At 37.8% G+C, this 57671-nt stretch carries 54 protein-coding genes (2 of these 54 cut by a window edge); 17 read left to right on the forward strand and 37 right to left on the reverse strand.

Going from position 1 to position 57671, the window contains the following annotated elements; translation table 11 throughout:
* From gvpU to QDN89_RS00335, 4 genes are all read right to left on the reverse strand, one after another.
* On the reverse strand, nucleotides 1-40 hold the beginning of the coding sequence (gene gvpU, locus QDN89_RS00320; protein ID WP_280768084.1) for a gas vesicle accessory protein GvpU. Its footprint begins 353 nt before the window's first position; only the first 40 of its 393 coding nucleotides appear in the window; it begins with the start codon at nucleotides 38-40; its stop codon lies beyond the left edge, outside the window.
* Between the two features lie 87 nt (nucleotides 41-127).
* Complete coding sequence (locus QDN89_RS00325; protein ID WP_280768086.1) at nucleotides 128-958, reverse strand: YtxH domain-containing protein; 831 nt, start codon at nucleotides 956-958, stop codon at nucleotides 128-130.
* Nucleotides 959-988: 30 nt separating this feature from the next.
* Nucleotides 989-1501 (reverse strand): YtxH domain-containing protein, encoded by a 513-nt coding sequence (locus QDN89_RS00330; protein WP_280768087.1) that lies wholly within the window; start codon nucleotides 1499-1501, stop codon nucleotides 989-991.
* 290 nt (nucleotides 1502-1791) lie between these two features.
* On the reverse strand, nucleotides 1792-2034 hold the full coding sequence (locus QDN89_RS00335; RefSeq protein WP_280768088.1) for a hypothetical protein: 243 nt from the start codon (nucleotides 2032-2034) through the stop codon (nucleotides 1792-1794).
* A gap of 194 nt (nucleotides 2035-2228) precedes the next feature.
* Between QDN89_RS00335 and QDN89_RS00340 the strand changes: the two genes are divergently transcribed.
* The 4 genes from QDN89_RS00340 (at nucleotide 2229) to QDN89_RS00355 (ending at nucleotide 7148) form a co-directional block, all read left to right on the forward strand.
* Nucleotides 2229-3209, forward strand: a complete 981-nt coding sequence (locus QDN89_RS00340; RefSeq protein ID WP_280768089.1) for a Gfo/Idh/MocA family protein — start codon at nucleotides 2229-2231, stop codon at nucleotides 3207-3209.
* A gap of 313 nt (nucleotides 3210-3522) precedes the next feature.
* Nucleotides 3523-4176 carry a LysE family transporter gene (locus QDN89_RS00345; RefSeq protein ID WP_280768090.1) on the forward strand — a complete coding sequence of 218 codons (654 nt, stop codon included), beginning with the start codon at nucleotides 3523-3525 and terminating at the stop codon, nucleotides 4174-4176.
* A 950-nt stretch (nucleotides 4177-5126) separates the two neighbouring features.
* Entirely contained in the window at nucleotides 5127-6215 is a 1089-nt protein-coding gene (locus tag QDN89_RS00350; RefSeq protein WP_280768091.1) for an SDR family oxidoreductase, read from the forward strand.
* A 303-nt stretch (nucleotides 6216-6518) separates the two neighbouring features.
* Nucleotides 6519-7148, forward strand: a complete 630-nt coding sequence (locus tag QDN89_RS00355) for a LysE family transporter (protein ID WP_280768092.1) — start codon at nucleotides 6519-6521, stop codon at nucleotides 7146-7148.
* On the opposite strand, the gene QDN89_RS00360 is transcribed toward QDN89_RS00355, so the two are convergent.
* Nucleotides 7129-8505, reverse strand: coding sequence for an amino acid permease (locus QDN89_RS00360; RefSeq protein WP_280768093.1), 1377 nt, complete (start codon nucleotides 8503-8505; stop codon nucleotides 7129-7131). The genes QDN89_RS00355 and QDN89_RS00360 overlap by 20 nt on opposite strands.
* Before the next feature lie 164 nt (nucleotides 8506-8669).
* On the opposite strand from QDN89_RS00360, the gene QDN89_RS00365 reads away from it, so the two are divergent.
* Nucleotides 8670-8948: a hypothetical protein gene (locus tag QDN89_RS00365; RefSeq protein ID WP_280768094.1), complete on the forward strand. Its 279-nt coding sequence runs from the start codon at nucleotides 8670-8672 to the stop codon at nucleotides 8946-8948.
* A 117-nt stretch (nucleotides 8949-9065) separates the two neighbouring features.
* Here QDN89_RS00365 and QDN89_RS00370 read toward each other — a convergent pair whose 3' ends face one another.
* The 4 genes from QDN89_RS00370 to QDN89_RS00385 form a co-directional block, all read right to left on the reverse strand.
* A complete protein-coding gene (locus QDN89_RS00370; protein ID WP_280768095.1) occupies nucleotides 9066-9203 on the reverse strand; it encodes a hypothetical protein in 138 nt (45 codons plus the stop codon).
* Nucleotides 9204-9315: 112 nt separating this feature from the next.
* Nucleotides 9316-10539 carry a DUF418 domain-containing protein gene (locus tag QDN89_RS00375; protein ID WP_280768096.1) on the reverse strand — a complete coding sequence of 408 codons (1224 nt, stop codon included), beginning with the start codon at nucleotides 10537-10539 and terminating at the stop codon, nucleotides 9316-9318.
* A gap of 183 nt (nucleotides 10540-10722) precedes the next feature.
* Complete coding sequence (locus tag QDN89_RS00380) at nucleotides 10723-11451, reverse strand: HAD family hydrolase (protein ID WP_280768097.1); 729 nt, start codon at nucleotides 11449-11451, stop codon at nucleotides 10723-10725.
* Complete coding sequence (locus QDN89_RS00385) at nucleotides 11429-11965, reverse strand: GNAT family N-acetyltransferase (RefSeq protein WP_280768098.1); 537 nt, start codon at nucleotides 11963-11965, stop codon at nucleotides 11429-11431. Before QDN89_RS00385 ends, QDN89_RS00380 begins: the two co-directional genes overlap by 23 nt.
* Before the next feature lie 199 nt (nucleotides 11966-12164).
* On the opposite strand from QDN89_RS00385, the gene QDN89_RS00390 reads away from it, so the two are divergent.
* The 3 genes from QDN89_RS00390 to QDN89_RS00400 all read left to right on the forward strand — a co-directional run bounded on the left by QDN89_RS00390 (nucleotide 12165) and on the right by QDN89_RS00400 (nucleotide 15550).
* Nucleotides 12165-12974, forward strand: a complete 810-nt coding sequence (locus QDN89_RS00390; RefSeq protein ID WP_280768099.1) for a LysM peptidoglycan-binding domain-containing protein — start codon at nucleotides 12165-12167, stop codon at nucleotides 12972-12974.
* A 231-nt stretch (nucleotides 12975-13205) separates the two neighbouring features.
* Entirely contained in the window at nucleotides 13206-14456 is a 1251-nt protein-coding gene (locus tag QDN89_RS00395) for a YeeE/YedE family protein (RefSeq protein ID WP_280768100.1), read from the forward strand.
* Between the two features lie 134 nt (nucleotides 14457-14590).
* Nucleotides 14591-15550 (forward strand): NAD(P)/FAD-dependent oxidoreductase, encoded by a 960-nt coding sequence (locus QDN89_RS00400; RefSeq protein ID WP_280768101.1) that lies wholly within the window; start codon nucleotides 14591-14593, stop codon nucleotides 15548-15550.
* Nucleotides 15551-15697: 147 nt separating this feature from the next.
* Here QDN89_RS00400 and QDN89_RS00405 read toward each other — a convergent pair whose 3' ends face one another.
* The 12 genes from QDN89_RS00405 to QDN89_RS00460 form a co-directional block, all read right to left on the reverse strand.
* A complete protein-coding gene (locus tag QDN89_RS00405) occupies nucleotides 15698-16279 on the reverse strand; it encodes a glycerol-3-phosphate responsive antiterminator (protein ID WP_280768102.1) in 582 nt (193 codons plus the stop codon).
* Between the two features lie 60 nt (nucleotides 16280-16339).
* Nucleotides 16340-16738: a dihydroxyacetone kinase phosphoryl donor subunit DhaM gene (gene dhaM / locus QDN89_RS00410; RefSeq protein WP_280768103.1), complete on the reverse strand. Its 399-nt coding sequence runs from the start codon at nucleotides 16736-16738 to the stop codon at nucleotides 16340-16342.
* Nucleotides 16731-17363: a dihydroxyacetone kinase subunit DhaL gene (dhaL, locus tag QDN89_RS00415; RefSeq protein WP_280768104.1), complete on the reverse strand. Its 633-nt coding sequence runs from the start codon at nucleotides 17361-17363 to the stop codon at nucleotides 16731-16733. The genes dhaM and dhaL overlap by 8 nt, the downstream gene beginning before the upstream one ends.
* A gap of 173 nt (nucleotides 17364-17536) precedes the next feature.
* Entirely contained in the window at nucleotides 17537-18532 is a 996-nt protein-coding gene (gene dhaK, locus QDN89_RS00420; protein ID WP_280768105.1) for a dihydroxyacetone kinase subunit DhaK, read from the reverse strand.
* A gap of 106 nt (nucleotides 18533-18638) precedes the next feature.
* On the reverse strand, nucleotides 18639-20654 hold the full coding sequence (locus QDN89_RS00425) for a sigma 54-interacting transcriptional regulator (protein ID WP_280768106.1): 2016 nt from the start codon (nucleotides 20652-20654) through the stop codon (nucleotides 18639-18641).
* A gap of 29 nt (nucleotides 20655-20683) precedes the next feature.
* Nucleotides 20684-22171, reverse strand: coding sequence for an FAD-dependent oxidoreductase (locus QDN89_RS00430; protein WP_280768107.1), 1488 nt, complete (start codon nucleotides 22169-22171; stop codon nucleotides 20684-20686).
* Nucleotides 22172-22329: 158 nt separating this feature from the next.
* Complete coding sequence (gene odhB / locus QDN89_RS00435; RefSeq protein ID WP_280768108.1) at nucleotides 22330-23607, reverse strand: 2-oxoglutarate dehydrogenase complex dihydrolipoyllysine-residue succinyltransferase; 1278 nt, start codon at nucleotides 23605-23607, stop codon at nucleotides 22330-22332.
* A gap of 18 nt (nucleotides 23608-23625) precedes the next feature.
* The gene (locus tag QDN89_RS00440; RefSeq protein WP_280768109.1) at nucleotides 23626-26469 is read right to left on the reverse strand and encodes a 2-oxoglutarate dehydrogenase E1 component; all 2844 of its coding nucleotides are present in this window, start codon (nucleotides 26467-26469) and stop codon (nucleotides 23626-23628) included.
* A 262-nt stretch (nucleotides 26470-26731) separates the two neighbouring features.
* Entirely contained in the window at nucleotides 26732-27892 is a 1161-nt protein-coding gene (locus tag QDN89_RS00445; protein ID WP_280768110.1) for an aminotransferase A, read from the reverse strand.
* 42 nt (nucleotides 27893-27934) lie between these two features.
* A complete protein-coding gene (locus QDN89_RS00450) occupies nucleotides 27935-28450 on the reverse strand; it encodes a hypothetical protein (protein WP_280768111.1) in 516 nt (171 codons plus the stop codon).
* Between the two features lie 32 nt (nucleotides 28451-28482).
* Nucleotides 28483-29661: an alpha/beta hydrolase gene (locus QDN89_RS00455; RefSeq protein ID WP_280768112.1), complete on the reverse strand. Its 1179-nt coding sequence runs from the start codon at nucleotides 29659-29661 to the stop codon at nucleotides 28483-28485.
* Between the two features lie 33 nt (nucleotides 29662-29694).
* Nucleotides 29695-32001: a putative bifunctional diguanylate cyclase/phosphodiesterase gene (locus QDN89_RS00460; protein WP_280768113.1), complete on the reverse strand. Its 2307-nt coding sequence runs from the start codon at nucleotides 31999-32001 to the stop codon at nucleotides 29695-29697.
* Between the two features lie 234 nt (nucleotides 32002-32235).
* Here QDN89_RS00460 and QDN89_RS00465 point away from each other — a divergent pair, with 234 nt between their 5' ends.
* On the forward strand, nucleotides 32236-32466 hold the full coding sequence (locus QDN89_RS00465) for a hypothetical protein (RefSeq protein ID WP_342394359.1): 231 nt from the start codon (nucleotides 32236-32238) through the stop codon (nucleotides 32464-32466).
* Between the two features lie 62 nt (nucleotides 32467-32528).
* On the opposite strand, the gene QDN89_RS00470 is transcribed toward QDN89_RS00465, so the two are convergent.
* Entirely contained in the window at nucleotides 32529-33203 is a 675-nt protein-coding gene (locus QDN89_RS00470) for a DUF4397 domain-containing protein (protein WP_280768114.1), read from the reverse strand.
* 150 nt (nucleotides 33204-33353) lie between these two features.
* On the opposite strand from QDN89_RS00470, the gene QDN89_RS00475 reads away from it, so the two are divergent.
* The gene (locus tag QDN89_RS00475) at nucleotides 33354-35033 is read left to right on the forward strand and encodes an ABC-ATPase domain-containing protein (protein ID WP_280768115.1); all 1680 of its coding nucleotides are present in this window, start codon (nucleotides 33354-33356) and stop codon (nucleotides 35031-35033) included.
* A gap of 62 nt (nucleotides 35034-35095) precedes the next feature.
* Here the strand turns inward: QDN89_RS00475 and msrB are convergent, their stop codons facing one another.
* Nucleotides 35096-35521, reverse strand: a complete 426-nt coding sequence (gene msrB, locus QDN89_RS00480; protein WP_280768116.1) for a peptide-methionine (R)-S-oxide reductase MsrB — start codon at nucleotides 35519-35521, stop codon at nucleotides 35096-35098.
* 2 nt (nucleotides 35522-35523) lie between these two features.
* Nucleotides 35524-36054, reverse strand: coding sequence for a peptide-methionine (S)-S-oxide reductase MsrA (gene msrA, locus QDN89_RS00485; protein WP_280768117.1), 531 nt, complete (start codon nucleotides 36052-36054; stop codon nucleotides 35524-35526).
* Between the two features lie 409 nt (nucleotides 36055-36463).
* Here msrA and QDN89_RS00490 point away from each other — a divergent pair, with 409 nt between their 5' ends.
* Nucleotides 36464-37144: a queuosine precursor transporter gene (locus QDN89_RS00490; protein ID WP_280768118.1), complete on the forward strand. Its 681-nt coding sequence runs from the start codon at nucleotides 36464-36466 to the stop codon at nucleotides 37142-37144.
* Nucleotides 37145-37254: 110 nt separating this feature from the next.
* On the opposite strand, the gene QDN89_RS00495 is transcribed toward QDN89_RS00490, so the two are convergent.
* Entirely contained in the window at nucleotides 37255-38133 is an 879-nt protein-coding gene (locus tag QDN89_RS00495) for a fructosamine kinase family protein (protein ID WP_280768119.1), read from the reverse strand.
* A gap of 216 nt (nucleotides 38134-38349) precedes the next feature.
* On the opposite strand from QDN89_RS00495, the gene QDN89_RS00500 reads away from it, so the two are divergent.
* Both QDN89_RS00500 and QDN89_RS00505 read left to right on the forward strand, forming a co-directional pair.
* Nucleotides 38350-38772 carry a DUF1722 domain-containing protein gene (locus QDN89_RS00500; protein ID WP_280768120.1) on the forward strand — a complete coding sequence of 141 codons (423 nt, stop codon included), beginning with the start codon at nucleotides 38350-38352 and terminating at the stop codon, nucleotides 38770-38772.
* Nucleotides 38773-38852: 80 nt separating this feature from the next.
* On the forward strand, nucleotides 38853-39017 hold the full coding sequence (locus tag QDN89_RS00505) for a hypothetical protein (protein WP_280768121.1): 165 nt from the start codon (nucleotides 38853-38855) through the stop codon (nucleotides 39015-39017).
* A 70-nt stretch (nucleotides 39018-39087) separates the two neighbouring features.
* On the opposite strand, the gene QDN89_RS00510 is transcribed toward QDN89_RS00505, so the two are convergent.
* The 3 genes from QDN89_RS00510 to QDN89_RS00520 form a co-directional block, all read right to left on the reverse strand.
* Complete coding sequence (locus tag QDN89_RS00510; protein WP_280768122.1) at nucleotides 39088-40011, reverse strand: dipeptidase; 924 nt, start codon at nucleotides 40009-40011, stop codon at nucleotides 39088-39090.
* 24 nt (nucleotides 40012-40035) lie between these two features.
* The gene (gene fumC, locus QDN89_RS00515; RefSeq protein WP_280768123.1) at nucleotides 40036-41424 is read right to left on the reverse strand and encodes a class II fumarate hydratase; all 1389 of its coding nucleotides are present in this window, start codon (nucleotides 41422-41424) and stop codon (nucleotides 40036-40038) included.
* A 147-nt stretch (nucleotides 41425-41571) separates the two neighbouring features.
* Nucleotides 41572-41727, reverse strand: coding sequence for a hypothetical protein (locus QDN89_RS00520; protein ID WP_280768124.1), 156 nt, complete (start codon nucleotides 41725-41727; stop codon nucleotides 41572-41574).
* 169 nt (nucleotides 41728-41896) lie between these two features.
* Here QDN89_RS00520 and acsA point away from each other — a divergent pair, with 169 nt between their 5' ends.
* On the forward strand, nucleotides 41897-43612 hold the full coding sequence (gene acsA, locus QDN89_RS00525) for an acetate--CoA ligase (RefSeq protein ID WP_280768125.1): 1716 nt from the start codon (nucleotides 41897-41899) through the stop codon (nucleotides 43610-43612).
* A gap of 78 nt (nucleotides 43613-43690) precedes the next feature.
* On the opposite strand, the gene QDN89_RS00530 is transcribed toward acsA, so the two are convergent.
* A complete protein-coding gene (locus QDN89_RS00530) occupies nucleotides 43691-44296 on the reverse strand; it encodes a cell wall hydrolase (protein WP_280768126.1) in 606 nt (201 codons plus the stop codon).
* Nucleotides 44297-44503: 207 nt separating this feature from the next.
* Between QDN89_RS00530 and QDN89_RS00535 the strand changes: the two genes are divergently transcribed.
* The 3 genes from QDN89_RS00535 (at nucleotide 44504) to QDN89_RS00545 (ending at nucleotide 47739) form a co-directional block, all read left to right on the forward strand.
* Nucleotides 44504-45904 carry a sigma-54 interaction domain-containing protein gene (locus QDN89_RS00535; RefSeq protein ID WP_280768127.1) on the forward strand — a complete coding sequence of 467 codons (1401 nt, stop codon included), beginning with the start codon at nucleotides 44504-44506 and terminating at the stop codon, nucleotides 45902-45904.
* Nucleotides 45905-46045: 141 nt separating this feature from the next.
* Nucleotides 46046-47440 carry a lysine 2,3-aminomutase gene (kamA, locus tag QDN89_RS00540; protein ID WP_280768128.1) on the forward strand — a complete coding sequence of 465 codons (1395 nt, stop codon included), beginning with the start codon at nucleotides 46046-46048 and terminating at the stop codon, nucleotides 47438-47440.
* Between the two features lie 20 nt (nucleotides 47441-47460).
* Nucleotides 47461-47739 carry a YokU family protein gene (locus QDN89_RS00545; protein ID WP_280768129.1) on the forward strand — a complete coding sequence of 93 codons (279 nt, stop codon included), beginning with the start codon at nucleotides 47461-47463 and terminating at the stop codon, nucleotides 47737-47739.
* A gap of 86 nt (nucleotides 47740-47825) precedes the next feature.
* Here QDN89_RS00545 and ablB read toward each other — a convergent pair whose 3' ends face one another.
* The 8 genes from ablB to QDN89_RS00585 all read right to left on the reverse strand — a co-directional run.
* On the reverse strand, nucleotides 47826-48635 hold the full coding sequence (gene ablB, locus QDN89_RS00550; protein ID WP_280768130.1) for a putative beta-lysine N-acetyltransferase: 810 nt from the start codon (nucleotides 48633-48635) through the stop codon (nucleotides 47826-47828).
* Nucleotides 48636-48947: 312 nt separating this feature from the next.
* Nucleotides 48948-50369, reverse strand: a complete 1422-nt coding sequence (locus QDN89_RS00555) for an aldehyde dehydrogenase family protein (protein ID WP_280768131.1) — start codon at nucleotides 50367-50369, stop codon at nucleotides 48948-48950.
* Nucleotides 50370-50379: 10 nt separating this feature from the next.
* Nucleotides 50380-51732, reverse strand: coding sequence for a 4-aminobutyrate--2-oxoglutarate transaminase (gene gabT, locus QDN89_RS00560; RefSeq protein WP_280768132.1), 1353 nt, complete (start codon nucleotides 51730-51732; stop codon nucleotides 50380-50382).
* Nucleotides 51729-53012 (reverse strand): peptidase, encoded by a 1284-nt coding sequence (locus QDN89_RS00565; protein ID WP_280768791.1) that lies wholly within the window; start codon nucleotides 53010-53012, stop codon nucleotides 51729-51731. The genes gabT and QDN89_RS00565 overlap by 4 nt, the downstream gene beginning before the upstream one ends.
* Nucleotides 53012-53680: a 3-oxoacid CoA-transferase subunit B gene (locus tag QDN89_RS00570; RefSeq protein WP_280768133.1), complete on the reverse strand. Its 669-nt coding sequence runs from the start codon at nucleotides 53678-53680 to the stop codon at nucleotides 53012-53014. The genes QDN89_RS00565 and QDN89_RS00570 overlap by 1 nt, the downstream gene beginning before the upstream one ends.
* Entirely contained in the window at nucleotides 53659-54354 is a 696-nt protein-coding gene (locus QDN89_RS00575; protein ID WP_280768792.1) for a CoA transferase subunit A, read from the reverse strand. Before QDN89_RS00575 ends, QDN89_RS00570 begins: the two co-directional genes overlap by 22 nt.
* Before the next feature lie 8 nt (nucleotides 54355-54362).
* Entirely contained in the window at nucleotides 54363-55739 is a 1377-nt protein-coding gene (locus QDN89_RS00580; RefSeq protein WP_280768134.1) for an aspartate aminotransferase family protein, read from the reverse strand.
* A 355-nt stretch (nucleotides 55740-56094) separates the two neighbouring features.
* On the reverse strand, nucleotides 56095-57671 hold the 3' portion of the coding sequence (locus QDN89_RS00585; protein ID WP_280768135.1) for a glycoside hydrolase family 65 protein. It continues 727 nt past the right edge of the window; only the last 1577 of its 2304 coding nucleotides appear in the window; the start codon falls outside the window, past its right edge; its stop codon occupies nucleotides 56095-56097.

Raw genomic sequence — 57671 nt, forward strand, 5'->3', positions numbered from 1 at the left:
ATACAGAGTCAACCTCTGGTCTCACAATTTGATCACTCATGCAATCACCTCTTCTTAGGACCATACAGTTAATTACTTTAAACTGCGCAGTTAATTGATCTATAAAAAACTACCTAGTTTCTAACATTTACTTTTTATTTGAGCTTTTCGAAGCACTGCCTGATTTACTTTTACTACTAGCACTTTTATTGTTTGAACCGCTAGTACTCTTTTTAGACGTTTCTGATTCTTTCTTTTTAGACTCAGATGGTTTCTCACTAGCAGAGGAGGACTCACCCTCTTCTTCTTCTTTTGACGAATCAGATTTCTTAGTTGAAGAAGATTTCTTTTGAACTGTCGTTTCTTTTTCTTCTTCTTCTTCATCTTCTACTTTTTCATCATTTTCTTGCTCTTCGGCTTTTTGTTCCTGATTTTCTTCTTCCTCAGAATTTTCTTTTTCCTCTTCTTTTTCTTCTTTTTCTGTTTCCTCTTCGCTTTCCTCTTCTTCCTTCGAACCACTATCGGCAAGTTTACTAATCATCTCTTCTATTTTTGTCAATCTATTACCTAAATTTTCATTCTCTTCTTTAAGTGATTGATAGTCATTGGAAGATTCTTCTTCACTTTCTTCACTTTCTTCAACCTCTTCAGAATCATTGTTAGCATTATTCGAATTGAACAGTTGTCCAGTTTTTGTTTTTAACGTTTCAGCAGATGAAATCGCTTTGTCTTTTGCTGACTTTCCGATTTCTTTCCCTTTACTTTTCCACTGTTCTCCGTCAATACGTTTCACACTATCTTTTATTTTCTCTCGATTTCCAGGAGTAACTGCATAACCAACAGCGGCTCCAACAATTGATCCTGTAATTGTCCGTGTTAGTGGACCTACTCCACGATTACCGTTATTAGACTCTTGCTCACCTTGTTCTTCCTGACCCTCTTGATCTTGAACATTTTTTTCTAGTTCTTCTTGTGCCATTATGAATCCCTCCGTACTTAAATATTTTTGTTATTTTGACTCAGTAAGTTTAGTTAACATTTGTTCAATCTTATCCAATCGATCATTTAAATTTTCATTTTCTTCTTTGAGTTCATCGAATTCCCCTGATTTGGTAGAATTAGACTCTTCTTCCTCATTTTCTGTTTCTTTTTCTTCTTCTTCATTCATCGATTCGTTTTCTTCCTCTTCATTTTCAGTTCCTTGATCAAGACCGAGTTTTTCATCTATCTTATCGGTCACTTTATCTGGGACAGGTACTGGAACTTTCTCCTCGATTTTATTCATGTATGTTGAAATTGATTTTTTCACACTGCTTACCGCTTGCTCGGTAATCTTATCCTGAAATGATTTTTTTAATTCTTGCCCTGCCATTTTAGCAACTTGCGATGTCGAAAGTGTTTTAAGAACTTTTTTTCCTTTATCTGAACTTGATAATAATCCAACTCCAGCTCCAACAGCACTACCAATAAGTAAATAGTTTAATGTATCTCCATTTTGCTCGTTTTTTTCTTCGGTTGTCATAAAATGAGTCAACTCCTTTTTTTGGTATCTTAATTTAGATAATCAAGATTTAAATAATCAAGCTTAGTCTGGCTATACCACTTAAAACAAGCTTCAAACAAATCTACAATTTTGATATGTTATATTTAAATAACAAAAAGTCAATCAAACGTCCTGACTCTACTCCTTTGTTCCTGGTATAATTATCTATTTTATAATTTTGTCTAAACTAAAAGGCCTTGTAAAGAGACAACCTCTTTTTCAAGACCTTTAAATTTTAGGTATTACTACCTTTTTTATACTATTTCATTTTATTGGACGAATTTATTATAATCTGACCTTTTTTTGTTTGCATTCATTGGCAGTATCGAAAGAATATTCAAGCGTTTAAAACTTCTAACCCCTTTTCTTAAATGACAATACCCTTTCACCCATTCGTCATCATAATAATGAACCGTAATTCTCCGTTTTGTGACAAGTCCTTTTGCTGACATGTAAATCATCTCTAATGGCTGATTTTCCTGAAAACTACGTTTTAACACGCCTTGCATCATAAAAACCTCCTATATAAGTTTCATTACGATTTGTTTGTTAATGCTATTATACGAACGTACGTTTGATAATGCAAGAAAAAGAATATCAATTTCACTCTAATACAGAATAAAATATCCTTTCTTTTAGAGGAATTTCTTTCATTGGAAGCGAACCATGTAGAGAAGGAAAGATTAGTTTAAAGGAGATGTTCTAAATGACTAACGTCGTTCGCTGGGGTATTTTGAGCAGCGCAAATATCGCAAAAAAATCAATGGTTCCCGCCATCCATGATGCAGATAATGCAGAATTAGTAGCAGTTGCTAGTAAAAGTGGAAAAGCAAAACAAACAGCTGAAGAATGGGGAGCAAAAAAGTCATACGACACATATGAAGACCTTCTAAATGACCCTGAAATAGATGCGGTTTATATCCCGCTTCCAAATTCTCTTCATAAAACGTGGGTTATTGAAGCTGCAAAGCACAAAAAGCATGTTCTTGTCGAAAAACCTGCTGGTATTACTTCTGAAGAAGTTTTAGAAATGGGCGGTGCAGCAAGACAAAATTCTGTTATTTGGATGGAAGGATTTATGTACCAATTTCACCCTCAACATCAATATGTAAAAAAACTCATTTCGGAAGGATCTATTGGAGACATTAAAAAAATACGTTCGTCTTTCTCCTTCCCGCTTGATTTAACAAGTGATAACATTCGATTAAGACAAAACCTTGGTGGTGGCAGTCTTTATGACGTTGGTTGTTATTGTGTTCATGTAAGTCGGTTTATCCTTGAAGAAGAACCTCTTAAAGTATTTTCATCAGCTAGAAAGTTAAATGATTCTTCGGTTGATATTTCTGCATCTGCTATTCTCACGTTTGCGAATGCGGACGCTATCATTGATTGTAGTTTTGAAGAGGCGAACGTCAATCGTTATGAAGTCGTTGGAACAAAAGGAACGATAGAAGTACCTTATGCATTTAGGCCAGATAAAAACCCTAATGGTGGAAAAGGCGAAGTGACATTGAAAAATAGTATTGGTGATATCCTTGACCACCAAGAGTTTGATGCAAATCAGTTTACAATTCAAATACAACATTTTTCTCAATGTGTCTTAAACGGTGTTGAGCCCACCTACACAGCTGAAAGCACATATAATAATATGAAAGTCATTGAAGCAATGTATCAATCACAAGGGTAACGAATATAGAAAGATCTTGACCTTGAACTGTAACGTTTTCGGTTTTGGGAGACAAAATTGAAAAATATCATATCAATTAACAAGGCGACAATATAATCCAATTTGAAGGGTGCTTGGGTTTCCAAGCACCTTTTCGTTCGAACCTCATAATGGAAACCGTCCCCGGATATCCGGGGATTTTTTATGTTTTATGCTGTTATGGAAGATATCTTTTCCTTACTGTTACCTATCCAATATAAAACTTTCGATTCTAATTCCCCCTATGTCTTCATTTAATAAGAGAGACAAGCTTAAAAATAAGGGGGCTTTCGTTTTGTTCATCCTGCTCATCAGACAGATTGTGCTCGGTTTATCTATTGCTGCTCCAATCGGCCCTATTAATATAGAAATTATCCGTAGAGGCATCTACCACGGCTTTTGGCCATCTCTCCTTGTAGGAGCAGGCGGAATGAGTGCCGATCTCATCATCATGTTTCTTATGTATCAAGGCTTATCTCAAATTTTAACGTTAGAAAGCGTTCAGCTTATGCTTTTAATATTTGGAGCTGCAGTATTAACTTACACAGGAATTCAAGGATTAAAGCCGCAACCCTTTCCTGCTGTTGACTCCCTTCAGGAGTCCCGTTCCGGTTTCCATTCACAGGTATTACTAAATTCTTATTTGACTGGCGCTTCCATTGCTGCCTTTAATCCTCTTAATTTGCTGTTTTGGCTCGGAATATACGGATCTGTTTTAAGTGAGACGTTTCAGCAAAATAATACTCTGCATGCTTTTCTCATAAGCAGCGCAGTCTTTATCGGAATCGCCCTTTGGAATTTAAATCTAGCATTCTCCGTTTTTTTCAGTAAAAAAATACTGAATCCACGTCTTTTGAATGGTATCTGTATCACTGCAAGTCTGGTGTTATTGGGGTGCGGCGGTTATTTTGCTGTAATGGCCATATTGAAAGTGAACGAGTATCTATAACAAAACACAGAGTTGTATCAAAATTATTCCTCTGTATACTATAACAACGCGTCTTACGTTCATATAATCACCTCATTATTAAAAATGCCAGGTTGTACATTCCTAATCTAGTCATGCAAAAGTTGCCCTCTTCGAAATGGAAGGTACATTCACTTTCCAGACAGACGCCTAACCATAAGACGACTATTTATCGGCATTGATTACAAATCGTCGATGTATTCTCACCCCGATAAGTCATGTTCATAGGTTTTCCGCATGAGGAACAAATTTTGGTGTTATCTTTCGCACCTGAATAAGAGCCGTAATTATCATAATGAACATCCATGCCCTTACGAAGAATATAAATAAAAGCAAAAATGATAACTGAAATAATAATAAGCTGGATCAGCACATAACCACCGCTTTCTTTTAAGAATATTCATAGTTTTCCATACATTTAAGGCGCTTTCACATTCAGCTAGTGAGGAACATCTACCTTGTATGTACGTCGTGTGACTTCGTATGGTTTCATTTTTGACGGATTATTCAGAGATTAATAGTCGATTCCAACTTCCACGATACGTACAAATTCGAACTTTCTTTGGTATATTAGGTTACCTTTAATAAAAATAGATTTTTCGTTCCTCGCTGTATTCATACTAAAAAACTCTGAGACATCTAGCCTCAGAGCCATTGAGATATTAAAATATAGGCTCCTACCAGGAGCCATAGCCAGACACCCGGTCATATACCAGGTAGTTTGAACTTCTTATCATTCGAACGGGCGTCAGCCTCTTTTGGAATTCCTCATTGACCAGTTGGTCCACATTGTTTTTGATTTGTGCTCATAGATCATCCTCCTGTACACGACTATTATACCTTATTGGGTATATGCCATCAACTATTGAAAACTTCTAAAAAATGGCTTATTCTAAAATTAGTAAATATTTACTTATCAAAGGGGGATTTAGATGGGAAATGTCTATTTTTTTACTGGTTATCCTGGATTTTTAGCTCAAGAATTAGTCAAAGAATTGATTCATTCGAATGATCATATCCATCATATTTATATGCTTATATTACCAACCGAGAAGCAGAGAGCACAACGTCATGTCAGAGAACTTATCAAAATTAAAAATATTGATATTTCTCTTATCGAAGGTGATATTACGAAGGATGACCTCGGCATAGAAGCACGTACTCTCGAACTTTTGAAACAAACGGTCACTCACGTTTTTCATCTTGCGGCTATTTATGATTTATCAGTCTCCAAACCTGTTGCAGAAAAAGTAAATGTTCAAGGGACAAAAAACGTAACAGATTGGTGTAAAAGTCTAGAAAATTTGCAACGGTATACCTACTTCAGTACAGCTTATGTGTCGGGAAAACGGGAAGGGAAAATTTACGAAGTCGAGCTCGAAATGAACCAAGATTTTAAAAATCATTATGAAAAAACAAAGTACGATGCAGAGGTATATGTTCGCAGAAACCTTTCTCATATTCCAACAACCATTATAAGACCTGGTATCGTTCGAGGTCATTCCGTAACAGGAGAAACTATCAAATTTGATGGACCTTATTTTTTCTTGCGAATGTTTGATCAGGTGCATCGCAGTCCATGGATACCTTACTTAGGACCTGGTAAAGCAGAGGGGAACTTTGTTCCTGTCGATTATGTCATTCGTGCGACTATTTATTTATCTCATCTTCCTGACGGGATGGGAAAAACATATCACTTAACAGATCCCGCTCCATTTCGAATGTTCGAGGTATATGAAATGCTTTTGAAAGAATATTTAGGACGCATGCCAAAAGGACAAATACCTATTAGTCTCGCAGAAAAAAGCATGGCTTTCCCACAAATCAGGCGATTTCTTTCTGTTCAACGTGAAGCAATGAGTTATTTCACTTTCATGTCTTCATATGATTGTCGTCAAGCGAACAAGGATTTAGCTAATAGCGGTATTTCATGCCCTTCATTTGATCGAACATTGAATACGATGGTTGATTACTATCGAAATCATAAATTGGATCAAGATAAACGAGTGGAAGTAAGCTAATCGTCCATTAAGAGGTGAATTCATTGAAAAAAATAATTGTTTATAGTGCCTTGATTGGATTCATTATCGGAGTGATCATTGTTTATTATTTGCTAAGTTTAGAAGCGACATCCATACAATACTAACATCGTTCTCTTAGGAGCAGCCAAATGGCTGTTCTTTTTTTACTGCTAACATATGCCCCAATTAATGAATCATTTAAAAGAGTTTTATCTTTTTAGTCGTATTAATGTAACTCCATGAATAGAATGTACAAGTATCTTGCTTGTCCTGTAAAGTTGGATGTTTAATGGAGGTTTGTTAATGACTATTTTTATGACGTATGTGCTATTAGGACTTTCCCTCGCTGCGCCAATTGGTCCGGTGAATGCAGCACAATTGGACAGAGGGATAAAAAATGGATTCTTTCACGCATGGCTAGTTGGGCTTGGTGCAACGGTAGCAGATGGCATGTACATGTTATTAGTATTTTTAGGTGTTGTACATTTAGTTGAAATTCCATTTGTTCAAGCATTTCTATGGTTATTTGGATTCTTTGTCCTTGTCTATACAGGAATTGATAGTTTAAACGGTTCTGGAAAAATCAAACTTTCAGAGCAAAGGTCTTCAAATGATTCACATTCGAAATCTTTTTTATCTGGTTTTTTTATGTCATTATTTAATCCATTAACTGTATTGTTTTGGTTAGGTATTTTCGGCTCCGTTTTAGCTAAAACGATTCATTCATTCGGTACAGAGCAAATAATAATCTATATTTGTGCCATTTTTCTTGGTATTACAATTTGGGATCTTACGATGGCTGCATTTGCAAGCACGTTACGAAAATATTTAAGTCATCGTCTACTTATGGTAATTTCAATCCTATCCGGCTTATCATTGATTGGATTCGGTATTTACTTTGGGATTCAAGCAGCTACTGTTTTATTTTTGTAAATATTGTTCTCGGCTCAGGACTTCCAGGTTTACCTTGCTTTTTATTCCAAATGTAAATCATTATTACTGTTACCATGGCAATAATGAAAACAAACAATAAACTCACATAAAATCCTGGTCTACTTATTTCATGAAACGCTGTCCCAACAATTGTCGTCGACACTATCAGGAATCCTAGAGCTCGTTTTAATTTATCTAATATAGAAAGTTCAAGTAAACGATTATAAGCTCCTAAAATAAAAAACCAATTATATAGTAGCATCAACCCTGCTGCTGTCGTCACATACTCATATACCTTATCTGGCATGAGAAACGACAAAATAATCGTTAAGGTAATTGCAAATGTCGTTACACCAATGGCAGGAAGAGCAGTACCCTTCCTAACCGTTTTAGCTAAAATCCGCGGGGCATCTGAACCTTCTGCTAAACTTATTAAAATTCTGATCATAGCAAACATCGAAGCGACCATTGTTGAAAAACCGGCAATAATAAATACACCGTTAAAAATATGCGACATGTACGGAATATCAAAGTTGTTTAAAGCCATAACAAGAGGACTTTTCTCTGTATTGAATCGATCCCAAGGGAGTAATAGTAACGCAAGGGAAAGGGAAATAATATAAATCACTCCTAGAACAGTAAACATCACTTTCCCAGCTTTCATCGCATCTTCCATTTTATTCAGACGTATCGCAAGAAGGCCAATCACCTCAATACCCGCAAATCCATAAAAACCGTAAATAAATGCCGGCATTACCCCCGTCCAACCGTTTGGCATAAATGCATCGAACGAAAGAGGAATGGTTACTGGTCCGGTTCCTTTTCCAAACAAACCGAATAATGCCATTACTGCGATGATGATAAACATAAGGATCGCTGCAATTTTCAACACCGCCAAAAGGTTTTCAATTCTATCAAATCCTTTCGCTCCTGAAAGGATAACGATGATTCCTAATACAGCATAAACAGAAGCAAATATCCATAAAGGAATGTTTGAAAACCAGAATTGAGAAAAGATTGATAAAGCGGTTAACTGACTCCCCATAATTAACAACTCCGATAGCCAATAAACCCAACCGCAAGAAAACCCTGCCCAACGACCATACGCATTTCTAGCATAGATTCGGAAGGATCCTTTTTGTGGATCGGCAATGGACATTTTTGCTAGTCCTTCGTATACAAAATACGTTCCTATTGCTGCAATTCCATAGGCTCCAATCACTGCAGGACCTGCTATCGATATGGCAATACTAGATCCTAGAAAGAAACCTGTTCCAATCGTTGCAGCAACTCCTAATAAAGAAAGCTGCCACCATTGCAGCTTTTTTTCTTTCGTTTCTCCAGATTTTGCAGTCATTTTTTCCCCTCACTCTGTTCGGTAATGCTTATAGTGTTTCAAATAATCGATTCGTTTATGTAGCGGGCTTGGAGGAGATATTGTTATTGATTTTTATAGTTTCTCGTATTTATACAAACACTACTCAAAAGGTAATATCATTCTTTAAATTGGAGGGCTAACAATTGCAACTATATCTTTCACCGGAGTTCTATAAACAAGATGCTCAAGTATTAAATATTGTTACGGATAAATCAAAACCTGTAGGATATCTTGCTTTTTTAATGACTGACAAGAAAATGTATGTGTATGGGGTGATTGAAGAAGAGGGAGTAGCTGAAGATTTCAAGGATTTAGTTACACCATTCATTCAGGGACTCACCAAATTGTCTTCAGAAATAGAAGTATTCACCTATTTATCTGTTGGGGGAAAGAAAATTGAATTCGAATCGCAGGAAGAGTGATGTTTCTTTGTTATTCATGGTTCTAACTTACATTAGTAAACCTGGTTCGCATATCATTATGAAAACCAGGTATTTATTCATTTGGAAACTTACATTATCATCATTGGATAATACTCATTATTTTCGTTTATTATGCGGCTTCTCTAATTCACGATTATGAGAAACCTGATGTTTTTCTTGATGATCTGGCAAGCTTTCATCTGGCGTATTGTTATTCGTTAATGCTGCATTTTTCTCTTTGTTTCGTTTTTTCATCTATTCTTCCTCCTTTATGGATTTATAAAGTTAGTCTAAGGAAACCTATTGTTTTTATACGAGCAAAAACCACGGAGCATAAATAACGACGGTCCGTGGTCTAACTATAACCTTATATCTTAAAAGGTTGCTTCTTTCCATATGTCAAACTTTTCCAAACCCATTCTACAGGACCAAAGCGAAATTTCGTTAACCAAAGATTGCTAAACCAAATTTGTGTTGCAAATATAAGCGCTGCTAAAACGAGCCAAATAATAGGACCGATATGTCCGAAAAATCCGAGCCCGTAGTTATAAAAAATCAATGTAGACACGATAGATTGGAGCAAGTAATTCGTTAATGCCATTCGTCCAACAGCACGCAAAGGGCTAAACAACTTCAGCCAATTTTCCATTCTCGTTAGTAGAATAAGTGAAGTCATATAAAAGAAGCAAAGTGCCGGACCACCAATGACAGATCCTACAAAATACGTCATCATAAAAACAGTAACATCTGCCCCTTGTTCAAAATAACTGTAAACAAATAAAATATTGAACGGAAGCCCTATCACCAAACTCCATATCCATATTTTCCGAATAAGCGCAAGGTGTGTCTCAATGTTTTTATATATCTTTGTTTTCGCTACATAAACCCCGAATAAAAACATTCCGAGAACAACGGGCATCATAAACAAATAATTACTAAACATAAAAGCGTAATCAGTCGCTCGTTGCGTAAAAATTTCTGCTATGGAGCCTGAACTATATGCAGCTACAGACTGTTCAAGCATTTGCATCCCAGAAGCAGTTGATTCCATATCAGCTGGAATCATGTCTCCAGCTAAGTATATTAATAACCCCATAAAACCAATAAAAATCGCTGGAATAAGAATAAGTAAAAATGCCCAAATAAGAACTGTTTTTGGTTTTCTCTTATAAAAGAAAAGCAGAAAAACACCGGTTAACGCATAAATAATTAGAATGTCACCATACCAAATACCAAATGCATGAATCAAACCGATAAGAAATAAATAAAATAACCTCTTTAAAAATAATTTTTTCGGACTAGACACCTTTTCCATTGCTCGCTCTAGAAAAATCACAAAACCTAAACCAAATAAAAAAGAAAACATCGTGAAGAATTTCGAAGCTGTAAAGAATTGAATCACAAATTCACCAAACACATTCCAACTTTCTGTCCACCATGTCACTCCGGTCATCGTTAAATAAATGGTAGGAGAAGCAAAAAATGGCATATTAGCTATTAGTATTCCTAATAATGCAAAACCACGAATCATATCTAACTCATGAACTCTTTCTTGCTCTGATACTGGGTTAGAGAAGTTATTTGCTCCCATATTCATCTCTCCTAAAATATGTAGTTTCCAAATTTAACTATTCATTATTGATATCAAAGAAAAGACTTCCGGAAAAGAGTCATCTACAAGGAAAAAATAACATTTCTCGTCCTCCGGAATACGACATTTTTATACTAGCTGTGCTAAACTATCGTTGCTCCTTTAAAATAATTGCTTACTATTTTAACCGTTTGTTTTAAATATTCCTTGTTGTCTAGAAATTCTCTCAAGTAGATCTTCTAACGTTCCTTGTTCATGAACAGGATATGCTGGATCTCCGCGATCGATGACATACCCTTCTACAAGAAATGTTTTCATACCAATTTGTGATGCAACCATATCTTCTTGTTTATCATTGCCAATCATGACGCAATTTTCTGGAGTCACTTCGAGTTTTTCACAAATAAACTCGTAATATTGTTTATGAGGTTTCGTATAAACACTTTCTTCATAAACTGTTATCAACTCAAAAGGGAGTTGGTCTAGTCCTGCCCAGGTTAACCTATGGTAAATCGCTGCTTTCGGAAAAACAGGATTAGTAGCTACAACCACTCGATATCCTTGATTTACAGCTTCCTCAACAACTTGTCTTCCTAAAGCTGTCGGTTTAGATAAATACGAAAAGGTAGGGAAAACAGTCTCATAAAAGTCATCTAACGTTGGCCATATCTCTTGTTTTTGTAGTCCGCTCATCGATAAAAATGTTTCTTCAAACACTTTTTCATTCGTCGTTTCGTGATCGAGGTTTTGCATCATTGCGTTTGTGCCTCCCCATAACGCCTTTACAAACGTTTCAGGTTCAACAATATGAGCCACTCTTCCTGCCAGTTCTCTTATGTACGTTTCTACAAATGAATCTGTATCCATTGGTAGTAACGTTCCATCTAAATCAAATAAAATCACTTTTGTCATGAGTTAATAAGCTCCAATCTAGTAATTTTGCCATATAATATTCATCAACGCTTTTCTCATCAATTATAAAAGATCTTCGCTTCAATCCTTCAACTTCAAACCCCATTTTTCGATACAATGCAAGGGCTGATTCATTGTGTATCATCGTTGTTAATTCCAGTCTTATTATGCCAGTTTCCTTTGCCCATTCTTCTATCGAGGTCATTAATTTCGTCCCTATTCCTTTACCAGCATGTCTTTTGCTTACACCTAAAACGAGGTAAGCCGAGTGTTTATTTTTGTTTGTTTTTCCTCCAATAGCCATGATATAACCAACGAGTTTGTTACCTTCTTCCGCGACTAACAGCTTAGAATTTGTACTTTTTAAAAAGGAGGAAATAATTCCCTCAACTTGCTTAGCTGAAGTATTCCTCTCATTTTTCTCGTAAAGCATAAACGACGATTCTCCGTCAATCGTTTCTAATAGTTCTGCTAATGATTGATTGTCTGATAGTGTCACTTCTCTAATAGTCATTTGAACTACTCCTTGCTGTTTTTGTATAGATTATTGTTTTTCTGAATAGGTAGAAGGCGTCAAGGGAGACGTCCTTTTTCTCTCATTTTATTTTAACATAATAAGGGAATGTTCAATTATAAATTAATGAGAACATTACGTATATAGTCATGCCTTTGTTTCATAAGAATCAATGACAGATAACAAGGGAGCGATAAAAATGACAATTCAAATGGGCACGCATATTGTTCATACGGTTCAACCGGGTGATACAGTGTATAGTCTTGCAGTTCGGTATGAAAGTGATGTCAACGCTATCGTACAAGCAAACGGTATTTACCCACCGTTCACTGATCCTTACGTCATTTATCAAGGGCAAATATTAGTTATTCCAAGATTGTTTGTTGACCCTACTGAAACTCTCTATATTGTTCAACCCGGTGATAACCTTATGGCAATAGCACAACGTTTTTCTTCTGATGCGACATTAATTGCTGGAACAAATGCAAACGTACAAAATCCAAATGTCATTTTTCCGAATCAACAAATTCGCATACCAGCATTTACTTATGTGGTGCAAGTCGGGGATTCTCTTTTTTCTATCTCACAAAGAACAGGCATCACTTTAGAAGATATTTTGGTCGCAAACAGCTACCGTCCAAGTATTTCACCCGATTTAATTTATGAAGGAATAAAATTACTTATTCCTATTCCGGTTTCCCAAAATATTGTTGTTTATCAACCATTACCCGGTAGTACAATTAGAGACAATGAAACGATAAAAGGATATGCAAGAGCTTTTGAAGCAAATGTGTTATATCGATTAATAGATGGAAATGACGTTGAAGTAATAGAAGAAACGTTCACAACAGCAGAGTTTGCAGGTCCCAATTACGGTAGATTCCGAGATTCCCTTTCATTTGACACCGAACCAACGTCAACGGAAGGAGAATTACAAGTATATACAAGGAGTGCGAAAGACGGTTCCATTCAAGATTTGGTACAGATCAAGGTCTTTTTTCCACAATAATAAGAAAAAGAGTTGCTAACGTACGTACCGAGAATAAACTTAATATAAATCTAGTGTGTTCTGCCTTATTTTTTCCTTAAGCACACAAAAAATAGGCTCTGATAAGCAAAAAGAGCCTATTTTTTGTTGCGTTTAATAAGCCTTATATGTACTTCCTTTGACAATCAAAATATTTCAACGTACCATAACAATCATAATTCCGATAAAATTAGTGAGGTTAGGTGACTCAACATGGAAACAATAACTACAAATCTAAATCAACAAGACCATATTGAATCGTCAGCACCAGAATTAAATAAACCACAAACAAAATTAATTATAGGTGGATTAATTGTTGCTGCAATTTTAATGACTTACTTAATGTTTACTCAAGAGGCAATGCATCCGCTCCTATTAATCATAGGATTATTACTCGGATATACGTTATTTCATTCACGTTTTGGATTCACATCTGCGTTTCGCCGTTTAATGTCGGTTGGGAATGGACAAGCCGTTCGATCACATATGGTTATGCTAGCGGTCGCCGTCACATTTTTTGCTCCTATTTTAGCTTTAGGTTACTCCTTTTTCGGAGCTGAAGTCGCTGGATATGTAGCTCCTGTAGGCGTCAGTCTAATAGTTGGAGCGTTTCTGTTTGGAATTGGAATGCAGCTAGGCGGTGGTTGTGCTTCTGGGACACTTTTTGCCGTCGGTGGTGGTAGATCTGTCATGTTTATTACGCTACTTTTCTTCATTGTCGGTTCTACTATAGGCGCTTACCATCTCCCTTTTTGGACGGAAGATATGCCTGCCGCTGAGCCAATTTCGTTAGCTACATCTACAGGCTTTGGCTACGGTGGAGCATGGGCTCTATCCGTCGTTTTATTCGGAATCATTGCTTGGATCACATTAGTCGTTGAAAAGAAAAAGAAAGCGCCAAAAATGGGGCCTGTACCAAGCGAAAAAGGTTGGAAGCGAATATTTCGTGGCTCATGGCCACTGTTTGTTGCAGCAGTAGTTCTTGCAGGGTTAAACGCACTTACGTTGATGACTCGTGGGGAACCGTGGGGTGTAACTTCCGCTTTCGCTTTATGGGGCTCTAAAGGGGCTGAACTAATTGGCTTCAATGTGTCAAGCTGGGGATATTGGCAAGGTGATGCAGCTGTCGCCCTTGAAAGTTCGATTTTTGCTGATACGACAACTGTATTGAACTTCGGGGTCATTTTAGGAGCTTTTCTCGCTTCAGCAGCTGGAGGACTTTTCAAATTTTCGAAGATTACTAAAGGAAACGCTGTCGCATCTGTTATCGGTGGACTTATGATGGGTTATGGTGCACGACTAGCATTTGGTTGTAACATTGGCGCCTACTTTGGCGGTATTGCATCATTTAGCCTTCATGGATATATTTGGGGTGCTCTTGCTTTAGCTGGAACCTTTTTAGCTCTATTTTTAAGACCTCTCTTTGGATTGTCTGTGCCAAAACCTCGAGATACATTTTGTTAACGAACATTAATAAACTCATGAGAGGTCTTTTCCTTTCATGGGTTTTTAATGATTTCCAAACCCTATCTTGTGCGAAGATTGTGAAAAACAATTAAGATAAGAACATACATATCATTACAGGAGGTTGTTTCTATATGAATATTTCTATTATTGGTGGCGGTCTTTGCGGAATTTTTGCGGCAAAAACATTAAGAGATTATGGTCATAATCCGATTATTTATGAAAAAAGTCGCAGTATTGGTGGAAGAATGGCTACAAGACGAATAGGAAAAGGAAAGGCTGATCACGGTGCTCAATTTTTTACGGTTCGATCCAAAGAGCTACAAGGATTCACGGAGGAATGGTTAGCTAAAGGTTGGATTAAACATTGGTTTGGAGACGACTATCCTAGATATGCCAGCGTTGATGGCATGAATCCTTTTGTAAAAAAACTTGCTCACGACCTATCCGTCCAATTGAATGAAAGAATTGTATCTATAGAAGAGAACTCATCAACATTGACGTTAAACTCAGACGTTTCTAGCCCATTTTCAACTGATGTTGCATTGATTACTGCTCCTGTTCCACAAGCTTTGAAACTTCTTCAAGCCCCTTCTATGCTCAATAAAAAAGAAGAAGAGCAGCTTTCTTCTTCTCAATTTAACCCTGCTTTTGTTGGACTCGTTTCACTTAAAAAACCAGTTCAAATTGGAAATAAAGGTATCCGTGCTGAAAGTTTGCCTCATGGTGTTGATAAAGTCATTTCTAACGATGAAAAAGGTATTTCGGAAACATCCATTTTATCCATCTATATGACGGGAGAATGGAGCTATAACCGCTTTGGAAATCAAGATACAGCAGTGCTGAAAGAACTTGTAGAATCCATCTATCCACATATATTTTCCACTGACAATATTGACGATATTCAACTTAAACGCTGGCGATACGCCGAAGCAACACACGTATACCGTCAACCGTTTTTAAAACTAGACAACAAACCGGTGTACATTGCGGGAGACAGTTTCTTGAGTCCAGAAGATAAGAGTGGTCGAACGAGAATAGAAAGTGCGATCATATCAGGCATTCGAGTAGGCGAAGCGATACACATTGGATAAGTTGTCTTCTCATCGTTTTTGAGGAAAGTTTATATTATTTTACATTTATTAAAAATTCGCAAGAGAAAAGACGACTCGCTCTCTAGTAGTCGTGAGAAAAATCGTCTTTTGTATGAAGATCATTTATCAGATTATGATGCAGGTATGTTACCTTACAGCTACTGCCGGTTGAATAATAGTATAATTCCAAAGTTTCTGCTCAGAAGTCGTAATCGCTAAAGCGCCGGAATCCAAGGCCTTCTGTACATCGAATTCGGTTTTAATGAGTCCGCCTGTTAGTATCGGTTTTTTTGTATTTTTTCTAATTTCAGTAATCCATTCAGGAATCAAACCTGGTAATAATTCAATCATGTCCGGATTTCCTTTTTCAACATTTTTGAAACATCTTTCAACACTCATCTCATCAAACAGAAAGAAACGTTGGATCGTTACCATACCTTTTTGTCTGCACTCTTTGATGATGTGAGGGTGGGTAGAAACCACACCATAGGGATTGATATACCTATGGAGAAATCCTACTCCCTCTCCATCATTTGATAACCCTTTAATTAAATCCATATGAACAAAAAGTTTTGTAGTCTTTCGACGTTTAATTAGTTTTTGCAAGCTGACCAGTTCATTGATGTCTGAATGAAGTAATATAACATACTCCGCGCCACGATTGACCGCTTCCATACATTCCATTTGATTTCTTACTGTCGGAATAATTCTTTGTTGTTCCAACTTCATAGAAAGCACCTTCTTACTTAGTGGATTCCCCGAATTCCTAAGAAACATCAATGATTTAATTTACGATCGGTGCACTTTCTGCATTTCCTTTGCTTTTTCTGCTGCCTCAACAACTTTCCCCACATCACTTCCAAAACCAGCTTCCACAACAGCACTATATCCACCTTCTAAAATTGGAGCATCTGCGATTCTTATATTTGAGGGGTCATCGAGCATCTCTATTGCTAACTCAGCATTAATTAGTGCACTACCTAAATCAAATAGGATAACCGTACCTTTTGGTGAATGCACAGATTCTAGTGCTGCTTTAATATCAAAGGCATTCGTTCCTATTCCTCCCCCCTCCTCTCCTCCTGCTATCCCGATTGAAACAGCTGGTTGCATTTCATAAAGAAGAGCTTTCAAACCTTTCACAATGTCAGCACTATGAGAGACGAATACGAGACTTACCCTATCCATTGTTATTCTCCCCTTCCATCATGGTTTCAGCTAAGCTTTCAAATAGAAGGTAGCTAGACATTGCTCCGGGGTCAATGTGACCTACTGACCGAGCTCCTAAATAAGCCGCTCTTCCTTTTTTCGCATGGAGATCTTTCGTGCCTGTCATCTTTTCATGTGCAGCAACTTTCAAATCTTCCCAATTAATATGAGTTTCTTGCGAGAAATCTTCTAACAATGGGCTCCAAACATCAACCATCGTTTTTTCACCAACCGATGCTTTGCCTCGTTGAATAATTGCTTGTTCTCCTTCTTTTAATGCTTCTAACAGTTCTTCATCTGACAACTGTTCCTTTGCTCCAATCTTTGCACCCATTTTTAAGAATGCAGATCCATAAAGTGGTCCTGATGCACCGCCAACTTTTCCGATTAGAGTCATTGCAACCCCTTTGATTAAGTCACCAATCGTTTGAAATGATTTGCTTTCTAACGTTTTCATCACTTCCGTTAATCCTCTGGACATATTGATCCCGTGGTCACCGTCTCCGATAGCCTGATCTAAATCTGTTAATAAATCTTTGTTCACTTGAATTTTTTCATCAAATTTTTCTAACCATGAAATCGTTGTTTTAACTGTTAAGTTCATAAGCTTTCAACCCCTTGCCTTTGATCGACTGAAAATTTGTTTCTTTAAACTAGTAAAACCTTGCGAAAGGCAACGACAACGTTTAAAAAACAACCTTTAACCATACACTCGAATAGTTGTTGCCCTTTCGCAACCTACTTTTATCTAGTAAAAATTAACCATTCTATCCTTTCTTACCTTTTAAATGCTACCGTATTAGCAGGAGCTGCCAATAATTCTTTTAACTGCTCGTCCATTCTTAATACACTGATTGATGCGCCAGCCATTTCAAGTGACGTCATCCATTCTCCAACAATTGTTTCCGTTACGTTTAAGTCTTTTTCTTTTAACAATTTACTTAACGTGTGGTTCATAATATAAAGTTCCATCTGAGGTGTCGAGCCTAATCCATTGATCATGACAGCAACCTCTTCCCCAGAAGTTAACTGTAAGTCATCATCTACTTTTGCAAACAAGGTTTTGACAATGTCACTTGCTGGAAGAACTTCTGTTCTTTCTACTCCCGGTTCTCCGTGAATACCAGTCCCAATTTCCATCTCATTTTCTGCCAGTGTGAACCCTGGTTTTCCAGCTGCAGGGACAGTACAAGGACTTAAAGACATCCCCATCGACTTGACATTTTTGATCACTTTGTTCGCAACCGCTTCCACTTCATCTAAACTCGCTCCACTTTCTGCCATTGCTCCAGCAATTTTGTGCACAAAAACAGTACCTGCTATTCCTCTTCGACCACTAGTAAAGGAACTATCTTCTACTGCTACATCATCATTGACAACAACTTGTTTTACTTTAATTCCTTCTGCTTCAGCTAACTCACCGGCCATTTCAAAGTTCATGACGTCCCCAGTATAGTTCTTAATAACGAGAAGAACACCCTCTCCTCCATCCACAGCTTTTATTGCTTCAAATACTTGGTCTGGTGTCGGTGAGGTAAATACTTCACCTGCAACTGCACCATCGAGCATTCCTTTTCCTACGAAACCACCATGTGCCGGTTCATGCCCACTTCCTCCACCACTAACAATGCCTACTTTTCCTTTGACTGGTGCGTCAGCTCTTACAACAACCGTCGTACCTTCCACTCTTTTCAATTCCTTCGGGTGTGCTGCAACCATTCCATCCAACATTTCATCAACAACGGCATTGACATCGTTCAAAATCTTTTTCATAGATTCTTCGCCTCCTTAACTAAGTTATATGCAATAACCGTGCCATAATGTAAACGCCTTCATTTAAGGTTTTTTTCTGTCCGATTATAAAAGCAGGTAATAAATATCAATTTTTTTGATACTTATTACCAAGTTTGTGTTCTAAGTTATATTTACGTAGCTTTTTAGCCGCAGTTTTATGAGTAATACCAAGGGCTTTTCCTAATTGATTGTAACTATTAAATAATGGGGCTACTTGGGAAAAAAGATCAAATTCGTATTCATCCAATGTTTTCACCTGTGGTCGCTCGATCGTTTGTTCTGTCTGCTCTAATCGTTCGTAAATATATTCTGGCAAATCGGATATACCAATTCGTTCAGACTGGGCAAGACTAACGATTCGTTCCATCACATTTTTTAATTCACGAATATTCCCTGGCCAATGATAAGCTTGTAATTTCTCATAACATTCTCGACTCATGCTGATATACTTTCGTTTAAAAATCTTGCTATAATAGTTCAAAAAATAATCAATTAGCATCCACACATCGCGTTTTCTATCTCTTAATGGTGGTAAATGAATCGGAATGACATGAAGCCTATAATAAAGATCTTCTCTAAATATCCCTTCTTGAACCATCTCAAACAAGTTCTTATTCGTAGCAGAAATCACACGTATATCAAGTGAGATGGTTTCCTTTCCACCAATTCGGACTAACTCTCGCTCTTGAAGCACACGCAAAACCTTTCCTTGGATATCTAATTGGAGATCCCCAATTTCATCTAGGAAAATCGTTCCTCCGTTTGCTTGCTCAAATTTTCCTGTATGCATTCGAACAGCACCAGTAAACGAACCCTTTTCATGACCAAATAGCTCGCTTTCAAGGATAGTAGCTGGAATTGACGCACAATTAACCGAAATAAAAGGTTTTTTCCGCCTATCACTTTTTTCATGGATTCCTCTAGCAACTAACTCTTTGCCTGTTCCACTCTCTCCTGTGATCATAACGGTTGAATTTGTATTTGCCACTCGAACAGCCATGGAAAGTGTATTTTGTAAATTTTCACTTTGACCAATAATTTCAGGAAATATATTATTGTCTGGGGAGTTTTGACCTGGAAACGTCTTATTAGATGATAATTCTTTTAGTAATTCTTCCATTTCACGATACGGTGAGAAACTTATCACTATGCCTTTGAATCCTTTTTCTAAACTTAGTGTTTGCGCTCGAACAATATAAAAAGACCCTTTTCTGTTCTCAAATGTGGTCGAGATCGTCTCTCCTTCTTCTTGTAGAATGTGCCACTCTTCTTTATTAATAAACGAAAAAATATGGTCTGGCAAATCTTCTTTAATCAAAAATCGTTTAAATGCTTCGTTTTTATAAATAAACGTTCCTTTAGAATCAGTCATTCCAATGAAATCAAACACCGTTTCTAGGACGAGGTTTAATCGTTCTTTCAATAGCTGAACCATTTCTAATTCAGAGGATATTTTCTCGATGTTTGAAATGTCTTCAAATGTGGCTACAGCTCCAATAATTTCATTATCAAAAAAGATAGGCGATCGATTCGTAATCATGACTCTGCCCGCAATGTGTTGTTTTTCACTAAGATGTTGTTTCCCTGTTTTCAACACTTGGTGGATTTTAGAACTTGGAATTAATTCTTTTGCGCTATGATGGATAAGTTCATGGGCACTTTTACCAATCAATTCTGATGCTGCTTGATTCACATACGTAATGATATTGTTCCGATTCACAACCATGACGCCGTGACTCATTGAAGAAATGGCATCTTGAATACTTACAGAGCTTTCTAGAAGTAATTGATCTGCAAGTTCTTCTGTTACTTCTTCTGCGGACATATCAGCAAAAAATTCTGTTACTACGTCAACAAACTTTTCAAATTCAAGTTCGTTCTCTCTATCATAGTACATCTCAAATGAGCCATTTTCTGGTATTTTCAATGATACAATAGAAAGAAGATTACTAATTTGTGCTTTTTGACCTCTGTATTCAATCCACAAATCCCTTAGCTTTTCTGGGTCATCTATGTGATTTTGCAATGTAGAAATCAAAGATGCTGCTAATCGAATATGCAAGCCATTTTTCTTTCTTACGTTAACTGTTACCTTTTTCAATACGATTCCCCCTCTATGAGAGCGACTATTTATACAATACGTTCGCCTGAAATCGACCTAGCCACGTGAACACCTGAACTTGTAGCACCAATACTGCCTGCTCCTGGAAACACATTGTCGCCACATAACCATAATCCGTCGACTTTTGTTCGATGTTGAATTGCCTTCCATAAAGCATTCGCCTTTATTTGTGGAAATCCTCCCACACCGCCAAAATTTCGCTTAACAAACTTTTCCCAAGCTCTTGGTCCTCCGGTCATTTGATATGGCAATGCTTCCGAAGCACCTGGAGCCAATTCTTCAAGTTTCGCCAAAACACTTGTGTATATCTTCTTCGATTGCTCATCATAATCTTCTTTTGATTGCCAATTTTTTAAGTCAATATGAGTCGATACCGTCATCGTTCGATACCCTTTAGGAGCGCGGAAAGTATCGTCTTTTTCTGATAACGACATAAAAAAATGATTCGCCCCTGAAGGATCTTGTTCTGGATCTATCATCACTTGATGAAACAAATTTAAATCCTCAGGGATCATTTCATCGCGAATAGCAAGATAAGTTGTAAACGTTCCCCACTGTAATGTTGGGTCTTCTTTGTTTTTCAAAGATGGTTTCAGCTTATCGTAATCACTGCCATCAAGTAAATCTCCAATAGCTGCTATCGGAACATTTAAAACAACATGATCTGCTTCATATTCATTGTTACGATGATCTATGATAATCCATTTATCCCCTCTTTTCCTAATCGATTCAACTTTTCGGGGTTTCTTTACTACACCACCATTTTGTTTCAATGAGTTAACTAACGACTCAGCAACACGGTACAGTCCACCTTTTACATAAAATGCACCGTGGTGATAGATGTCTAAAGCTGTTGCCCCCATCATCAACTCACACTTTTCATAAGTCGTTTGCATGCTATCCATCAACACGCCGTTTATAAAGTGCGTAAATGCATGACATTTTTCAAGCTTATGTTTTTTCACTAACGACCCTAGCGTTCGACCTAGATAAGGAAGTAACGTCACTGACATCGGTGAAAACCCTCTTATAAATGCGCTGAACTCTTGCTTGGATTGAGGTGGTAAAACAGGATAATGGAGCATATGCCTCCTCAACGTTTGTCCTATTCGCCAAACTTCTTCGAAAAAACTCATAATTCTAAGAGAATCATTTGGTTCTTCCTTTTCCCACATCGTCAAAAATCGTGACCGTTCTGTATAGTAAGGAAAAAGTCGATTTCCAATACGAACATCCATCACCGTTTCTAGTTCCGATACATCCGTTTTGATACTCAAATAATCATTTACTTTTTTATGAAGGCCTCCAGGTTCGAATCCCATCCCTAACGTTGCTCCAACAGGGAATGTGAAATTTTTCCGTTGAAATTTACCTGCACACCCTCCCCATTCCGCTGCCGCTTCAAGGAGCGTGACATTAAACCCTTCTTTTTGCAGCAATGCACCTGCTGTGAGTCCTGCAAAACCTGATCCTACTACCATCACTTGTTTCCCCATGTCATCGCCTCCTTTGTTATTGTTATTATGTTGAATTGCGCCAATATTTGCAATGATTCTGTATTACTTGTTTTAAGTTCCATTGAATTTAGTCTCTAATCTCTATTATAAAAAAAGATACCCTCAATAAGAGAGTATCTTCGCTAATAGTTATTTTGTTACCCTTCTAAAAGAAGGGATTCTGGATCTTCAATTAGTTCTTTCACTTTCACAAGGAATTGCACGGCATCTTTCCCGTCGATAATTCGGTGATCGTATGATAATGCAATGTACATCATCGGACGAACCTCAACCTCATCATTTTCCATGACAACCGGACGTTTTTGAATGGTGTGCATCCCTAGTATACCAACTTGCGGTGAATTCAAGATCGGTGTTGACCATAACGATCCAAATACCCCACCATTCGTGATTGTGAACGTTCCACCTGTTAGATCACTAATGGCTAACTTTTTATTATGAGCTTTTTTTCCTAAATCACCAACTTCTTTCTCGATACCAGCAAAGTCCAAACGATCAGCATTACGGACAACCGGAACGACCAAACCTTCTTCTGTTGATACGGCAATCCCAATATCATAGAATTTCTTTAAGACAACGTCATCTCCGTCGATCTCCGCATTCACATTCGGATACTTCTTTAGAGCTCCAATTACGGCTTTTGTGAAAAAGGACATAAATCCTAACTTCACGCCATTATCATCTAAAAACTTATCTTTTCTACGCTTACGAAGATCCATTAAATTTGTCATGTCAACTTCATTAAACGTTGTTAACATTGCTGCGGTTTGTTGCGCTTCCACAAGTCGTTTCGCAATCGTTTTACGACGACGAGACATTGGAATTCTTTCTACAGGTTTTGCTGGGTCGTCTTGTTTCTTTTCAGGTTGTTCTGATTTAGATTCAGGAGCCGATTTAGCTGGCTGTTGTTTCGATTGATGTTCATCGATATCTTCTTTACGGATTCGACCTAAAGGATCTCTTGGACTAACTTCACTTAGACTAATCCCTTTTTCACGGGCATATTTTCGAGCGGAAGGTGATGCTAAAGGCCTCTCCTGTTCTTCTTTTGAAGATGGTTCAGCTTGCTGATTATTTTCCGTTGTATCAGAAGGGGCTTTTGTTTCTTCCTTTTGTTTTTCTTGAGCTGGCTCAGCTTCTGATTTTTTTTCTGTGTCAGCATTTTTGGCTTCCGATTTTCCGGATGTATTTATCTTAGCGATCACATCGCCTACTTTTACTGTATCTCCTGGTTCAAACAAAGTACTTTCAAGAACACCCGATTCATCTGCAGAAATTTCTACGTTGACTTTATCTGTTTCAAGTTCAACAATATCTTCCCCTTTTTCCACATAGTCACCGGCTTGCTTTAACCATTCTGCAACTGTTCCTTCTGTTACGGATTCTGCTAATTCTGGTACCTTTACTTCTAACATTCGTTTGTGACTCCCTTCTTATTTCCTTGTAGTCGCCTCTGTTAAAATTCTATTTTGTTCTTTTTTATGCACTTTAGGGTCACCCTCGGCTGTACTAGATCTTCTTTTTCTTCCAATGAAACTAACTTGATTTTCATGTTCCGTAAGCTCTTGTAGATAAGGAAGAATATAGTGCCATGCTCCCATGTTTTGTGGTTCTTCTTGTAACCAAATAAAGTCATCAACATGAGGGAAACGGCTTAACACTTCTTGTATACGAGCAGATGGGAATGGATAAAGTTCTTCTACTTTAACCATGTGCATCCATTCTAGTTCGTCTTTTTTCTCATGGATTACTTCATCGAGTTCTACCGAAACTTTCCCTGAGCAGAATACAATTCGTTTCACTTTGTCTGGATTACTTCCTAATTCTTTGTTTTCCAAAATAGGTTCAAACTTTCCTTCACTAATTTCTTCAGGTATCGAGGCGACTTTTTCATTACGTAACAAGCTTTTCGGCGCCATTAACACAAGAGGGCGTACTTCATTTTCTTTCAACAATTTTGATTGTCTGCGAAGTAAATGAAAATACTGACTCGCTTTAGTTAGGTTTGCCACGTGCCAATTATTTTCGGCTGCTAGCGTCAAAAATCGTTCCATTCTTCCACTTGAGTGTTCTGGGCCTTGCCCTTCATAACCATGAGGCAATAAGAGAACGAGGCCTGACTTTTGCCCCCACTTCGCTCGACCACTTGATATAAATTGATCAAAAATAACTTGAGCTCCATTCGAAAAATCGCCGTACTGGGCTTCCCAGATCGTTAAAGTTTCAGGTGATTGGACGTTATAACCATATTCAAATCCCACACAAGCCATTTCTGATAATGGACTATTATGAATCGCAAACGATGCTTTTGCTGAAGGAAGTGTATGCAGTGGCGAGTATATATTATCAGATTCATAATCATGTAGAACTAGGTGTCTTTGTGAAAACGTTCCTCGCTCTGAATCTTGCCCTGTCATTCGAATAGGCACACCGTCCGTTAGAATTGTTGCAAACGCCAGTGTTTCTGCTAGTCCCCAGTCGATCTTTCCACCCTCTTCAAAGGATGCGACTCGCCGTTTTAATATTTTTTCTAACTTAGGAAACACATTAAACTTCTCTGGAAAAACAAGCAAATCATCATTTAACTTTCGCAACGAATCGATGGAAACTTTCGTCTCAATTCCTTCTAACGTGCTTCGAACGTAGGAAGGGGGGGTCATTGTTTCATCAATTTTTTCACGTTTATTTTTTTTGATTTTCTCAAATTGACTAGCAAGTTTCGAAATAAACTCATCACGAAGATCTTGCATTTGATTTTCAGTAATGATGTTTTCTGAAAACAGTTTCTCTCCATAGCTCTCAAAAATTGTCGGATGGTCTTTGATTTTTTTGTATAGACTTGGCTGAGTAGCTAATGGTTCATCCATTTCATTGTGACCATAACGACGATACCCAATGAGGTCAATCACAATATCCTTACTGAATTCCTTTCGATATAAATAAGCTAAATGAATGGCTGCTACACAAGCTTCTGGGTCGTCAGCATTTACATGAATAACTGGAATTTCATACCCTTTCGCCAAGTCACTAGCGTACTTTGTTGATCTTGAATCGCCACTTACCGTTGTGAAACCTATCATATTGTTCGCGATGATATGAATCGTACCACCTGTAGAATATCCTTTTAATTGACTTAAGTTTAACGTTTCTGCGACCACACCTTGACCTGGAAAAGCCGCATCCCCGTGAATAAGAATCGTTAATGCTTTATGTTTTTCCTGTGTTGGTAACCCTGGCTTCGAGCGATTATCTTGCGCTGCTCTTGTTAGCCCCTCTACAACTGGATTAACAAATTCTAAATGACTTGGGTTATTCGCTAAAGTGATCGTGGCATCCGATTGACTTTCTTTAATTTCACGGTCTGCCCCTAAATGATATTTTACATCTCCCGTCCAGCCATAGTTAATACCTACGGAACCTTCAGAAGGAACTAACTCTTTGTTCGGTGCGTCATGGAATTCTGAAAAGATCAACTCGTATGGCTTGCCTAGTACATGAGCTAGAACATTTAGTCTACCTCTATGTGCCATACCAATCATCAATTTTTCCGTCCCTTCCTCCACTGATTCCCTGACGACCTCATCTAACATAGGCACCATTGTATCTAATCCTTCGATGGAGAAACGCTTTTGGCCTTTGAACGTTTTATGGATAAAATGTTCAAAACCTTCCACTTTATTTAACCGCTCTAATAACTGGACTTTTTTATTCGTTGTTAATGGTGGTAAATAATCACCAGATTCGACTTTCTGAAATAACCACCGACGTTCGTCAATATCATGAACTTGGTTGAATTCAAAAGCCAATTTTTTCGTATACGTATTTTTGAGATGCTCTACTGCTTCATTTCCATTATTAAACGATTCATAAAAATGGGGCGAAAGTAATTCAGGAGGAATACCTTTCACTTGTTCTTTTGTTAAATGGAAATCTTCATATTCAAAAATATTTTTCTTGTATTCTAATTCGATTGGTGAAATATCGGCCATAAGATGACCATTTCGACGAATAGATTCAGCTAATTTCATTGCATTAACTGCAGTAAAATAACCTTCACGATCCATTTGAGTGGAACCGTACTGCCTAATTGGCTCTTGCTCTGCTGTTTCTTCCACAACTTCTTCATAAGCTCCCCATTGGTTAAAAAAGGTTGCTAGTTCTTCTTCTACTAAATTTCGATCTTTCTGAAAATCTTCATACTTTTCTAGCATGTAACCTAAGTTTGGTCCATAAAATTGTGACCAACCTTCACTCAATCGAATTGATTGATTTGCCATTTCCTTACCCTCCATTGATCGTAAATATGTACAACATTCTATTTCTACTTCACACATAGGATAAAAGCGTTTCCACCATTATTTTATCACTATATTTGTTGATCCTCAAAGATTAGTTTTCACAAAGTGACATTTTATACTTCGAAAGCTCTTTCTAGTCATCTTTTCCCGGTTACAAATAAATCAATCGTTGATTTTACATGTATATAGAAAAACTAGCTGAAAACTTAATTCTCCAGCTAGTTTTTGTGCGAATCTATATTTATTCGGTCACCTTATTCCAAAATTTTTCCAGACGAAGCAATGCTTCTTCCAATTCTTCTATTCGGTAAGCATAAGACAAACGCACATATCCTTCTCCTAGAAAAGAAAATGCATCACCAGGAACTACAGCGAGTTCCTCTTCTTCTAGAAGTTTCATCGCAAAATCAAATGACGTCATCCCAGATTTTTCAATCGAAGGAAAAGCATAAAAAGCACCCGTAGGCATCACGGTAGGTAGACCAATTTCTTCTAGCCTTCTCATCATAAAGTTACGTCTCTTTTCATATTGTTCTTTCATATGTACAGGATCATCTTGTCCGTTTTTCATCGCTTCTAACGCGGCATATTGGGACACCGAACTAGCGCAACTCACATTATATTGATGAACCTTAATTAAATGTTTACAAATCTCTTTCGGTGCAAAAATAAAACCGATTCTCCATCCTGTCATAGAGTGTGATTTACTCAATCCATTGATGACAATTGTCCGTTCTCTCATTCCTCGGTAGGATGCGATCGATTGGTGAGGCTCTGCATACGTTAATTCAGAATAAATTTCATCGGCTACAATAAATAAGTCCTGTTTTTCTAAATACATAGCTAACTCTATCCGCTGCTCTTCTGATAAAACAGCTCCCGTAGGGTTTGATGGATAAGGAAAAATGATAGCTTTTGTTCGCTTTGTTTGATTTGTTTTAATTTGGTCCACGGTTATGATGAAATCCGTTTCTCTCGTATCGATAAACACCGGTGTTCCCCCACATAGCCGAATGATCGGTTCATAGGCTGGATAAACAGGTGCCGGAATAAGTACCTCATCTCCAGGTTCCAGTAACGCTCTCATCGTTACATCTATTGCTTGTGAAGCGCCGACGGTAACAATGACTTCATCTAATGGATCATACTTTAATTGATATTTATTCTCTACAAATTCACTAGCATACGTTCGAAGTTCTAGGAGTCCTGCATTAGCGGTATAACGAGTATAATTATTATCGATTGCTTGTTTCGCCGCTTGTTTCACATGTTCTGGCGTATCAAAATCCGGCTGTCCTAATGTTAATTGAACTGCTTCTGGGTAAGCTTGGACCCTATTAAAAAATTGGCGAATACCTGAAAGCTCAATATCTTTTACTTTCTGATTTAATCTTGATTCCATGTTTATTACGCCTCCATTATTTCTTTGTTTCGATTAAGTTTATTACGTTGGTTGTATCGCAGTAATTGCAACAACGGTTAGTATAAAATGAATAACATAAATCCCAATTGCTAGAAGAAACACGCGCCAAAAAGCTTCCAAAAACGATTTGTTTACATTAGAAAACTTTCGAATCGGTTCTAATGATAAACTAACAATGATAATCAGGTACAAAACTAAATATAAAAATTCAATTGCCATATTAGATCCTTGTAATGGTTCGGCAACATTTCCTGACACTAGCAGAAACACATTAGCAGCAATAGCGATTATTTTTGCAATAAATAATTGAACAAATACGCTGATCGTTAACCACCAAGACCATTTTTCCCTCCTAAAAATCCCGATAGCAGCTGGTACAAAAAGCCAGAATACACCATCAGAAACTAGGAGCATGAGCATTCTTTCACTATATCCCCACATAACGCCAATGTAGACATAATAGCCATAGTATACGAAAACGAATAGCAATAGAAAACTTGCAAATACGTTTAACGGGATAGATAATTTACGGTCCATCGATCCATTCCTCCATGCAATAAAACTTGTGATTATTCATTTAACAGGTCCGCTCCAGAACGTCCGATTAAATAAGCTGCAATTGCAAAAGCTTCCGTTTGTTCTCTAACCCGATTCAGACCTTGCGGTGGCTGACGAACTTGAAGTTGGTATTGATCTGCTATTTGAAGTGTTCCTTGATTTGCTTGTCTCAGAAAACTCGACGTTTCTTGCAAACCGTAACGTCCGCTTTGCATTATTTCATAAAAGGACACGAACCCATGCATAACCCCACGATAACGAGTCGCCCTCACCGGAACATCAAATTCCGCTAAACGTTCTGCATACGCTTCCCCTTCATCTCGCAACGGATCAAATTCAGCCGTGATTATTAATGCAGGAGGTAAATCACTAAGATCATCCGCATGGAGTGGTGATGTATAAGGATTGGTCCACATCCCTTCTTCTGGCGTATACAGGTCTCGTGCCCGATACATCACTTGTCTTGATAACAAGTAGTAGCCACTATCATATATTTCTCTTGATTCTAACTTAACATCTTGAAATGTTGTTAAAGGATAAAGAAGTACCTGCGAAGTAATGTCTGGACCGTTTCGATCCCTTGCCATCATAGCTGTCACCGTAGCAATATTTCCTCCCGCACTGTCCCCTACAACGCTTATACGTTCGTCATCTCCGTTAAACGTCTCCGCATGGGTTTCGGCCCAAATTAAAGCGGAATAACTATCTTCAATTGCTGCTGGAAAAACATAATCTGGCGCGACTCGATATCCTGGAGCTAAGACAATACTATTTGTTCTTGATGCTAGCGAACGAATAATATTATCATGAGTATCAATGTTACCATACCCTTCTAGAAAAGCCCCTCCGTGATAATACATTATGATTGGAAATGGTCCCTCTCCTTGAGGCCGATACATTCTCATCGGAATCTGCACTTCCCCTTGAACAGGAATAAATAAATCTTCTCTTAATAACGGGGATCCCCCCCCTCCACCACCAGTAACAATTCGGGGAGGACGAATATTAATATCAAGATCTACTAAATTATTATTAATGGCATGCAGGACAACTGCTGTTTTTGCTGGAAGTCTTCCTTCATCCGTTGATTGCCATAAATAAACGGATATAGAGATGATAATTAACACAGCAGCTATTCCTAATGAGCTTATTAAAAACATTTGTTTTAAAAACGGTTTTGCCCACCTCATGTTGTCCTTCCCCTCCTGGCTGCCACACTATTCTTAACTCTTTATATCATTCTTGTGCTTTTTTGATTGTAACTCATCAAACAAAAACGTGATAGCTGACGTTTCTGACAATGGCTTTGAATAATAAAACCCTTGTATTATGTCACATTTCCAAGTTTTTAAAGAGTTCAACTGCTCTTTATTTTCTACACCTTCAGCTAAAACTTCAATATCTAATTCTTTGACAAGATCGATAAGTTTACGCATCATTGTTGCTTTTTTATTATCATATTCCATATTTATAATAAACGACCGATCTATTTTTAGAAGGTCTATCGGTAAGCTAGCTAAATAATGAAAAGATGAAAACCCTGTACCAAAGTCATCAATTGAGATTCTAACTCCGTGTTCACGGAGTTGTTGAAGTTTACCGATTGTTTTATCATTCGTTTGAATCAATAAAGACTCCGTTAGCTCCAATTCTATGCAATGAGGATCTGCATTTTCTTCGCGTATTATCCTCATCACTTTCTCAACAAAATCATCTTGTTGAAGTTGAATGGAGGATACATTGACACAAATACGAATCTTTGATGAATAATTCTCATGGAAAAATTGTACCATTTTACAAGCTTTTCTAAAAACATAATCGCCAATCGGTATTATAGCTCCGGTCTTCTCAGCAAGAGGAATAAACGTATCAGGGTGCACAAATGATCCATCTATTTTTTTCCACCTAACTAGTACTTCAAAAGCAACTAACTGCTCCTTTTCCAACATTAATTGTGGTTGGTAATAAAGCACAAACTCTTCGTCGTTAATTGCTCTTAATATATTTGTTTCTAATTCACGCTCGTGTTTGTATTTTTCCGTTAACTTTTGATGATAAACCGTTGATTGATTCGCACCACGTGATTTTGACTCGTTGAGAGCTAGATTAGCGTGTTTTAATAATAATTCAACATTTCCACCGTCTTTCGGATACGTTGCTATTCCATAACAAGCACTGATATGAATCGTGTGATGTGCCACTCTCCAAGTCCGATTTAAGCTTTCTCTTAGTTGAATTAATTTTTTCTTAATATGTTCCTTTTTGTGGTGGTCTGTCACTAATACAAATTCGTCCCCGCCATACCTTACTAAAATAGAAACGTCCGATATTTCTAGTTTCAAAACTTGAGCTACTTGTTTTAATAACTCATCAGCAATTCTCGGACCAAAACCTTCGTTTATTCTTCGGAAGTAATCCAGTCCAATATATATGATTGTAAACGGATCCCTCTTTTCTTTTCTTAGCGTTCTCGTTTGTAAATAGTTACTTAAAGCAAAGTTATTCGGAATCTCCGTTAAAGGATCTTGGAAAGCCATCTTTTTAATCGTATCTTCTTTTTCCTTGAAAAGCGTATAATCATGATGTGTGCCATGGACTGCTTTTACATAACCATGTTGATCAATAATTGGAGTTAGACGAATCACAAAATAAGAAGTTTTCCCCTTTTTGGTTTGCTCATATTCTTCTTGAAGTGTTTCCTCCGTTGTTTTCACTTGATGAATGGCATGATCCCAAGAAAAGGTCGTATGGGGAAAAAAATTAGCAATATGCCTATTCACAATAGGTTTAGACCCTAATGAAATATTTTGCTTGAATATAGCATTTACCATTAGAATATTCCCTTGTAAATCCAACATATAAATCAAATCTTTCGAACTATTAGCAAGAGCTTCATACTTATTTTCCGATTCATTTAAATCTCGTTTCAGTGACCCATAAATAATTAACCCAAAACCGATTGCAATAGCTATCATTAAAAATTCATTTAATAAATACCCAAATGCTGCAAATGATTCAATTGGTCTTAAAAATGGGTAATCCATCCGATGAACTCCCATAATGATAAATAAAAAACCAATTGTTTTAAACACAATATTTAGAGAAAAATGCGTGATAAAAAGCCACCCAGCATATATAAACATAGCTCCCGTAATAAGAGAAGGTAGTAGATACAACCAAAGAAAAGGAAGTTCTCCCCACCTAGCAAACAAGCTCCATACAATGGCCAGTCCTGTAATGATGATCCACGCTAATGATGGTTGTTTCTTTACATAAATATGTGCACCGATAAGGATAAACAGTGCAGTAATGATACCAAAAAGGTCATAAAAATAACTATAAATAATCCATTCATATTGTAAGGAAAGCATGAGCATAGCAATACGGGCAGCATAAGAAATCCAACCAATAATCCAAAAGATCAAATGGCGCTGGTGTTCCAATTTATAATAATAAATATACATAAATATAGATACGATTACACCGATAAAGATCGCCATCGATACGCCCATTAAAAAATCATTTGTCATGTCATCCTCCGATATGTTGATTTTTTAGAATCTATTTATGAATACGAATTAGTTAACATCGATATAAAAAGCAATGCTAGCCTTCTGTTATACTCTTCAAAATAATTAACCTATCGGAATATTCTCTCTTTTATTATACGACACGCTTTTTTGAAAGAATACAGAATATATTTTGCTTCATTTTGGAAATAATGAAGAATATACAAAAATCGTAGAGAAAGAGATGTGATTTTATTGAATATAGAGCTAATGCCTAAAAATGGAGCTCTCCCTTGCGAAGTAACAGCAGATGATGATAATGGTGTTTTTACGATTAGAAAAGAAGATACGTCAGGAGAAGTATTTAATAATTTTTCATCATTAAAAGGATGGATCCACCAACATTGGAACGAAGAGCAGTTCGTCCACTCTAACGAATTTCATCAGTTGCTCTCTTTTCTTGATCAGTATGAAAAAGAAATGTAATATTCTTCATAGCGAAAAAGGACCGATGTTTAGTCATCGGTCCTCTTTCCTATAAGTAGTTATTAACTATCTTTCGCTAAGATTAAATCGAAAGCTGGTTCCCCTTTAAGTAAACCTACTGCTATAGCAGTGTAATTTTCACCTTTTTTCAGCTCCACATTTGGAACATTGAATATGGCTTTATCTTGCCCTGCCGGTCGTATATCTAAGGAATAGTCTCCTTCAGGTAATGTTTGATATTCCGTTGCTGAATTAAATCCAACGTCCGTAACAACAGGCGTATCGAGGGAAAACACATCGACCTTCGGTGCATCTGGTGATAAGTGAAGCACCCTTAATTTTGCTTCATCCTCGACTGTTGTCAGGTCATCACTGAATTCTTTTAATGCTATGTCTTCCAGTTTGCCAGTAACGGCGATCGTTGATGCGCCTCCTGCAGTGAAAGTTAAATTTTCTTCTAATACAGGCTCGCTTTTCTTCGGTTTACTTCCTGCTTGGAAAACTTTGATGTCATAACTACCTTCATCAAGTGGTAAATATTCACTTAATTCTTTGAATTTCATTCCACTAATGACTTTATCTTTGTTAACATAGACATCAACTGCTGGTGCATCTGGTGACGCATGGAGGATACGTACTTGTGCTCCTTCTGCTTCAGCCTCTACGTTCATCGAAAAAGGCATAGCCATCATGAAAAATGCGGTGAGAGAGAGTAGAATAATCCATTGTTTTTTCACTATTTTCACTCCTAACTTGTATTTTACAAAGTTATCGTTTCCATTAATCCAATCCATTATGTATCTAAATGTAACATTACGTTTAATCACACATTCTTTCGTAAATGGAGTGAATAGAACGAATCCTAAAATTGAGTAAAGGATGATAAAATGAAAAACCTTAAAGATTCCCTAAAAAAATTAGACGGTAAATCATATCGAGCGCTGAAATCCATACAAGGCGCATACACAGGAGAAACATTCACACTATTTATGGACTATGTTCAAGGCGATCCATTTGCCTCTCCATCTAGATTACGACTATTTATTCCAACAAAACATCTAGATTTCGATCAAAAACAATTCGATACGCCAGCAAGAAAACGAGCATTTATACATTTTTTTGCTAAGGAATGCGCCAATCATATTCAAAAGACTAAAAATCCGATTCGTGGCACTGGAAAAAGTGGATTAGTATTTATCGACAAACCAGGCCAGCAAGTCATTGATCGCACGGCTGTTAAAATAACCGACGAAGGAATTGAATTTAGGTTGTCTGTTGGATTACCTGCACAAGGTCGGAGAATCCTCGGACATCAAGCGGCAACGTTATTGACCGATGTCTTGCCAACTATTGCTAACAAAACGGTAGCTGACTACGATCGTAATCTCTTGAAACAAGCTTTGCTTCTATCCGATGACCAAGAGGAAATTCGCTATCAGCTAATGAAAAGGGATCTGATTGCCTTTATCGCAAATAATTCGATTCTTCCAAGGTTAAGCGGAATCAGTGATAAAGCCCTGCATGATGCCGTTCCTTTTCGAACCCCTGACAAATATGAAGTGACCATTGATCTACCTTCTGGAAAAACAATTGTTGGCATGGGTGTTAAAAAAGGGATTAGTTTAATCATTGGCGGAGGATATCATGGCAAAAGTACTCTCTTACAAGCAGTCGAACGAGGAGTATACAACCATGAACTTAATGATGGTCGAGAATTTGTTATTACTGATGATTCTGCCATGAAAATCCGTTCGGAAGATGGCCGAAGTGTTAGCCATGTTAACATTTCTCCGTTCATCAACAATTTACCTTTTGGGAAAAAAACGACGGACTTCTCTTCTCAAGATGCTAGTGGAAGTACATCGCAAGCAACGAATATAGTTGAGGCATTAGAAATGGAACCAAAAACGCTTCTTATTGACGAAGATACAAGTGCCACAAATTTCATGATTCGAGACGCACGAATGCAACAATTAGTTAAAAAAAACAAGGAACCAATCACGCCATTTATCGATCGCATCCGCGATTTATATGATGAACACGGCGTTTCAACCGTCCTTGTTTTAGGGGGTTCTGGAGATTATTTTGATGTAGCAGATCACATTATCATGATGGACGAATATGTCCCTGTGGACAAAACAAACGAAGCAAAAAAACTAGTGGAGAAAATGAAAACAGACCGAACTGTTGAAAACGGTCAGTCATATAACATTCAACAATCTCGGCTCTTACGTCGTAAAGAAATTTTAAAACTATTTGATAAAAAAGAAAAAGTGGATAGTAAAGGTCTTCATAACATTAGAATCGGAAAAACAAATTTAGATTTACATGACGTGGAACAATTGATTGATCCAAGTCAAACACAAGCTATCGCACTGATGATCAAACGAATCGCAAAAGATACAAAAGGACCTATGGAATTGAAAGAAACGATCGATACATTGTACAAAAACATAGAATCAAAAGGTCTCGATCATCTTTCCCCTTTTTCCAACCAGCACCCTGGTGACTTCGCGTTGCCACGACCATTAGAATTAGCAGCAGCACTTAACAGAATTCGCACATAAAACAACGCAGCGTCCACTTAGGCGCTGCGTTGTTATTTTTCATAGTGTTTCCGAGTAATTCCCTACTCAAATAGTGACTTGTAGTCGCCATACCCTTCCGTTTCAAGATCTGCTTTCGGTATAAATTTCAATGAAGCGGAGTTAATACAATAACGAAGACCTGTTGGTTTTGGTCCGTCAGTGAACACATGACCTAAGTGAGAATCTCCTTCTTTACTACGTACTTCTGTTCGAACCATAAAAAGACTACGATCTTTCTTTTCTATGACTGCCTCTTCTTTAATTGGTTTTGAAAAACTAGGCCATCCACAATTCGATTCAAACTTATCTTTAGACGTAAACAAAGGTTCTCCTGAAACAACATCAACGTATAACCCTTCTTCGAAAAAGTCCCAAAGAGGATTTTTAAATGGCGGTTCCGTGCCATCTTCTTGGGTGACTTTAAATTGAATAGGCGTTAATTTCTTTTTTAATTCATCTTTACTCATAGTTAGACACCCCATTTTTTATTGATAAAGTCTGCTCTTCCACTTCCTTTTCGATACATTTTATAATGGAAAGGGTTCTTTTTATAATAGTGTTGGTGGTACTCTTCTGCTGGATAAAACGTCGACGCTTCTTTGATTTTCGTTACGATTGGAGCTTGAAACTTACCGCTTTCTCCTAGCTTCTTTTTCGAATTTTCTGCGACTTTCTTTTGTTCCTCATCGTGATAAAAAATTGCAGTCGTATAGGACTCTCCTCGATCATGGAATTGACCACCTGGGTCTGTAGGATCGATTTGTTGCCAAAACATTCGCACGAGTTTATCGTAAGGAAATACGGCAGGATCATACGTAATTTGAACCGCTTCAAGATGACCCGTTGTTTCGGAACAAACTTCTTTATATGTTGGATTTTCTGTATGTCCTCCTGTATAACCAGAATGGACGCCATGAATGCCTGGTTGTTCATCAAATGGCGATACCATGCACCAGAAGCAACCACCAGCAAATGTCGCTTTTTTTAGTTCCTGTTCCATAGGGCAAATCCTCCCTTTCTTTTCTTATCATTACCGCAAGGCTCTTGCTATTGATCCATGTTGATAGTAAAGAATCAGACTAGCTTCCCGCGTCCAACTTTTCAGCGTTCTGGGGAAATTACTCTGCGTGACCTTCTTAAGCAGAGCTTGTGTTAAAACGGTGACTAATCTTTCAAACATCCGTTTTGTTTGTTCTCCCATAGCCATTACCTAGTTACACATAAATCAAACATAGCTTATGTTTTCAATATTATAACACGGGAAATGTTGGTTTCCTTGTTAGATGCTTGGCAACGTTTTTACAACGACTCATCCTTTTCATCGAGTTGAATTTCGTGTATGATGTGACAGTGTATTTTACGCAGTTCGGAAATTCCTGCGTTAACAAAACTAGAAGGAGAGACTTTTAATGCCTAATGAAATGATTTGGATCATCTTTGCGGTGGTCAACTTTAGTATGCTTTTATTATTTTATCGCCTTTTTGGAAAAACTGGCCTATTTGTCTGGATCGGATTTTCAACTGTTGTAGCAAACTTGCAGGTTATCAAACTCGTTGAACTATTTGGACTGGTCGCTACTCTCGGTAATATTATGTATGGCACCGTCTTTTTAGCAACCGACATTTTAAATGAAAAACATGGAAAAAAGGAAGCAAGAAAAGCTGTATGGTTTGGCTTTTCATCCCTTTTAGCAACAACGATTATTATGCAATTCGTATTGGCTTTTCAACCTCACTCTGATGACATGGCTCATGAACATCTTTCCTTTATATTTGAACTATTACCACAAGTTGTTATAGGTAGTTTGCTTGCGTACTTAATTAGTCAATTGTTGGACGTTCAAATCTATGCTTTTTTCAAGAAAAAGCTTCCTAAAGCCTCTCAATTGTGGATGAGAAATAGCTTTAGTACTGCAATCAGTCAATTCGTAGACACAGCAATATTTTGTAGCATTGCATTTTATGGCTGGTATGATTTCGACGTCTGGTTACAAATTTTCATGACAACATATGTGATTAAATTTATCGTTGCCGCGATTGATACACCGTTTATTTATGTTGCGAGAATGATCAAACCAAAACAAGATTAATAAGCTGATAAGAAAGATGGTCCCCTTCAGATATTCGTTCTCTTCTGAAGGGGACGTTCTATTCTCGCAGTGAACGAAAGAAAGTCCCCTCTAAACGTATGCCTGTCGATCTAACCTACATATCTTTTTAAAACAGTATCCACGTGTCCTCCATATATTTCACCAAATATATTCAAATGAACGAGAAGGTAAAACAGTTGATATAACTCTTTTCGATCATCATAACCCCGGTCGACTGGTTGTGTATAAGCATATGCTTCATAAAAATCTTCAGAAAAACCACCAAATAATTCAGTGAATGCCAATTCTAGTTCATGATCCCCGTAAACAACCGATGGATCAATGAAACAAGGCTTCCCCCCTTTTGCTACCATCACGTTTCCTCCCCATAAATCTCCATGGAGAAGACTTGGTTTCACATCGTTAGCTGGAATCCACTCCTGTAACCTGTCCATTAGTTTTTCCATTCTCTGTTTTCTTTTTGAAGGCATATAACCTAATCGTTCGCCTAACTGAACTTGTGGTAGTAATCGATTTGAACGGTAGTAATCATTCCAATTAGTCCACCAGTTATTTTTTTGATGAATTTCTCCAATATATGTATCGTTTCTGTAACCAAACTTTCTTGATGTTGCCTGGTGCAGCTTAGCCACCGCTTCTCCTAATTGTTGAGAGTAATGATTCGTTTTTTCCCCTTGAATCCATTCCATAACGCATCCACTCATCTGCTCATCTTCCGTTTGAAAAACACCGTATACACGTGGGGTTAAAACATTGCCTTTTTCCTTAAGTTCGGTAAGTCCATCCACTTCAGAATTGAAAAAAGTAGGATCCATCTTATCATGAGCTTTTATAAATAGCGGATACTTTGTTGTTTCCACATAATACGCTTGATTGATTTCACCACCTGACACAGATTTCACTTGAACAATTTCTGCTTGGATTCCTGTCTTTTCTAATGCTTGTTTCATCCACCCTTGCGAACTCATACGTCACACCTCCAAAGTCGATTTAATTGGTTTTCAGCCCCTATCTCTTTATAATAAAGCTATAATATCTTTCTATGTTTATAGTTAACAAACTCGTTAACGCGAACATCTTCTAAGCTCCTTGGGGTAAGAAGGTGGAATTCCTTCTACTCTGTTTTTATTTCCATAGTTCCTATAATAAACGAGCAACGAAGGCTTGAAGAGGTGATTGCTTACATGAAACGAGAGATCGAACAGCTTTGGGCAATAAACAAATATGAAGTGATGATGAAAGGATATAACTATTATAAAGAAATGAAAGTTGCAATGAAATCTTCTCATACTGCCGCTGATTTTCAGTATATTTATAGTAGGATCTTTGAAATAAAAAAACAACTTTTTCACCATCCAAGTGTATTGAATACGATGGAACACATTTGGGGGTATTTCAAAAACAAAGCATCTTGTTCTGAAAAAAATACATTTCTATCGCTTATAAGTCAGTGCCAACACCCATTTACGATCGATGAATACGATTTTTTTCCAAAACCCGTTCAACAAGTCATAGCATATTTATCTGCTCTTTTAAACAAATACCCTCAACCATATTTAATTAAAACTAGTTTATTTCGTCCAAGAAATGAATGGAATCATGTTTAAGGTATGCATGATTCACACTCTCATTACCTTTGCCTTTGAGAACAGCACGTCCTATTATCATTTTTAAAAGGAGGAATTTAATGGAAACAAAAAACAACTGTCCAGATTGTGGTGGAACATTAGTGGATGATATTTGGGAAACAATCAACACGAAAGACGATGGTACTTTCACCATTAACTCCTATTTGGCAAAAAAGTGTATCATGCGCTGTGGTTATTACGCTCCTATAAAAAAGGAAGAATAGACGAATGTCTACTCTTCCTTTTTGTATTACAAGTTCATCTTAATTTTTGCAACGCATATCAAGCCAACATTTATACAGGCAAGCGATGGAGTGCATTTTTATAGGCAAAACCTCGCACCTCATCTTCTTTGAATCTTTTTAATAATTCTTCAATCAGCGTTTGGTACTTCCCACTATGCTCTAAACCTGTTACTAAGCGACTAACACCGTCAAAGTCCGATCCTAAAGCAATATGATTCACACCACCAATGGAACAGAAATAATCAATATGTTTGATTAGGTCATCGAACGTTGCAGAATCTGTTTCATTAATGAAAGGAGGACTAAATACCATTCCAATAAAGCCATTTTTCTGAAAAATAGCTTTCGCTTGTTCGTCATCTAAATTTCGTCGGTGAGGGCATATTGTTTTAGAGTTCGAATGACTAGCAATTGGATAAGTGGCCTTATCCATTACGTCCCAAAAAGACTTTACTGACAAGTGAGAAACATCTGTCCAAACTTTATTATCATTGTTCATTCGAACGACTTCAAAACCAAGTTCGGTCAATCCTGCCCCTCGAGGTTCACCTATGCCATCAGCACATAAGTTTGCGTTATTCCATGTAAGCCCAATCGACTTGACACCAAGTTGGTAAAAGGTTCTGAGTTTAGTTAGATCGTTTCCAAACGCATCTGCCCCTTCCAAAGAAAGTACTGCTCCAATCTCCCCCTCTTCTAACTGGTGGATATCGTTCCAATGAACAATTTTTTTCATTTGAGGGTGTTTTTCAATGACTTCTGTATGAAACAAATCAATTTGTTCCAACGCTGTTTGGAATTTCATGTCACTAGGTATTTCTGGATCTACATAGATAGCAAACACTTGCAAAGCAACATTTCCTTTCATAAGACGCTCCATATTGACATGTAACTCTGGGTCATCTGTAAATGAAATGTTGCGATGGTCGTGGAGCCTTAATAAAGCGTCGCAATGTAAATCAAAAACCTTCATAGCTGTCCTTCCTTCCTTTTCTACTTACTCTGTCGGTCGAACCATTTTCTCCAGGTTAATATATTCATCGAATTGCTCTTCTGTTAAATAACCTAGTTCAACAGCTGTTTCTTTTAATGTTGCGTTGTTTTGAAACGCTGTTTTAGCAATCGTTGCGGCTTTTTCATAACCAATATGTGGATTTAAAGCTGTTACGAGCATAAGCGAATTTTTGACATGTTTTTCGATAACTTCTTCATTCACTTCAATGCCTACAACACATTTTTCATTAAATGAGTCCATTGCATCCGTTAGTAATCTGACTGATTGCAAGAAATTATAAATGATCACTGGTTTGAAAACATTTAGCTCAAAGTTTCCTTGGCTTCCGGCAAATCCAATCGTTGCATCATTACCAAACACTTGAGAAACAACCATCGTTAACGCTTCTGATTGCGTTGGATTTACTTTACCAGGCATGATCGAGCTTCCTGGTTCGTTGGCAGGAATCGATATCTCCCCAATTCCAGAACGAGGGCCACTGGCTAACCAACGAACATCGTTGGCAATTTTCATTAAGTCTGCTGCTAGTCCTTTAATCGCACCATGGGCATAAATTAGTTCATCATGGCTCGTCAACGCATGGAATTTATTCTCCGATGAATAGAATGTTTCTCCGGTAATCCGACTGATTTCTTCCGCTGTCAAATCTCCAAATTTCGGATGAGCATTAATTCCTGTGCCTACTGCCGTTCCACCAATGGCTAAATACCGAAGCTGTTGGGCTGATTCTTCAATCATTTGTTCCGATCTTTTTAACATATGAACCCAACCGCTCATCTCTTGTCCCAATGTTAATGGTGTTGCGTCTTGCAAATGCGTCCGACCAATTTTTATAACGTCTTCAAACGCTTTTGATTTTTCTTCAAAAGACTTTCTTAAACGAATCAACGCAGGAAGTAATTTGTGATGAACGTCTTTTAATGCAGCAATATGCATCGCTGTGGGAAATGTATCATTTGAACTTTGCGAACGATTCACATCATCGTTAGGGTGAATTCTCGTTTCGCTATTAGCTTCCTGTAACCGTTCGTTTCCTCTGAATGCCACCACTTCGTTCATATTCATGTTCGATTGCGTTCCACTCCCCGTTTGCCACACGACGAGTGGAAAATGATCATATGTACCTTCAGCTCTTAACTCTTGGCATACTTCTTGAATGGTCTTCCCTTTCTCTTCATCCAAATGATTTAAACGAAGATTGGCTGCTGCTGTTGCTTCTTTCAAAATAGTGAAAGCTTCGACAACTTCTCTTGGCATTTTTTCTGTACCAATTTTAAAATTTTCTAAGCTACGCTGGGTTTGAGCCCCCCACCACTTTTCCGATGGAACGTTTACTTCACCTAGTGTGTCCTTTTCTACACGATAACTCATGATTATTCCTCCTTTAATTTGTCACCAAAATGATGCAATGGTATTCATACAAACTCTCTTGCACTAGAAAGCATAAGTCTGCTTTCTAATGCGCCTGAGCTTTAACACCAGTCCACGAAAGCGAAGTCTCGATAAAGTTGACTATTACTATAGAAGAATCATGTTAACTGTAACTACTTGTTGAATGATGTAAATAATCAATAATATCAACCCGACTGTGATGACAATTCGAAAAATCGCACCAACAACTCTAAGTAGAATAATACCTATGACGATGAGAACTAGTACCGTTATTAAATCCATGTTAATTCACTCCTTAGCTTTAAGGTACTTTTCTTTTCGTTAAAAATCAAGACAGAACTGTTACTTCCCATTTTTTTGTATAATCACTGTAATTACCGTTTGAAATTTCAAAATATTAAGTATATGATAATCATATATCGTACCAAGGCATTTATTGGAGGTGGCATGTATGGAAATCTTGAAACCAAAACAAGAAACGTACCAATTAGCCAATTATGAGGAAGCAAAAAAATCTTTTAAATGGGAGGAAGTTAAGGACGTTTTCAGTTGGTCTAAAACAGGAAATGTAAATGCAGCTTATGAATGTATTGATCGGCATGTGAAAGATGGAAACGGAGAAAAAACCGCGCTGCTTTATTCCGATGCGTCGAGAAAAGAAACGTATACTTTTTCACAGCTAAAGAAAGAGACAAACCAAGCAGCTCACATGTTTCGGAGATTAAATGTAAAAAAAGGAGACCGTGTGTTTATTTTCATGCCTCGTTCTCCAGAATTATATGTAGCACTGCTCGGTGCTATTAAAATGGGTGCTGTCACTGGTCCTCTATTTGAAGCATTCATGAAGGAAGCTGTGAAGAGTAGATTAGAAGATAGCGAGGCAAAGATGATCGTGACAACTCCTGATCTTGTTTCTCGTATTCCTTATGACGAGCTCCCACATTTAGAAAAAATTATTCTTGTAGGTGATCAAGTTCAAACAGACGGTCCTTTCTATTCTTATTTTGAAGAAATGAAAGCGTCACCAACAGATGATTCAGCGATTGAATGGGTCGATCTAGAAGACGGAATGATCCTCCATTACACTTCTGGGTCAACTGGAAAACCTAAAGGGGTCTATCACGTTCACAATGCGATGATCCAGCACTACCAAACGGCTAAATGGGTCCTTGATTTACGAGAAGATGATATATATTGGTGTACCGCTGACCCTGGTTGGGTTACTGGAACTTCCTACGGTATTTTTGGACCATGGCTTAACGGTGTAACGAATGTCATTCGTGGAGGACGTTTCTCTCCAGATGACTGGTATGACACGATCGAAAAAAATAACGTAACCATTTGGTACAGTGCGCCAACTGCTTTCAGAATGCTGATGGCAGCGCCAAAAGAGATTCTTACTAAATACGACCTAAGTTCGTTACGTCATATTTTAAGTGTTGGCGAACCACTCAACCCTGAAGTTGTTCGTTGGGGTTGGGACGTATTCCATCACCGAATCCACGATACGTGGTGGATGACAGAAACAGGCGGTATGCTTATTTGTAACTATTTAAGTGAACCGATTAAACCTGGTTCTATGGGTCGTCCTTTCCCAGGTATTCATGCCGCAATCATTGATAATAACGGAAAAGAACTAGCCCCTTATGAAATGGGGAACTTAGCCATTCAAGCAGGATGGCCTGCTCAAATGAGAAAAATTTGGAAAAACGAACCGAAATTCAAAGAGTATTTTTCTATTCCTGGTTGGTATGTATCCGGCGACACGGCATATGTGGATGAGGAAGGTTACTTCTGGTTCCAAGGTCGTAATGACGATGTGATTATGACAGCGGGAGAGCGTGTTGGTCCTTTTGAAATTGAAAGTAAATTGTTAGAACACCCTGCGGTCTCTGAAGCAGGTGTGATTGGAAAACCGGATGAAATGCGTGGGCACATTATCAAAGCGTTCATTTCTCTGAATCCAGGCTATGAGAACTCAGAAAAGTTAATTGCAGACATTAAACATTTTATCAAATCTGAACTTTCTGCTCATGCTGTTCCTAAGGAAATTGAATTCAAAGAAAAGCTTCCTAAAACACGGAGTGGAAAAATCATGCGTCGCGTGTTAAAAGCATGGGAATTAAACGAACCTGCTGGAGATTTATCAACAATTGATGACGCCTAAAAAAAGTCCCCCGGATGTATGATTGAAACCACCGGGGGACTTCCTTGTATGGTGTCCTGTGACACGAATATAATTGAATTACTTGGCAAAGACGTGATTGCCAATGCGTTGACTGATAGTTAGCTGGTTGACCCAAGTTGATGTAGCTGTATCTGGATTAAAGAAATATACAGCACCATTCGTTGGATCATAGCCGTTCACTGCATCTTCCACTGCTTTTACCGAATCAGCATCTGCATAGTGTCTGATTTCACCGTTTTGCACAGGTTCAAATGCATAAACGTTTCCTGAGCTATATGTCTCATATATTACGCCCCAAACAGATGTTGGAAAATCATTGTGTCTCACTCTATTTAACACAACCGATGCTACAGCTACTTTTCCTTTATAAGACTCCCCTTTTGCCTCAGCATGAACAAGGCGAGCTAGTACCTCTTTTTCTTCTGCAGTGAAGGTAGACACTTGTGACACCGAGTTACCTACCTTAAACGTTTGTCCTGGATAAATCAAAGATCCAGAAAGTCCATTCCACTCTTTTAATTGGGAAACAGTGACATTATGTTTATTTGCTATTTTCCAAAGACTATCACCATGATTCACTTGATATGTTGATGCAGAAGCATCTTCTTGAGATGTAAATAAAATCATTCCTGCTAAAGCACTGATAACAACTATTTTCTTCATAACAACAATAAAGCCTCCTTTTAATCTTAACAAAACCATAGTTTACATGGTAAATAATTGAGTCACCCATGTCTCTAGTAGATTGTTAGTTACATTTCAAGATTATCCCAATACAATTGCTTTTCCTCAATCAAACTAGTAAACTAAAGAAAACTGCCGAATTTTCAGCACCTATGACAAGATTCCGGCATAAATAGAGGTGAGCCGATGTTTGCAGCACATGCTGATACAAATGAAATGCTAAAAGCGATCTTAAAAAGCATTGATGAAGGTATTCATGTCATTGATAAATATGGAAAGACGATTTATTACAACGAAATAGCCGCTGACCATGATGGGATGGATGTAGAAAATGTCATCGGGAAACCTTTACTTGATGTATTCCCATCACTAACAACAGAAACAAGTACGATGTTAAAAGTGATAAAATCAGGTGTTCCAATTTACAATCAACACCAAACATACCGCAATGTAGAGGGGAAATTAATTGATACCGTAAATACAACCATTCCAATCATCGTCCATCAACAATTGTATGGAGCAGTGGAAATTGCGAAAGATTTTTCTAGAGTGAAAGACCTTTCTAATAAATTAATTGAATTACAAACGAAAATGGATAAACGCTTGGAAAAACCTAAGAGTATTAGTAAATACAGTACGATATACCAATTTCATGATATTTTAACAGATCACCCTTCTATGAAAAAAATAATTACTCGTGCTAAACGCGTGTCAAAAACCACTTCCCCAATAATGGTTTATGGGGAAACTGGAACTGGGAAGGAACTTTTGGTTCAAGGCATTCACCACCATTCCAAACAATCAAAAGGACCATTTATTTCGCAAAACTGTGCTGCTATTCCCCCAACCTTATTGGAAAGCGTCTTATTTGGTACGATAAAAGGAAGCTTTACTGGCGCAGAAAATAAAGAAGGGTTATTTGAATTAGCACACGGTGGCACATTATTTTTAGATGAAATTCATACCCTTCCCTTTGATCTGCAAGCAAAAATGTTGAGAGTATTAGAGGATGGCGTTATTAGAAGGATCGGTTCTCATAAAGCCGTACAGACGGATGTAAGAATTATCACGGCGACCAATGAACCTCCAGAAAAATTACTAAAAAAAGAATTGTTACGAAAAGATCTATACTATCGATTGAATGTCGTTTCTCTTTCCATTCCCCCACTTAGAGAACGAATTAGTGATTTACCAATTTTAATCGATGCTTTTATTCAATCGTTTAATCAAAAATTCCAGTTAAACGTGCAAGGAGTTGAAAAAGATGCGCTGACTTCTCTTCGAAGATATGACTGGCCTGGTAATATTCGCGAACTGCGTCATGCGATTGAATCAGCAATGAATATGACTGACTCTTCCAAACTTTCCCTAGAACATTTCCCTTCGTACTTAGCTGACTTCGTGGAGCAGGCAAACCTTCCTGAAGTGGAGCAACACGGATTAAAACATACCGTGGAAGAATATGAAAAAAACGTCGTAATAAAGATGTTTGATCAAGAAAACCATAATATTTTACGTACAGCAAAAAAACTTGGAATTCCAAGACAAACGTTGCAATACAAACTTCAAAAATACGAGATTATTTAAGAGAGTGCCAGATTTCCGGCACTCTCTTTTCTAGTTTATTTGAAAAAGGTTGATTCCATGTTTTTTTTAGGAAGAAATGATTTGGCACACTTCTTGCATATATTATAAATGAGAATCATTCATTCCAAGGAGGCGCTTTAGATGAAATTTGATTTATACAAACCGAAACGGCATTGGAAAGAAATTGACTTATGGAAAGACGTTACAGATGAACAGTGGAATGATTGGATTTGGCAATTAACAAATACGATTCGGACCCTAGAAGATTTAAAGAAAGTTGTTCATTTAACACCTGATGAAGAAGAAGGCGTGAAAATATCAACAAAAACGATTCCCTTAAATATCACACCTTATTATGCTTCGCTAATGAATCCTGATGATCCAAGGTGCCCGATACGTATGCAATCGGTTCCTGTTTCTGCTGAAATTCAAAAAACAAAATATGATCTTGAAGATCCATTATTTGAAGACGAGGATTCTCCCGTGCCTGGATTGACGCATCGTTACCCAGACCGCGTGTTATTTCTCGTCACTAATCAGTGCTCTATGTACTGTCGCTATTGCACACGTCGAAGGTTTTCTGGCCAAATTGGCATGGGTGTTCCGAAAAAACAGTTAGATGGAGCGATTGAATATATCCGACAAACACCTGAAGTTCGGGATGTCTTAATTTCTGGTGGAGATGGATTATTAATTAATGACCAAATATTGGAATACGTTTTAAAAAATTTACGCGAGATTGATCATGTGGAAATTATTCGCATTGGCACAAGAGCTCCCGTTGTTTTTCCACAGCGTATTACGGAGAACTTGTGTAACATGTTAAAGAAATACCACCCGGTTTGGGTCAATACGCACTTTAATACGTCTCTTGAAATTACCGAGGAATCTAAGAAAGCAGTTGAAATGCTCGCAAATGCAGGGGTTCCTGTTGGAAATCAAGCAGTTATTTTAGCTGGTATTAATGATAGCGTAGAGATTATGAAAAAACTTTGTCATGACCTCGTAAAAATACGCTGCCGTCCTTATTATATTTATCAATGTGATCTATCAGAAGGAATTGGTCATTTCCGCACACCGGTCTCTAAAGGGCTAGAGATTATCGAAGGTCTTCGTGGCCATACATCTGGGTATGCTGTGCCGCAATTTGTCGTTGACGCCCCAGGAGGCGGAGGTAAAATTACTCTACAACCGAACTATCTCATTTCTCAAAGTCCTGATAAGGTGGTTCTTCGTAACTTTGAAGGTGTTATTACGACATATCCTGAACCGAAATTTTATACCCCTGGTACGGCAGACGAATACTTTTACAATTATTATGAGAAAAAAGCAACCAAACGAGTTGGAGTGTCAGCTCTCATGAATGATGAAGAGTTTAATTTGGTCCCTGAAGGAATACAGCGTTTGGATCGACGTTCCAATTATGCAGATGATGAAAGCCATGAAACATTGAAAAACCGTCGTTCTAAGCGAGATGAAATGGTTGAGAAGAAATTTGCGAAAGAGCAGAAAAAATATCAAAAAGAAGAAGTATAGCTTCAAGGAGGATGTTTCACATGCAGTGCAAATGGTGTAAATCTGATAGAGCATTAGAGTCACTTGAATCAGCATATTGGGAGTTACCAGATGGTACAAGAGCAGTTGAAATTAAAGAAGTACCTTCTATCAACTGTCCAGATTGTACGATTATCTATATCGAAGAAGAACAAATTACAGAATTAGAAAATCATTTTATGTTAATTGATACAAAAAAACTAGGCTCTAGTTTCACTTTTAAAGAATTGATGGATCAACCAACATTGCTTAAGAAAAATTATTTTGCAATGAATGATTAGATAATGTGAAAAACGCTTGCGCCAAACAAATGGCGCAAGCGTTTTAATTTAGGCTAATGTGTTTTAGTTTATGAGACTATAAGCGTTTATGTAGCTAATTCTTTCGTCCATATATTCATATCTTCATACCCCGACGAAATTTTACAATTATTCACTAAAGTCCCCTCAAACTTATAGCACAAACGTTTTATCGTCATATTCATGCCTACAGATTTTGCCCGTGTTATCGAAAACACATTTGATATTCCATCTTTCATGAGTTGATCTTCCAAGTTCATAATAATTCCGTGTAAAATATTTTTCCCTCGATAGGTTGGGTCTACGGCACAGTCTGTTATTTCAGCACTAGCGTAACCTGTTTTCATCGCAGATGCTGAGCCAATTATTTCTCCGTTTTCGTTCACTGCCAAGACAAACGTATATTCTGTTGCCACTGCTTTTTTAATATACTCTGGGTCAAAAATATTTGTAGGATAGACATCAAATACTTTTTGATATAGTTTAGATAGCGGTTTAAAATGTTTTTCATTGCTTTCTTTAAGATGAATGAATGAGATATTACTCCACGTTTCTGAAGGTGTTGTTTGATCTGTCTCAACGATCTTTAATACAGACTGATTTTCCGTGTTGGAAGTTGAATTCTGTCGCGTTTCTTTGGAAAACCACGTAAATATTTCGGCTTTCTTTCCATTAAAAAAACCAGACATATTTGCTTCATGATGAAAGTCTAGAGAGATTAGTTTATTTCTTTCGTCATTTGTCGTATAAACAATCAATTTACTGTATTCTTTGGCTTGTTTTTCTTTTTGTAATCTAGCAATATTTTCTTCTGATACGACGGGTAAATAAGCAACTAGCCGCTCATTCCATGAATCTTTGTCCCATGTTTCTTTCATTCGCTGTGTTCCTCCTATCATTTAGGACACTCTGGATGTTCCACCTTAATGAGCGTCCCGGTACTTGTGCTTTCGAGACACTCGCTACGATTGATCCCCCTAGCACGAATCGTAAGGTACTATACCACTCGTTTACTTCCTTTCGCTCGGCTGGTAGCGACTGAAAGGAACTATCTTGCTCTTATAGTTCCTTTCATCGACGGACCGCTCACTCGTCGGGCACTATCATACCCGTTTACTTCCCTTCGCTTGAAAACCCTACGCACGAATGTCGCTATACCTCTCGTACCCATCCCCGCTTAGCTTAATTACCTAGTTATGATTAAAGCAAACGAGTTTGATTTCAGTCATCTCTTCAATAGCGTACTTGATACCTTCGCGTCCAGTCCCGCTTTGCTTCACACCACCATACGGCATATGGTCAACTCGGAAAGTAGGAAAGTCATTGATCATGACGCCGCCAACTTCTAGTTCCTCCGATGCAGTGAAGGCATGTTTCATATTATTCGTATAAACCCCTGCTTGTAAACCGTAATCCGAATCATTGACGAGATCAATCGCTTGTTGCCAATCATCAAACGTATCAACAATTACTACTGGTCCAAAAACTTCCCCACAGGAAACTTTCATCGATGAATCAACATTTTCAAGAACTGTCGGTTTTATAATCATACCTTCCTCTTCCCCACCTGTAACGATGCGAGCACCTTGATCGACTGCTTCTTGGATCCAAGATAACACACGATTTTTTTCCGATTCAGATATTAACGCAGATAATTGGGTTGCATCATCAAGAGGATCTCCAATTACCCATTTTTTCAATGTCTCTTTCATCTTTTTTAATAATTCACGTTTTTTTGATTCGTGAACATAGATGCGTTGAACAGAAATGCAAACTTGGCCTTGAAAAGCAAATGCCCCTTGAACAAGTCGTTCGACCATCCCATCAATATCTACATCCTTATCAATGATAACCGCTGAATTTGATCCTAGTTCCAAAGTAACTTTTTTCAATCCTGCTTTATTTCTTATACCTATGCCTACCTCAGGACTTCCAGTAAACGTGATGACACCGATTCGCTCATCTGTCACTAACGCATCACCGATTGTGCTCCCTTTACCTGTCACGACGTTTAATGCTCCTTTAGGTAATCCAGCTTTATCAAAAATATCGGCGATGAAATAAGCAGATAGTGGCGTCTGAGAAGCAGGTTTTAAAACAACCGGGTTGCCGCTTGCAATGGCCGGTCCCAGTTTATGAGCAACTAAATTCATCGGAAAATTAAAAGGGGTGATTGCTGCAACTATGCCAGTCGGCTCTCGTCTCGTATAGGACGTACGATTCTCCCCACCAGGTGCCGCATCCATATTGACTACTTCTGTTGGTAACCTTCTAGCTTCTTCGCTTGCAAATTTATAGGTCATGATTGTTCTTGCCACTTCACCTCTAGCCGTTTGAATCGGTTTAGCAGCTTCTGTAGCGATAATTCGTGCACACTCTTCTCGATTTTGTGCAATTAATCTTGCAACGTTATCTAAAATATCTGCTCGTTCGTGTGCAGGCATTTTTTTCATTACTTTTTTATTTTTTTTCGCTGTATCAATAGCTGCGTCAACCTCTTGAATAGTTGCTAGAGGAATTTCCGCAATTTTTTGTCCATCAAAAGGGGAATATAGGTCTTGCACATGTGATGCTTCAACCCATTCTCCACCAATAAACAATTTTTTTCTCATGTATAACGCCTCACCTTCTTTTTGTACCATGATCTTCCATTACTGACTCCAGTATACCTAACCCGGCATGCAATTGTTCATCTGTAATCACAAGTGGCGAAAGGATTCGGATCACATTTCCATATAAGCCTGCTCCCATGATAAGCAATCCCCGTTTTATACAACCTTGAATCAACTGCTGCGTAAGTTGTTTATTAGGTTCTTTGGTCTCGCGATTTGTGACTAATTCCATCGCCATCATGGCACCTAAACCACGGACATCACCTATTTCTTCAAAGCGATCTTGCATCTTAAGGAAACGTTCTCGCACTTGTTTTCCAATTTGATTTGCTCTTTCTGGTAAATTTTCTTCAATCATCATGTCCATCACTTCATTAGCGGCGACACAACCTAACGGGCTGCCTCCGTATGTTCCACCGATTTCTCCGATACCGGGTGAATCCATGATTTCTGCTCTTCCTGTTACAGCGCTTATAGGTAGTCCTGCCGCGATTGATTTTGACATCGTCATCATATCAGGAATAATATCAAACTGCTCAGATGCAAATAATGTCCCTGTTCTACCAAAGCCTGATTGCACTTCATCCGCTATAAATAGAATTCCATGCTCATCGCAAATTTCCTTCACTTGTTTTATAAAACGTTTACTAGGTACGACAAATCCTCCTTCACCTTGAACAGGTTCCATGATCACAGCAGCAGTTTCATCAGCAGATACTTCAGATAAGAAAAATGTTTTTAAACGGCGAATACATTCATTATCAACTTCTTCATCTGTCATCCCATCAGGTTTGCGATAATAATACGGATAGCTCATTTTATAAGTATCCGCTACGAAAGGTCCAAACTGATATTTATAAGGTTTCACTTTACTTGTGAGGGACATAGCCATGTACGTCCTTCCATGAAATCCTCTTTCAAATGAAAGGATCGCTTTCCTTCCCGTAAATTTCCGCGCTATTTTCACAGCATTTTCTACTGCCTCTGCTCCACTGTTCAAAAAAAATGTTTTCTTGTGATGATCTCCTGGAGTATAGTGATTGAGTTTTTCAGCTAATTCTATATAAGATTCATACATCATCACATGAAAACACGGATGAAGGAATTTTTCGATTTGATCTTTCAACGCTTTCACTACTTTAGGTGGACAATGACCTGCATTTAAAGATCCAATTGCTCCAGCAAAGTCGATAAATTCTTGACCATCCACATCAGTAACTATCGCTCCATCTGCGTTTGCAGCAAATGTCTGAGCTGTGTTAAATGGTCCTTTAGGAATATGTTTATTCCGTCTATCTAATAATTTCTCTCCAACAGGCCCTGGAATCTGAAAAGCATTTTGCTGGTGTTTTATTTCTTTCATGCTTTCTCCTCCTCAACGTTACACCATTTTATTAACGTACCTGCAATGACTTCAGCACATTGGCGAACGTTTTTGATTTCAATGTATTCATTCGCTTGATGTGCCATTTTCGTAACTCCTGGACCGAATACAACCGAAGGAATATTTCCAACCGCCGTCAACAATCCACCATCCGTTCCCCAAGGAGCTGCTTCGATTTGTGGTGAATGACCAATCACTTGTTCAAACTGATCCGTAAGAATGTTCATAAAAGCATGGTCCGCATCGATGGATCCCGGTAACCATCTTGCACCATACCATTCTACATCGACAGGATGTTGTTTAAACCAGTCATCCGCGTCCTCTAATGTACGAATCGCTTCTTGAAATTCTGCTTGAACTTCTTTCACCGTTTCTTCATCAGAAAAGCCAATCCGTCCTTCGACTTTTACTAAATCAGGCACAGAAGATGGCCATCCACCACCTTCGATAACACCGACGTTTATTGGTAAAGGAATCGGGGCTTGGGAATAGAGAGGATCCGTAACCCTTGCATTTCGAATCTTTTCTAATTGTTCAAGGACAGTAAGTACTTTCTGCGTTTTTACGATCGCATTAACTCCTTCGTAACTCATCCCACCATGAGCTGATTTTCCTTTGATGAGTAACCTAAACCACATAGATCCTTGCTGTTTCGGAAATATTTTCATGTTTGTTGGTTCAGGGATCAAGGCGGCATCTGCTGTATAACCTTTTAAAATGGCCGCTAACGTTCCTGCACCTCCACTTTCTTCTTCTATAACACTATGAAAAACAACGTCACCCTTCATTGGAATCGCGAGAGATTTAATCGCTTGAAGGGCAAATAACATGGCAACATTGCCTCCCTTCATATCCGTTGCTCCTCTCCCATAAATACATCCCTCTTTCAATGACCCCGCAAAAGGGTTCTCATCCCAATCGGTGATATCGCCTTCTGGAACAACGTCCACGTGCCCGTTTAACACGATCGATTTTCCACCGCCCGTTCCTTTAAGGACACCAACAACATTCGGACTTCCTTCAAAGTTTTCTCGACTTGATATAAAAGCATCATGTTCCGTTAATTTAGTTCCACCCGGTTCCCACATATCCACTTTAAAGCCAAGGTTTTTAAGTGATTGAGCTACTTTTTTTTGAATCCCACTTTCGTTTAACTGAACAGATGGTTCTTGGATCATTTGTTGCAACTGCAAAATAAGTTCCTGTTCATGGTCCATCATCCACTTATTAATTTTTTTTACTTGTTCACCTTGATTTATCACAAACGATTCCCCTCTTTCACGAGCTTATCAATCCTAACAAAGGATGCCCCTGTATTTTCTTTTACTTCTTCAACAGAATATGGTTCAAACACTTCTTTTAGGACAAGCCCGTCTTTTTCTACTGCAACAACAGCCATGTCTGTGATAACAAGATGAACACACGCTTCTGCTGTTAACGGCAAGGAACATTGTTTTACGATTTTAGGCTTTCCGTCTTTTCCAACATGGTTCATTAAAATCACAACTTTTTTAGCTTTTTGAGCTAACTCTAACGCTCCACCCATTCCTGGTACTCGTTTACCTGGAACAATCCAATTGGCTAAATCCCCTCGTTCACTTACTTCTAAAGCCCCCATGATCGTCATATCTAACAACCCACGTCTAACGATAGCAAAAGCGACGCCACTATCGAAATAAGATGATCCAGGTGATGCTGTAATAGGAAAACCACCAGCGTTACAAAGATTTGGATTTTCTTTTCCTTCTTCTGGGCTTGGGCCCGTTCCTAATATTCCATTTTCAGCATGAAACATCACTGGTAAATCACGAACGTAATTAGCCACAAGAGTAGGAATTCCAATACCTAAATTAACAACCATGCCAGCTTCAATTTCTTGTGCTGCCCTTTCGGCAATTTTATGCCTTATTTCTTTTCCCATGCCCATGACCAATCAACCCCCTCACTTACTACGATATGATCAACAAAAACGCCTGATGTCACCACTTCTTCAGGATCTAATTCGCCTAGTGGAACAATTTCCTCCACTTCTGCAATCGTAATATTTCCAGCCATAGCCACAAGTGGATTCGTGTTTCTAGCGCTCGTATCGTAGATCAAGTTTCCAAATGAATCTGCTTTTTTAGCATAAACAATCGACACATCTGCCGTTAAACTTGGTTCAACCAAATATGTTTTCTCATTGATAACTACCGTTTGCTTATCTTTTTCTACAAATTCATTTCCTACGCCCACATCAACAAACACACCTCCAAGACCAACTCCACCAGCTCTTATTTTTTCTGCTAGCGTTCCTTGAGGAAAAAAGTGAACATCTAGTGTTCCCTCGGTCATTTGGCGACCCGCATTTGGATTGGAACCGATATGACTCGTGTATAAGGAAGCAACTTTTTTCTCACTTACTAATTGACCAATTCCTATATCAGGAAATCCAGCATCGTTACATATAACTGAAATGTCCTCAATCTGTTCTTCTAAAATGGTTCGTATTAACGTAGGTGGATTTCCTACTCCACCAAATCCCCCTACCATTAGCGACATCCCATTTTTGAATAAAGGTCTGATTTGATTCCACGTTTTATGTTTAGGTTGTTGTTTCATTGGTGTATTCATGAGACTCCTCCTCTCTCATCAAGTGATTGAAAATATCCTTGGAATTGAAGTTCCTCTTGCAATTCATGGACTGCCTCCTCAAAAATAAGAACAATTTTTTCTAACTGTTCCTTTTCAATCGTTAAAGGGGGAGCAATGAGAATGGCATCTCCTGCATTTCCTTCTATCCCTGCAGATGCTGGATACACGAGTAAACCTTTCTCCATGCATTTGTTAATCACCGTTTTTGATACATTAACTTCTGATGCAAAAGGAAGTTTGTTAAATATATTTGAAACGAATTCTATACCTACCATTAGCCCTAATCCTCTAACATCACCAATGATCGGATATTTTTGCTGAAGAGCCTGTAATTTCCCTATTAATATTTCACCCATAATTTCGGAACGTTTCACTAATTGATGTTTGTTGATATAATCTAACACTGCTAAACCAACTGCCGTAGACTGCGGATTACCACTATATGTGTGCCCACTCATAATTAGTTTTGATCCAGCTAAAATTGGTTTCATTACTTTATCGCTAATCATCGTTGCCGCTAGAGGTGCATATCCCCCCGTTAATCCTTTTCCTAATGCAATCATGTCAGGTACAACATTCCAATGATCGATGGCAAAAGATTTTCCTGTCCGTCCAATCCCACACATCACTTCATCCGCAATAAATAAAATCTCATGCCGATCACAAATCTCTCGAATTTTTTCGTAATACCCTGCAGGTGGAACAACAGCTGCACCGGCTGCTCCAATCACCGGTTCGGCAATAAATGCAGCAATCTGATCGGCACCTACTCTGTTTATTGCTGTCTCCAACTCTTGAGCACACATAAGCTGGCAGTCTGGATATGTTTGATGAAAAGGACACCTATAACAATATGGTGGATTAATGGACGGGAAATCCTGTAATAAAGAAGTAAACCGCTCCCTTCTACCTCTATGCCCAGACATAGAGAGAGCACCGAGTGTAATTCCGTGATAACTCATCCAACGAGACAACACTTTAATTTTCGAAGGTTTTCCCTTCTCTTGCCAATATTGTACCGCGACCTTTAGCGCCGTTTCCGTTGCTTCTGAACCACTATTAACGAAAAAGCTCCAATTTACATCACCTGGAGCCCATTCTTTCAAAGCGTGTGCTAATTTTTCTGCCGGTTCACTCGTAAATTGAGATCTATACACAAATGAAACCTTCTCCGCTTGCTCTTTCATAACATCAGCAATTTCTAGAACACCATGGCCAATACTTGCCGTTACGGCTCCAGATGAACCATCGATATATTCATTTCCATTTTTATCGTACAAATATATTCCTTTGCCATAATCGGCTACCGGATAATCTTGATCTAAAAAAGGCTTGATAAGATAACTATCCAACCTTATTCCTCCTTTCCACTATCCCCAATGTGAAAACGCTTACTATTAGTGTATTCCAAAGAAAGAAGTCTGACTATTCTCTATATAGCAAAAAATGTACGCCACTTTTTTATACATGATGTATAGTAAATAAATAATCGTCACACACAAATCGAAAAAGAAGAAAATAAACCTTCATTAGGTCATTTTCTTTAAACTCCATATAGCTAATCTTGCTTAAATACCAATTAGAAAAGCTTATCGCTCAGTCCTGATGAAAGCCTTCGTTTTTTTACTTTAGCCCTTTAACGGAGTTAAATTCTTAAAGTATAAAAAAAGTAGCCCCTAAATGACAGGAGCTACTTTTTTTATTATATTAATGTGTAACTGTAATATTTTCATTTCCTTTAAGCTGCATCTGTTCACCATGAATGACTATATCCACGGATAAATCTGTTTCATTTGTAACTGTAACTTCTTCTTGATCAACACGAACCATTAAACGAGCACCACGGAAAAGCACTTTAAATGAGAACGATGCCCATTGCCCTGGAATAAATGGATTTAATACAAGTTGGTCATTGGAAATTTTCATTCCGCCAAACCCTTGTACAACAGACATCCACGTTCCAGCCATGCTTGTCGTATGACAACCATCTTCTGTATCGTTATTATAATTGTCCAGATCTAAACGAGCTGTACGTAAATACATTTCATACGCTTTTTCCTTATATCCTAGTTCACAAGCTAAAATGGAGTGAACACAAGGTGACAAGGATGATTCATGAACTGTCATCGGCTCATAGAAATCGAAATTACGTTTTTTCGTCTCTATATCAAACTCGTGGTTTAAGAAATATAGTCCTTGAAGTACATCTGCTTGTTTAATAAAACATGAGCGCAAAATACGGTCCCAAGACCAATTTTGATTTAATGGGAGGTGTTTGGAATCCAAATCAGAAACAGGTAACAGCTCTTTATCTAAGAAATTATCTTGTTGAAGAAAAACGCCTAATTCTTTGTCTTCTGGATAATACATTTTATCGATAATATCGAGCCATTTCTTCATTTCTTCCTCTTTAAGATCAAGCTTATCTATCCATTTCTGATAGTTCTCACTGTCCGTATCTTTCAAATAGTCGAGTACGTAAAGAGTATATTCCAACGTCCAACTTGCAATACGGTTTGTGTACCAGTTGTTATGAACATTATTTTCATATTCATTCGGTCCTGTCACACCTAACATCATATAGACGCCTTTTTGAGGAACAAAGTTGACACGTTCTTCCCAAAAACGAGAAATTTCTGCAAGTACTTCGATTCCATATTCACCGAGGTAAGATTTATCTCCGGTATAATTAACGTAATTGTATATTCCATAAGCAATTGCGCCATTACGATGAATCTCTTCAAACGTAATTTCCCATTCATTGTGAGATTCTTCCCCGTTCATCGTAACCATTGGATATAATGCACCTTTTTCGAATCCTAGCTTTCGGGCATTTTCTTTCGCTTTTTCCAAGTGATTATATCGATAAATAAGTAAATTCCGTGGAATTCTTTCTTCTGCTGTCGCTAAGTAGAAAGGTAAACAATACGCTTCCGTATCCCAATACGTACTACCTCCGTATTTTTCACCAGTAAAACCTTTAGGACCAATGTTCAAACGAGCATCTTCCCCAGAGTATGTTTGATTTAACTGATAAATGTTAAAGCGAATTCCTTGTTGAGCTGCAACATCACCTTCAATGACGATGTCACTATAAAGCCACTTTTCTTTCCAAGCTGATGCTTGTTCTTGCTTCATTTGCTCGAATCCTTTTTCCACTGCCTTATCTAATTCTTTTGCAGAGATTTTTTCGAGCTGTTGTTCATCATGATCACGATTCGTGACGTTAGCAGCATATTTATAAATTGTCGTTGTTTCAGACTTAACGAGCGGAGCATTATAAG

This window comes from Salipaludibacillus daqingensis, assembly GCF_029891575.1.
Lineage (GTDB): Bacteria > Bacillota > Bacilli > Bacillales > Salisediminibacteriaceae > Salipaludibacillus > Salipaludibacillus daqingensis.

Coding starts and splice junctions, on each gene's coding strand:
- QDN89_RS00325 (WP_280768086.1), bottom strand. CDS start 958: ATGGCACAAGAAGAACTAGAAAAAAATGTTCAAGATCAAGAGGGTCAG.
- QDN89_RS00330 (WP_280768087.1), bottom strand. CDS start 1,501: ATGACAACCGAAGAAAAAAACGAGCAAAATGGAGATACATTAAACTAT.
- QDN89_RS00335 (WP_280768088.1), bottom strand. CDS start 2,034: ATGATGCAAGGCGTGTTAAAACGTAGTTTTCAGGAAAATCAGCCATTA.
- QDN89_RS00340 (WP_280768089.1), top strand. CDS start 2,229: ATGACTAACGTCGTTCGCTGGGGTATTTTGAGCAGCGCAAATATCGCA.
- QDN89_RS00350 (WP_280768091.1), top strand. CDS start 5,127: ATGGGAAATGTCTATTTTTTTACTGGTTATCCTGGATTTTTAGCTCAA.
- QDN89_RS00355 (WP_280768092.1), top strand. CDS start 6,519: ATGACTATTTTTATGACGTATGTGCTATTAGGACTTTCCCTCGCTGCG.
- QDN89_RS00360 (WP_280768093.1), bottom strand. CDS start 8,505: ATGACTGCAAAATCTGGAGAAACGAAAGAAAAAAAGCTGCAATGGTGG.
- QDN89_RS00370 (WP_280768095.1), bottom strand. CDS start 9,203: ATGAAAAAACGAAACAAAGAGAAAAATGCAGCATTAACGAATAACAAT.
- QDN89_RS00375 (WP_280768096.1), bottom strand. CDS start 10,539: ATGGGAGCAAATAACTTCTCTAACCCAGTATCAGAGCAAGAAAGAGTT.
- QDN89_RS00380 (WP_280768097.1), bottom strand. CDS start 11,451: ATGACAAAAGTGATTTTATTTGATTTAGATGGAACGTTACTACCAATG.
- QDN89_RS00385 (WP_280768098.1), bottom strand. CDS start 11,965: ATGACTATTAGAGAAGTGACACTATCAGACAATCAATCATTAGCAGAA.
- QDN89_RS00390 (WP_280768099.1), top strand. CDS start 12,165: ATGACAATTCAAATGGGCACGCATATTGTTCATACGGTTCAACCGGGT.
- QDN89_RS00395 (WP_280768100.1), top strand. CDS start 13,206: ATGGAAACAATAACTACAAATCTAAATCAACAAGACCATATTGAATCG.
- QDN89_RS00400 (WP_280768101.1), top strand. CDS start 14,591: ATGAATATTTCTATTATTGGTGGCGGTCTTTGCGGAATTTTTGCGGCA.
- QDN89_RS00405 (WP_280768102.1), bottom strand. CDS start 16,279: ATGAAGTTGGAACAACAAAGAATTATTCCGACAGTAAGAAATCAAATG.
- dhaM (WP_280768103.1), bottom strand. CDS start 16,738: ATGGATAGGGTAAGTCTCGTATTCGTCTCTCATAGTGCTGACATTGTG.
- dhaL (WP_280768104.1), bottom strand. CDS start 17,363: ATGAACTTAACAGTTAAAACAACGATTTCATGGTTAGAAAAATTTGAT.
- dhaK (WP_280768105.1), bottom strand. CDS start 18,532: ATGAAAAAGATTTTGAACGATGTCAATGCCGTTGTTGATGAAATGTTG.
- QDN89_RS00430 (WP_280768107.1), bottom strand. CDS start 22,171: ATGGGGAAACAAGTGATGGTAGTAGGATCAGGTTTTGCAGGACTCACA.
- odhB (WP_280768108.1), bottom strand. CDS start 23,607: ATGTTAGAAGTAAAGGTACCAGAATTAGCAGAATCCGTAACAGAAGGA.
- QDN89_RS00440 (WP_280768109.1), bottom strand. CDS start 26,469: ATGGCAAATCAATCAATTCGATTGAGTGAAGGTTGGTCACAATTTTAT.
- QDN89_RS00445 (WP_280768110.1), bottom strand. CDS start 27,892: ATGGAATCAAGATTAAATCAGAAAGTAAAAGATATTGAGCTTTCAGGT.
- QDN89_RS00450 (WP_280768111.1), bottom strand. CDS start 28,450: ATGGACCGTAAATTATCTATCCCGTTAAACGTATTTGCAAGTTTTCTA.
- QDN89_RS00455 (WP_280768112.1), bottom strand. CDS start 29,661: ATGAGGTGGGCAAAACCGTTTTTAAAACAAATGTTTTTAATAAGCTCA.
- QDN89_RS00460 (WP_280768113.1), bottom strand. CDS start 32,001: ATGACAAATGATTTTTTAATGGGCGTATCGATGGCGATCTTTATCGGT.
- QDN89_RS00475 (WP_280768115.1), top strand. CDS start 33,354: ATGAAAAACCTTAAAGATTCCCTAAAAAAATTAGACGGTAAATCATAT.
- msrB (WP_280768116.1), bottom strand. CDS start 35,521: ATGAGTAAAGATGAATTAAAAAAGAAATTAACGCCTATTCAATTTAAA.
- msrA (WP_280768117.1), bottom strand. CDS start 36,054: ATGGAACAGGAACTAAAAAAAGCGACATTTGCTGGTGGTTGCTTCTGG.
- QDN89_RS00490 (WP_280768118.1), top strand. CDS start 36,464: ATGCCTAATGAAATGATTTGGATCATCTTTGCGGTGGTCAACTTTAGT.
- QDN89_RS00495 (WP_280768119.1), bottom strand. CDS start 38,133: ATGAGTTCGCAAGGGTGGATGAAACAAGCATTAGAAAAGACAGGAATC.
- QDN89_RS00500 (WP_280768120.1), top strand. CDS start 38,350: ATGAAACGAGAGATCGAACAGCTTTGGGCAATAAACAAATATGAAGTG.
- QDN89_RS00505 (WP_280768121.1), top strand. CDS start 38,853: ATGGAAACAAAAAACAACTGTCCAGATTGTGGTGGAACATTAGTGGAT.
- QDN89_RS00510 (WP_280768122.1), bottom strand. CDS start 40,011: ATGAAGGTTTTTGATTTACATTGCGACGCTTTATTAAGGCTCCACGAC.
- fumC (WP_280768123.1), bottom strand. CDS start 41,424: ATGAGTTATCGTGTAGAAAAGGACACACTAGGTGAAGTAAACGTTCCA.
- QDN89_RS00520 (WP_280768124.1), bottom strand. CDS start 41,727: ATGGATTTAATAACGGTACTAGTTCTCATCGTCATAGGTATTATTCTA.
- acsA (WP_280768125.1), top strand. CDS start 41,897: ATGGAAATCTTGAAACCAAAACAAGAAACGTACCAATTAGCCAATTAT.
- QDN89_RS00530 (WP_280768126.1), bottom strand. CDS start 44,296: ATGAAGAAAATAGTTGTTATCAGTGCTTTAGCAGGAATGATTTTATTT.
- QDN89_RS00535 (WP_280768127.1), top strand. CDS start 44,504: ATGTTTGCAGCACATGCTGATACAAATGAAATGCTAAAAGCGATCTTA.
- kamA (WP_280768128.1), top strand. CDS start 46,046: ATGAAATTTGATTTATACAAACCGAAACGGCATTGGAAAGAAATTGAC.
- QDN89_RS00545 (WP_280768129.1), top strand. CDS start 47,461: ATGCAGTGCAAATGGTGTAAATCTGATAGAGCATTAGAGTCACTTGAA.
- ablB (WP_280768130.1), bottom strand. CDS start 48,635: ATGAAAGAAACATGGGACAAAGATTCATGGAATGAGCGGCTAGTTGCT.
- QDN89_RS00555 (WP_280768131.1), bottom strand. CDS start 50,369: ATGAGAAAAAAATTGTTTATTGGTGGAGAATGGGTTGAAGCATCACAT.
- gabT (WP_280768132.1), bottom strand. CDS start 51,732: ATGAAAGAAATAAAACACCAGCAAAATGCTTTTCAGATTCCAGGGCCT.
- QDN89_RS00570 (WP_280768133.1), bottom strand. CDS start 53,680: ATGGGCATGGGAAAAGAAATAAGGCATAAAATTGCCGAAAGGGCAGCA.
- QDN89_RS00575 (WP_280768792.1), bottom strand. CDS start 54,354: ATGAAACAACAACCTAAACATAAAACGTGGAATCAAATCAGACCTTTA.